Below are 57671 nucleotides of genomic sequence, written 5' to 3'. Positions count from 1 at the left end.
TCACTCCCGAAGGAGAATCCCGCCGGATCGGAATGGCTCGACCGCCCGACAGGTCCGGGCGGGCGGCAACTCGGCGCGCCGTCGCTGCCCTAGGTTTGCATTCATCCGCACGCCTCGGCAAGGGGGGTTCGCATTCTGGTTCGGCCGATCGGCCGCAAGATCCCGTTGCTTCGGCCGCCCGCCGCATGGGAAAAGCGCGCCGGTTCGGCGTGTGGATTTCGAAGACATGGGCGTGGGCGAGGTCCCCCAGCGGAACGAGGCGGCCGCTTCGAGCAGCATCATCCGAGTCGAGGCGCCCGCGCGGCTGCATTTCGGATTCCTGGACCTGCACGGCGGCCTGGGCCGCCGCTTCGGCAGCATCGGGCTGGCCATCGACACGCCCTCCCTGGCGCTCACCGCCCGCCGGTCCGCACTCCTGTCCGCCACGGGCGAAGAGGTCGAGCGCGTCCAGGGCTACGCCCGTGCGGCGGCGAGCCATCTCGGCGGGTCCGACGCGGTGGCGATCGCGGTCGAGCGGACGATCCCGGCGCACGCTGGATTCGGATCGGGCACGCAGCTCGCGCTGGCCGTGGCGGCCGCGATGGCGCGACTGAGCGGGGCTTCCTTCTCGGCGGCCGCGTTCTCCTCCAGCCTCGATCGCGGCAATCGGTCGGGGGTCGGGCTCAGTGCGTTTACCGAGGGCGGCTTGATCGTCGATGGCGGCCGCGGCCCCGACGGCGCAGCACCGCCGGTCACCGCGCGCCTCTCCTATCCCGAAGCCTGGCGGATCGTGCTCATCCTCGATCGGAGCATGGCCGGCGTGCACGGGACGCGGGAGGTAGAGGCGTTTCGCGACCTCCCGCGCTTCCCCGAGGCACAGGCGGCCGAGATCTGCCGGATCGTGCTGATGCAGGTCCTGCCGGCGGTCGTGCTCGCCGAGCCGCACGGCTTCGGCGCGGGAATCACCCGGATCCAGGATCTCATCGGCGATCATTTCGCCCCGCACCAGGGCGGCCGCTACGCCAGCGCCGCCGTCGCACAGGCCCTCGACCAAGCCGCCGCGCAGGGCGTGCCCGGCTACGGCCAATCGTCCTGGGGACCGACCGGATTCGCGCTGATGCCGTCTGAGGCCGACGCCCGGTCCTTGGTGGCAAGTCTCGACCGCGGCGGGCCGCTTCGCTTCCTGATTGCCCGCGGCCGCAACAGCGGCGCATCGATAACCACGGGGGACTGAACCAGCGGGTCCGGACTTGACCGCGGCACCCGCAGCGGGTTTGGACGGTCTGCAGGCGCAGGTTGATGCGCGCCAAACGGGATAGAACGTCATGGCCCGCTCGATCCTCCACATGCTGACGCCGCTCCGGCACATGAGCCCGTTCGACGTGAACATGGCCGTCGACGCCGGCTTCGAGACGGTGGTGACCTACACCGAGGTCAGCCTCGCCGACGTCGTGTCGCTGACCCAGGATTCGATCTTCTCGCGCTCTCCGGCGGACGGCACGCGGACCGGCATCTTCATCGGCGGCAAGAACGCCGAGGACGCCCTCGACATGGTCGACCGCGCCAAGAAGGCGTTCGTGCCGCCGTTCGTGAACCACGTCTTCGCCGATCCCGCCGGCTCGTTCACCACCGGCGCCGCCATGGTGGCGCAGGTCTCCCGGGCCCTCCGGCAGAAATTCGGCACCGATCTGACCGGCAAGCGCATCGTGATCTTCGGCGGCGCCGGCGTGGTCGCCTACGTGGCCGCGGTGATCGGCGCGCTTCAGGGCGCGCAGACCGTCCTGGTCGGCCATGACGGCGAGGAGCGGGTCTCCAAGATCGCCTTCACGATGAAGTGGCGCTTCGGCATCGAGGTCGGCGCCGTCGACGGGACGACACCAGAGGACCGCCGCGTCGCCATCCGGGACGCCGACGTGATCCTGTCGGCCGGGCCGGCCGGCATCCCGATCCTCTCGGCCGAGGATCTCAAATCCGCTCCGAAGCTTCTCGTCGCGTCCGACGTGAACGCGGTGCCGCCCGCCGGGATCGCCGGAATCGACGTCAACGCCGTCGACGTGCCGCTGCCGACCGGCAAGGGCGTAGGCATCGGCGCCCTCGCGGTGGGCAATGTGAAGTACCAGACCCAGCGCCGCCTGTTCGATCGGATGCTCGCCTCCGATACGCCGCTCTGCCTCGACTTCCGCGACGCCTACACGCTGGCCGTCGAGATCGCGGGCTGAGCCGGCTCCGGCGCATCCCGGCGTGGCAGAGGCGATCCTGATCGCCGCTCAATCCGGGCGCGCCCTCGCGGAGGCGGCTCGGCGGGCGGGAATGCGCCCCTTCGTGGCCGACCTGTTCGGCGATTCCGACACGCTGGCGCTCAGCGAAGCCTACCGGCCGCTCCCGGGTCGCTTCGGCAGCCCGATGGCTTTCAAAGCGACCCTGGCGGCGATCGACGCCTTGGCTGAAACCGCAGGCTCGGTCGTCGGCCTCGTCCTCGGCAGCGGCTTCGAGGACGCGCCCGGCCTGATCGCCCGGGCCGCCGAACGGCACCGTCTGGTCGGCGCCGATGCGCCCGCGGTCGCCGCACTCAAGGATCCGTTCGCGCTCGCCGCGCTCTGCGTCCGGCTCGACATCCCGCATCCCAAGATCGCGACCGATGCACGTCCCGACCCGTCCGGCTGGTTGCTGAAGCGGACCGGCGGCAGCGGCGGCAGCCACATCCGTCCGGCGGGTCGCGGCCCCGCGCCGGACGCGCATTATTTCCAGGCCCGGGTCCCGGGCCGACCCCACGCGCTGAACTTCCTCGCCGACGGACGCGCGATCCAAATGCTGGCGGTGACGGAGCAATGGTGCGCGCCGTCGCCGATCCAGCCCTACCGGTTCGGCGGTGCCGCAACCGGCGCTGCGACGGAAGCTCGGCTTCTCCCCGACGCGCTGATCGCTACGGTCGCGGAGGCCGTTGAGAGCATCGTTGTGGCGACCGGCCTGCGCGGCCTCGGCAGCGCCGATTTCCTGGTCGACGGGTCCGGCTGCTGGTGGCTCACCGAGATCAACCCGCGGCCCGGCGCGACCCTCGACATCCTCGATCGCCGGAGTACGCCGCTCCTGGCGGCCCACATCGCGGCCAGCCTCGGCGCCATGCCGGCGCTCGGTGCGCAACCGGCGGATGCGGCCGCCGCCCAGATCTGTTACGCGGGTCGGGAGCATGCGCCCGTGCCGGATTTCGCCTGGCCGGATCATGTGCGCGACCGCCCGCGCCCCGGCACGGTGGTCCGCCGCGACGCGCCTCTCTGCACGGTGCTTGCCCATGGGGCCGACCGGCAGATGGCGCTCGACAGTTTGAACACGCGGACGGCGCGGCTCCAAGCCGACCTCACCGCTGAGAAAATGCACCCCGAGGAAACCCTGAGATGAGTGCCAGCCAATCCTATCCCAGCGTCAACGCGCTGACGGCGCCGCTGATCGAGCGGTTCGTGGCCGACGCCGCGACGCTGCGCCTGTCCGTGTCGCAGACGGCCGGCGGAGCCCGGATGGTCGATGCCGGCGCCCAGGCGCGCGGCTCCATCGAGGCCGGACGACGCATCGCCGAGATCTGCCTCGGCGGCCTCGGCACCGTGAGCATCGCCCCGAGCGGCCCGATCGCCTCCTGGCCGTATTCCGTGATCGTCCATGCGGCCGACCCGGTGCTCGCCTGCCTGGGCAGCCAGTATGCGGGTTGGAGCCTGGCCGATGAAGCCGGCGATTCCGGCTTCTTCGCCCTCGGCTCGGGCCCCGGCCGCGCAGTCGCTGCGGTCGAGGATCTGTATCAGGAGCTCGGCTATCGGGATTCCGCTTCGAAGACCGCTCTGGTGCTCGAAGCCGCCGGCGGTCCGCCCGACAGCGTCGTCGCCAAGGTCGCCGAAGCGGCCGGCTTGCGGCCCGAGGACCTGACCTTCATCTTCGCACCGACCCAGAGCTTGGCCGGCTCGACCCAGGTGGTCGCCCGGGTGCTCGAGGTGGCCCTGCACAAGGCCCACACGGTCGGGTTCGACCTGCACGCGATCGTAGACGGCATCGGGTCGGCTCCGCTTTCGCCGCCCCACCCGGACTTCATCAAGGCGATGGGCCGCACCAACGATGCGATCATCTACGGTGGCCGGGTCCAGCTTTTCGTCGATGCCGACGATGCCGACGCCAAGCAGCTCGCCGAGCAGATCCCGTCCACCACGTCGAGCGACCACGGCGCCCCGTTCGCCGAGATCTTTTCGCGGGTGAACGGCGATTTCTACAAGATCGACGGCGCGCTGTTCTCGCCGGCCGAAGCGATCGTCACGTCGGTGCGCACCGGCGCCACCTATCGCGGCGGCCGCCTGGAGCCGACGCTGGTGGAAGCGTCGTTCGCTTAAACGCGGGGCATTCGAGCTCCGGTTCACGAGGCATCGCGGCGTAGACGACGTCGCACTGCCAATCGCATGAAGCGAGGGTTCCTCTCTCCCCAGTGGGAGAGGGGGAAGCCGGTCCCGGCCGGCCCTCGCGATCGCGCTTCGCACCCACACAGATCCGGTGCTTTCCCGTGCAGGAAAGGGCCGTCGAGAGTCTCCGATCCATGCGCATCGCCCTCGCGGCCGATAACGGCAATTGGCACAAGGCCCGGCTCCTGGCGGCCCTGCGGGCGCAGGGGGTCGAGCCGGTGCTGTTCTCCCTGGCCGACGTGATCGTGGCCACCGGCGGCGGCGAGCCGCTGCGGGTCCCGGGCTTCTCCGGCGAATTGCCCGGCGGCGTGTTGCTGCGGACCATCGCGGGGGGCACGTTCGAGGCGACCACCATGCGGCTCGGCGTGCTGCACGCCCTGGTCTCGGCGGGCGTGACGGTCTGGAACCCGCCCACGGCCATCGAGCGCTCGGTCGACAAGGCGGCGACCTCGCTGCTGATCGCCCGTGCCGGCCTTCCGACCCCGGAGACCTGGGTCGTCTCGAAACGCGAGGCCGCCGCGGAGATCGTGGAGCGGGAAGCCCGCCCCGGCGCACCTCTGGTCCTCAAGCCACTGTTCGGCTCGCAAGGGGAAGGGCTCGCGCTGATCGAGACGCCCGGGGACCTGCCGGACGAGGAGGCTGTAGCCCGTGTCTACTATCTCCAGCGCTACGTGCCGCGGCGGGACGGGCTGTGGCGCGACTATCGCGTGTTCGTCTGCGACGGACGCGCGATCGCCGGCATGATCCGGGAGGGCGACGGCTGGATCACCAACGTCCACCGCGGGGGCCGGCCGCTGCCCTGGGCCATGCCCCGGGACGCCGCCGAGATGGCCGAGGCCGCCGCCGCCGCGGTCGGGGTCGACTATTCCGGGGTGGACCTGGTCGAGGACGGGGAGGGCGGCTTCTCGATCCTCGAAGTCAATTCGATGCCGGCCTGGTCCGGCCTGCAGACCGTGTGCGACACCGATATCGCCGGCGCTGTCGTGCGCGGTTTCCTGTCCGCCGTCCGGGGCGCCAGCATTCCGCGGCTCGTGGTGGCATGACCGGTCTCGCGCCGGGGCTGATCGGCACGCTCTACCGCGCCGCCTGCCTGGCGGAACTCGACGCGCTGAAACCCGGCAACGTCCACGCCTACGCAGCCGGCCATCGCATGGTCATGGCGGATTTCGTCACCAGCGCCGACGTCTCGGCACCGGAGCTGGCGCGGGCGGGATCAGGCGTCGGTGCGCGGGTCCGCGCCGGGGTCGCGGCCACCCTGGCGGCCGTCGCCCAGAACACCAATCTCGGCATTCTGCTCCTGTGTGCGCCGCTTGCCGTCGCAGCGGAGGGGGGCCGATCGGTCGAAGCGGTGCTGGACACCCTGCAGGCTGACGATTCCGAAGCGGTCTTCGCAGCGATCCGGCTCGCGAACCCGGGAGGCCTCGGCCGGGCCGACCAGCACGACGTATCGGCCGCCGCCCCGGCCTCCCTGCGCGCGGCCATGGCGGAAGCGGCAGATCGCGACCGCATCGCTCGGGCCTATGGCACGGGCTTCGCGGACATCGCAGAGATCGGGCTGCCGGCCCTCGCCGGCGCGCGCGCCGCAGGCCTCGATCCGACCTGGTGCACCACCGCGATCCACCTCGCCTATCTCCGGACCGTTCCGGACAGCCACATCGCCCGCAAGGCCGGCGCACCAGTGGCGGAGTCTGTTCGCCTGGAGGCCGCAGGCTTACTCGACGGTCTCGATCTCGCCACACGTCCGGTCGAGCCGCTGCTGCTCTTCGACGCGTCGTTGAAGGCGCGCGGGCTCAACCCTGGCACCAGCGCGGATTTCACGGTGGCGACCGTGCTCTGGGACGCCCTGACTACGGCAGGCGCCGCCCTGGCGTGATACGCGGATAAGTTCCAGCTTTTCACGGCCCGCGGTCAAAGAAATTCCTCAGATCCAGGGCCTTGCGCGGGTTGTGAGCCGCTGGGTCGCACTGTAGGGTCCGGCGCGCTGTCCGGCCCAACCGGCTCGGCCCAACCGGCTCGTCCGGAGGTTCGGGCGCCGATAACAAGGATGGCTTCCCGGCCGCTGGCATTGTCCGGCGCCGCGGCCCTATTTCGGAATCCAGGGAGAGACACCGAATGGCGAAGATCACCAAGGTTCAGGTTGGCGAAGCCCTCGTCGGCGACGGCAACGAAGTCGCTCACATCGACCTGATCATCGGACCGCGCGGCTCGCCCGCCGAGACGGCTTTCTGCAACGGCCTCGTGAACAACAAGCACGGCTTCACCAGCCTGCTCGCGGTCATCGCGCCGAACCTGCCGTGCAAGCCGAACACCCTGATGTTCAACAAGGTCACCATCAACGACGCCCGTCAGGCCGTCCAGATGTTCGGCCCGGCCCAGCACGGCGTTGCCAAGGCCGTCCAGGATGCCGTCGCCGAAGGCATCATCCCGGCCGATGAGGCCGACGACCTGTTCATCCTGGTCGGCGTGTTCATCCACTGGGAAGCGGCCGACGACGCCAAGATCCAGAAGTACAACTACGAGGCCACCAAGCTCTCGATCCAGCGCGCCGTGAACGGCGAGCCGAAGGCTTCGACCGTCACCGAGCAGCGCAACTCGGCTCAGCACCCCTTCGCCGCCAATTAGATTGGGGACGGTCCTGGACAGAGTGAGCCTCCGCCCGCACCGCGGGGCCTGCTCCAGCGACTGGCTTCTATCTTCTTAGGCCGATAGGCACGACGACAGACGGGACGGCGCAAGCCGTCCCGTTTTTTTTGGTTCCGCAATCACTCGACGTGGAAGAGCGCGCTCGGGGCAGCGAAACCTGGGCCCTTCAATCGAGCAGCGTTCAAGCATTCCGTACGATCAGGCCGAGTCCTGGCATCGAGGCGGCCTTGTTGACGAGCATGGCAGCACCGCATAGACGACCGTCCTCATGACAAGCTTGCCGTTCACCGCAGCCTATCGCCCGCCCTTTTCATAGCGGCGGCTTGCTTATCTTGCCCAACCGCTGCGTCGTCGGCGGTTGCACTTCATCATGATCCGTCGACCTCGCGTCTGCCCGAGGTCACCGTGTCAGTCTCCCAAGCCACTCAATTCCGCCTCGCCGTCGGGGTCATCGGTTTCGGCGCCTTCGGTCGCCTGATCGTCCGGCATCTCGGGCCGCACATGGCGCTGCGCGTCTACGATCCACGCCCGGCCGAGGCCGATTCCCAGACCTACGGCGCCGTGCGGACGGACTTGATCGCGGCGGCACGCTGCTCCGTCGTCATCCTGGCCGTTCCGGTATCCCGCCTGTCCGATGTCGTGGCCGACATTGCCCCTCATCTCCGATCGGGAACGCTGGTGGTCGATGTCGGCTCGGTGAAGATGATCCCCGTCGAGATCATGCGGGCGGGATTACCGGCCGGCGTCGAAATCCTGGGAACCCATCCCCTGTTCGGCCCGCAGAGTGCCGTCGGCGGGATCGCGGGACTGAAGATCGCGGTGTGCCCTGACACCACGGGACGGCACGGGCGTCGTGCTGCGGCTTTCCTCCGGACGGTGCTGAAGCTCAAGGTGATCGTCACGACGCCCGAGGCCCACGACCGCGAGGCCGCGGCCGTGCAAGGCCTGACGCATCTGATCGCGCGGGTGCTCGTCGCCATGGAGCCGCTTCCCACTCACATGACCACGCGAAGCTTCTCACTGCTCATGCAAGCGGTCGACATGGTCCGGCACGACGCCCCCGAAGTGTTCGAGGCGATCGAGCGATCCTATCCGTTTGCCGCTGATGTCCGCCAGCGCTTCTTCAAGCTCGCTGCCCAAGTCGAGGCCGATCTCGCACGCAGAAATCTTTCTGCAGCCGTCGAACAGCCGCCCCTCATGACGGCCCGGACTTCCGCGGGACCGTGAGACGGCCGTGTCATACCAACGAAAAAAGGGGCCGCCTTTCGGCGACCCCCTTCGTCAGATCGATGGTTGGCGTGGACTTAGAAATCCATGCCGCCCATGCCGCCGCCGCCCGGCATCGCGGGGGCGCCGCCATCCTTCTTCGGCGCGTCGGCCACCATCGCCTCGGTGGTGACCAGCAGGCCGGCCACGGAAGCGGCGTCCTGCAGGGCGGTACGGACGACCTTGGCCGGATCGACGATACCGGCCTGGATCATGTCGACATACTCTTCGGTCTGGGCGTTGAAGCCGTAGGTCTCCGAGGAGGTGTTGTCGGTGATCTTGCCGACGACGATCGAACCTTCCACGCCTGCGTTCTGGGCGATCTGACGGATCGGGGCCTCAAGCGCCTTCAGCACGATCTTGATGCCGGCCTGGACGTCCGGAACATCGCTCTTCAGCGCGGCGACCGCCTTCTTGGCACGCAGCAGTGCAGTGCCGCCGCCCGGGACGATGCCTTCCTCGACAGCCGCGCGGGTGGCGTTGAGGGCGTCGTCGACACGGTCCTTCTTCTCCTTGACCTCGACCTCGGTCGCGCCGCCGACGCGGATCACCGCGACGCCGCCCGCGAGCTTGGCCAGGCGCTCCTGCAGCTTCTCGCGGTCGTAGTCCGAGGTGGTCTCCTCGATCTGCGCCTTGATCTGCGAGATCCGGCCCTCGATGTCGGTCTTCTCGCCGACGCCGTCGATGATCGTGGTGTTCTCCTTCTCGATGCGCACCCGCTTGGCGCGGCCGAGCATGTCGAGCGTCACGTTCTCGAGCTTGATGCCGAGGTCCTCGGCGATCATCTGGCCCTTGGTCAGGATCGCGATGTCCTCGAGCATCGCCTTGCGGCGGTCACCGAAGCCCGGCGCCTTCACGGCCGCGACCTTCAGGCCGCCGCGCAGCTTGTTCACCACGAGGGTGGCCAGCGCCTCGCCCTCGATGTCCTCGGCGATGATCAGCAGCGGCTTGCCGGTCTGCACCACGGCCTCGAGCACCGGCAGCATCGCCTGCAGCGACGACAGCTTCTTCTCGTGGATCAGGATGTAGGGATCCTCGAGCTCGGCGACCATCTTCTCCGCGTTCGTGATGAAGTACGGGGACAGGTAGCCGCGGTCGAACTGCATGCCCTCGACGACGTCGAGCTCGGTTTCGGCCGTCTTGGCCTCCTCGACCGTGATCACGCCCTCGTTGCCCACCTTCTGCATGGCGTGGGCGATCATCTCGCCGATCTCCTTGTCGCCGTTGGCGGAGATCGTGCCGACCTGGGCGACCTCGTCGGAGGTCGAGACCTTCTTGGCGCGCGCGATGATGTCCTTCACCGCGGCGGCGGTGGCGAGGTCGATGCCGCGCTTCAGGTCCATCGGGTTGATGCCGGCGGCGACGTACTTGGCGCCTTCGCGGACGATGGCCTGGGCCAGCACGGTGGCGGTGGTGGTGCCGTCACCCGCGATGTCGTTGGTCTTCGAGGCCACTTCGCGCACCATCTGGGCGCCCATGTTCTCGAACTTGTCGGCGAGCTCGATCTCCTTGGCGACGGTGACGCCGTCCTTGGTGATGCGCGGGGCGCCGAAGCTCTTCTCGATCACAACGTTGCGGCCCTTCGGGCCCAGCGTCACCTTCACCGCGTCGGCAAGGATATCGACGCCGCGCAGCATCTTATCGCGGGCGTCGGCGGAGAAACGAACGTCTTTCGCTGCCATGGTTTGCCTCTTGTGGTTGGGTTGGACCCCAAGGCCTCAGGTGGCCTCAAAGGGTTGGAACGGGCGATCCGATCAGGCGGCGACGACGCCCATGATGTCGGATTCTTTCATGATCAGGAGGTCCTGACCGTCGATCTTGACCTCGGTGCCGGACCACTTGCCGAACAGGACGCGGTCCCCCGCCTTCACGTCGAGCGCGTTGACGCGGCCCTGCTCGTCGCGAGCGCCGGGACCGACGGCGACGATCTCGCCTTCCTGCGGCTTCTCCTTGGCGGTGTCCGGAATGATGATGCCGCCCTTGGTCTTCTCCTCGCCCTCGATGCGACGGACGACCACGCGGTCGTGCAGCGGACGGAACTTCATGAGCTGCCCTCTTGCTTCAGGTCTGCAGTTGGCGTTGATGCGGCGTGCGCGGCCGCTCCCAAGCCCGACTGTTAGCACTCTGTCTTGGCGAGTGCCAATGACGGCGGCGAGTTAGCTCTCGTGCGGCTCGAAGTCAAGACTGTCGCACCCGCGCGCGACGGCGAGATGACCCGGCATCGGCCCTTATTTCCCCTAGGATAACGCGCCCTCATGCTGAGCCTCCACGGACCCGAAGGCGCGGTGACGCCTGAACGCGGCGGCCCGATTCCCGGCAATGCCGTCTGGCTCGATCTGAACGACCCGAGTTCCGAGGAGGCCGCCGCCGTGGAAGCGGCCACCGGCCTGCGCGTACCGTCCCGGGCCGCACTGTCGGAGGTGGAATCCTCCAGCCGGCTGCGGCGCGTGAAGGGCGGGCTGTCGCTCTCGACGCCGATGATCACCTTCGAGCGCAGTGATTCCCAGTTGAAACCGCTGGGGTTCCTCCTGTCGAAGGATCACCTCGTCACGATCCGGTTCCATGACATGCGCGCGATCGACTCGTCGGAGAAGCGCATCGCCGACGGCGACGGCAGCGTGACGCCGAGCGAGATCTTCCTCGTGATCCTGGAGGAGTTGGTCGACAGCCTCGCGGACGCCCTGGAGGACATGGCCTCCGAACTCGACACGCTGTCCACGCGGATCTTCGACTTCGATGTCCGCGGCGCCGACCGCCGTCGGCTCGAAAGCCCGCCGCCCCGCCGCCGCGACCTGGCGCTGCGGCGGATCCTGCGCGGCATCAGCAACCGTGGGAAGGTTCTCGGGAAGATCCGCGCGAGCCTGCTCGGCCTGGAGCGGATCGTGCCGTTCGTGTCGGCCGCTTGCGAAGGGCTCGGCCTGCCCGGCGACGGTCGCTTCGAGACGATCCGGCGCGACATCGACTCCCTGGACGAGTTCGAGACGCGGCTTGCCGAGAACGTTCAGTTCCTCCTCGACGCCACATTGGGGCTCATCAACATCGAGCAGAACAACGTCTTCCGGGTACTGACGGTGGTGTCTGTGGTTGGTGTGCCGCCGACGCTGATCGCCTCGATGTACGGCATGAACTTCAAGCACATGCCGGAGCTGGACTGGGCCTACGGATATCCCTACGCCCTCGCGCTTATTTTGATCAGCGCTCTCGCTCCAATTGTATATTTCCGAAGCCGCGGGTGGTTCTGATATTCGTCAGCTTAAAAGGCAAAAGCTGTCTTTAATACAAATCTAAGCCTCTGCCAATCAACTATTACAATTTACCTTGATTGAATATTTCATTTGACGCGCTCTCAATGCAGGCTTCGGTTTCAAAGACTGTCGAATTATATAAAATTTAACCCAATCTCGGCCATATGCTCGCAGGAGCAGCGTGGGCACCGATATGTTCAAGAGAACCGTCTATAACGAGGCGCAGGCCAAGCTTGACGCCCTGGACCGGTCGTTGGCGATCATCGAATTCTCGATGGACGGGCAAGTCCTGAGTGCCAACCACAACTTTTTGCACCTGATGAAGTACACCCTTGCGGATGTACAAGGCAAACATCATCGCATCTTTGTCGAACCGATGGCTGCCAAGTCGCCAGAGTACACGGAGTTCTGGTCGAAGCTGAAGGACGGTCAGTACGTCACCGGTGAATTCCTGCGGATCGACAAGAACGGCACGGAGGTCTGGCTGGAGGCGACCTACAACCCCGTCCTCGACGCGCGCGGCAAGCCGGTGAAGGTGGTCAAGTTCGCGGCCGACATCTCGGCCAAGAAGAACGATATCGATCGGCTGATGTCGATGATCGACAACATGCCGGTCGCGGTGATGACCGCCGATCCCCGCAACGAGTTCAAGATCAACTACCTGAACGCGACCTCGCGCCGGACCCTCGGGCCGCTGGAGCAATGGCTGCCGATCAAGGTCGACGAGATGCTCGACCACTCCTTCGACGTGTTCCACAAGAACCCGCGTCACCAGCGTAACATGCTGGCGGATGCGAGCCGGCTGCCGCACCGGACCAAGATCAAGGTCGGGCCGGAGACCCTCGATCTGCAGGTCACCGCCGTCAACGACCGGAAGGGCAATTACATCGGACCGATGCTGACCTGGGCCGTCGTATCCGCGCAGGTGAATATGTCCATCGACGTCAGCCGTGTCGTCGATGCCGTGGGTTCGGCGATCCGCGAGATGCAGCATTCGGCCGAGGGGCTGACGCAGTCGGCCGATTCCGCTCGGCAGAAGGCCTCGTCCGTGGCGGCGAACTCCGAGCAGATGAACGGCGCGATCCAGGAGATCTCGGGTCAGGTCGGACGGGTCTCCGAGCGCGCCCGCCAGATCGCGGTGCAGGCCGAGACCACGGACGCGACGATGCGGCAGCTCGCCGAGAACGCCCGGGAGGTCGACGCGGTGGTCGGCATGATCAAGTCGATCGCCGGGCAGACCAACCTCCTGGCGCTGAATGCCACGATCGAGGCCGCGCGGGCGGGCGCCGCCGGCCGGGGCTTCGCGGTGGTGGCGAGCGAGGTCAAGGCTCTGGCCGAGCAGACCGCGAAGGCCACCGGCGAGATCACCCAGCAGGTTGCGGCGATCCAGAGCGCAACCGGCGAGGCGGTCGGAGCGATCGAGATGATCACCGCCGCCGTCGCCGAGCTCTCGACGCTGACCCTGGCGATGGCGAGCGCTGTCGAGGAGCAGGCGGTCTCGACGCACGAGATGTCCGGCAATATCGGCGGCGTTTCGCAGGCCGCCAATGCCACCGGTCAACTGGCGGAAGCTGTCCTGGGAGTCGCCGAGAGCCTCGCCGGACACTCAGCGGATCTCTCGGAGAGTGTCACGCGGTTCATGAAATCCGCCTGACCTGGAACACGCGCGAGCCGCGGCGTGAAACGCGCACGCGGTTTGCAACGTATCGGCGGTTCGGACTGTCCGGATGGAGCTGAACCGATTCCCCACGCCGTCATCACGCTCCGCAGCCTCACAAGGTCTTGGCGGACAACCCTCATCGCCGTGGCGTCCTGCGCTCCGGCTTTCGCATTGGCCGAACCGGCGGGCCTGGAACCGCCGCCCGGCAGCGTGGCGATCGCGCGTCTCGCCGCCCGGGGCGTGCAGGTCTATGCCTGCATCGCTGCCGAGAACGGCCCGGCCTGGGGCCCCGCCAAGCCCGAGGCCGAACTCGTCCAGCCGGATGGAAGCACGGTCGGGCGCCACTTCGAGGGACCGGTCTGGGAGGCGCAGGACGGATCCCGGGTGCTCGGTACCGTCATCGCTCAGGTGCCCGCACCGCGACCCCAGGCGGTCGCGTGGCTGCTACTCTCCGGCCGGACGTCCGGAACCGGGTTGCTCGCCGGAACGCAGTATGTCCTGCGCAGCGACACGGTCGGCGGTGAGAAACCGCAGGGCGTCTGCATGCCGGGCCAGACGGCGCGGGTGCCCTACAGCGCGACCTACACCTTCTATCGCTGACGTCTCGCGGCGCTCGTTCACACGGCCCCACCCGCGGCGAGGCGATATTTCGAACAGTCACGCGCGCTCCCGTCAATCCCGCGCCAGCTGCGCTCGGCCGATGGTGAAGACCCGTCCATCCCCGAGCAGATGGGCCGTGAACCCATTGGGGAATAGGCCGTCGATGGCCCGGTCGCGGACGTTCAGCCCGCCCGCGTAGGCACCGAAGGCGGGCATCACCAGGCGGGTGCCGTCGGTGACGAAGCAGCGGCGGCGGACCGCCCGGCCGCGCATGGCGACCTTTCCGCAGGGATGGAGATGGCCGGCGATCTCACCGGGGACCGGTTTGCCGCTCGGCTCGTGACGCAGGATCAGGCCGCCCAGGGTTAGCGCGTCGGCGTAGCGGCCGCCGACGCCCTCGCTGACCGCCGCGTCGTGATTGCCCGCGATCCAGACCCAGTCCCGGCCCTCCTGCAAAGCCGACACCATGGCTCGGTCGCCGGGCTCCATCCGCTCCGGGCCGCGGACATCGTGGAAGGAATCCCCGAGCGCGACCACGCGCGCCGGATCGTGGCGCACCACCGCCTCGTGGAGGCAGGCGAGGGTCTCGCGGGTGTCGTAAGGCGGCAGGAACTGGCCGGTGCGGGCGGCGTAGGACGACCCCTTCTCCAGATGGAGATCGGAGACGATCAGCGTGCGGTGCTCGGGCAGCCACACGCCGCCACACAGATCGAGCACCAGGGTCTCGCCCGCCAGCAGCAGGGTCGGGTGCTTGTGAGTCTTCTCGAGTCTCAGGCCGGCCGCCAAGATCGCATCCTCGGTCTCGATGGGGGAGGGCGGATCGACGGTCAGGACAAAGCTTCCTGAAGAAGCTCCGCCTCGGCCTCGGCCAGGATCTCGTCGGCCCCCTCACCGTAGACCCGTTCGCGCCCGATCTCGAGCATCACGGATACGGAGAGCGGCGAGACTCGATCGAGAGCCTTGTGGATGATTCGCCCCTGAATGCGCTCTAGCATCATGCCGAGGCGCCTCACGTCGAGGAGTCCGGTTGCCGCATCCTGTCGCGCGGCGCGCAGCAGGAGATGGTCGGGCTGGTGCTTGCGCAGCACGTCGTAGATCAGGTCCGTGGAGATCGTGACCTGGCGACCGGACTTCTTCAAGCCGGGATGATGGCGCTCGATCAGGCCGGCGATCACCGCGCATTGCCGGAACGTGCGCTTCATCATCGCCGATTCATCGAGCCATGCCTCGAGGTCGTCGCCCAGCATGTCGACCGCGAACAGGTCGCCGATGAAGTCGGGGTCCAGCGCGGCCCGCTCCGAAACATCGCGGGTCGTCCAGATCGCGATGCCGTAATCGTTGGCTGCGAACCCGAGCGGGCGCAGGCCATCACGCTCCATCCGCCGTGTCAGCAGCATGCCGAGCGTCTGATGCGCCAGCCGTCCCTCGAACGGAAAGGCCGTGAGGTAGTGCCGCTTGCCCCGAGGGAAGGTCTCTACCAGCAAGTCGCGCTCGCCCGGCAGCACGGAGCGGCGGCGCTGCTGCAGCAGGTACTCGCCGATCTGCTTCGGCAAGCGATCCCAGGCGAACGGGTCGGCGATGATCGCCCGGACCCGCTCGGCCAGGAAGGTCGAGAGCGGGAATTTCGCACCGGCATAAGAGGGAATCGCAGGATCGGTCCCCAGTGGCGCGCGGGTCACCAGGGCCTCGTCCTCGGCCAGGCCCTCGAAGCGCAGAGTCTCGCCCGCAAACAGGAACGTGTCGCCGATCGTCAACGTATCGGCGAACTCGTCCTCGATCTCCCCGAGCACCCGGCCGCCCTTCGGCAGGACTGTGCCGGGCTTGCCGCGCAAGGTCCGTCCGAGCCTCACCCGGACCCGCGCCGCCTCGACGATCGTGCCGACATTCATGCGGTAGGCTTGCGCCGTCCGGGCATCGCGCACGCGCCACAAGCCGTCGGGCCCACGCAGGATCTTGGCGAAACGCTCGTAGGCACGCAGGGCGTAGCCGCCGGTCGCGACGTAATCGACGACCTGTTCGAACGATTCCCAAGTCAGGCTGGCATAGGGTGCTGCGGAGACGATTTCGTCGTAGAGGCCGACCGGATCGAAGGCGTCGGCGCAGGCCATACCGAGCACGTGCTGGGCGAGCACGTCGAGGGCGCCGAGCCGCGCGTCCGGGGTGTCCTGCGCGGCCGCCTCGACGGCATCGAGGGCCGCCTGGCACTCCAGCATCTCGAAGCGGTTGCCGGGTACGAGATAGGCCTTCGACGGCTCGTCCATCCGGTGGTTGGCCCGTCCGATCCGCTGCATGATCCGGCTCGCACCCTTGGGAGCCCCCACGTTGACCACGAGATCGACGTCGCCCCAATCGATCCCGAGGTCGAGGGTCGCGGTGCAGACGATCGCCCGCAAACGTCCCTCCGCCATGGCGGCCTCGACCCGTCGCCGCTGCTGCGCGTCGAGGGAGCCGTGATGGATCGCGATCGGCAGCGCGTCCTCGTTGAGACGCCACAGCTCCTGGAACGTGTACTCGGCCTGGAGCCGGGTGTTGACGAAGACCAGGGTCGTCCGGTGCTCTTTGATCAATGCGTAGATCGCCGGCATCGAGTGCCAGGCGGTGTGCCCCGAAATCGGCAGCGACCGTCCGAGATCGAGCAGGCGCAAGTCGGCCTTGGCGCCGCCTTGGACGGTCACGAGGTCAGCCATGCAGGGTTCTGCGCTGCCTTCCTCCCCTAAGGAGGCGGGTAGACCGGCCGTAAGACGGGTTCGGGAAAGCGAAGCGCCGCCGGAGACGTCCCGACCGGCTTCCTCTTCTGAGCTGTCGCTCGGCTCCTTTTTCCGATTGCTGCGCAGGGTACCTTTCCCCGCACAGGGAAGAGGAGGCTTCTGCACCTGCGGCACCAGATACTTCCGCAGCTCATCCGGCTCGCGCACGGTGGCGGACAATCCGATCGCCGCCAGATCCGGGGCGAGGCGGTGCAGCCGGGCGAGCGCCAGGGAAAGCAGATCCCCGCGTTTCGAGGTCACGAGGGCGTGCAGCTCGTCGAGGATGACGCAGCGCAATCCCGCGAAGAATTCGGCGGCGTCGCGATGGGCGATCAGAAGCGCCAGTTGCTCGGGCGTCGTCAGCAGGATGTCGGGCGGGCGGCTGATCTGGCGAGTCCGCTTGTGCGCCGGGGTATCGCCCGTGCGGGTCTCGACGCGCACCGGGAGGCTCATCTGGGCGATCGGCGCGTCCAGGTTGCGGGCGATGTCGACCGCCAGGGCCTTGAGCGGCGAGACGTAGAGGGTATGCAGGCCTCTTGAAGCCTTGGCCTCGGCTTTGGTGGCCCCCCGTTCCGAGAGGGCAACCAGGCTCGGCAGGAATCCCGCCAGCGTCTTACCGGCCCCGGTCGGCGCCACCAGGAGCGCCGACCGGCCCGCACCGGCGATCCGAAGCAGGTCGAGCTGGTGCGGACGCGGCGTCCAGCCACGCGCCGCGAACCACGCCCGGAAGGCCTCCGGCAGGATCTCGGATCGATCGCTCAGGCCAGGGCCATCAGGAAGCGGTCGATCAGTTCCAGGGCACGCTCGCTCATCGGGCCCGGGTACCGGGCGAAGACATGGCAACCGCCGGGATAGATGGCGGTGTGGCCGCCATTGCCGGCGGCGGCCCAGCGCGCAGACATGTACAGCGTGTCGTCGAGGAGCGGATCCGCGGTCCCGATGGTGAACAGGGCCGGCGGTAGTCCTTTCAGGTCGGCATAGATCGGCGACACGTCCGGACGTCGCCGGTCGATCCCCTCGCGGACGTAGCCGTCGGCGAACTTGGTGAGATCGAGGGTGTTCACGACGAGGCGCTCGTCACCCCAATTGCGCACCGACGGGGTCAGGCCGAGATCGTAGAATCCCGCGTTGAGGTTGGCGCCCCGGAACGCGCGCGGCTGGTTGTGCCGGTCCCGCAAGCGCAGCAGCACCATCACGGCGAGATGCGCGCCGACCGATTCGCCGCCGATCGTCAGCGCATGGATGCCGAATTCCGCCCGTCCGGGTCCCGCCAGCCAAAGGGCGGCGGCCTCGCAATCGAGCAGCGCGGCCGGATAAGGATGCTCGGGGGCGAGGCGGTACTCCACCGACAGCACGACGAAGCCGCAGGCGTCGGCGATGCGCTCGAGCCAGGGATCCTGTTCGTCGGCTGCGCCCCAGACCCAGCCGCCCCGGTGGATGTGGAGATAGGCGCCGCGCACCTTCGTGTCGGCCTTCGGGCGGATCACGCGGAGCTTGAGCGGCCCGCTGGGCCCCTCGATCGTCATCCATTCCGCCCGGACGCTGTGCGGCATCGCCGGGGCCGCCTTGGTCCCGGCGCGACGGCGGGCACGAACCTCCTCGATCGGAAACGACCAGGGATCGGGCAGGGCGGCGTGCGCCGCGACGATCTCGGCATTGAGCCGAAGCGTCTCGGGATCGATCGTCGCCGGGTCGAACAAGGCGTGGTCGATCATGTTGGGTCTCGTCCCGTCGGCGCTGTCCCGCGGCCATTCCCGGCATCTTGGCGGGACGGCTCTCGCTTGCCATCTCGGGTCCGTGGGTGAAACCCGCTAACGCCCGATCCGGGATCCGGTTTCGACGCGGTGTTGTGTGCCGGCCACGGTTCCGCCCGTTTCCTCGCCGATCCCGACCCTTTCTGGCTTCATGAGGACGCGATGCTCGTCGATCACGACCGGCGCCGGCAAGGCGCTCCGCCGCCGAACGCCGCATACGGGGCTGAGACCTACCAGCGGCGGCCCTCGGCGCTGCACCGATTCCTGGGTGGCTCGCCGGCCGGAGTCTTCCTGCGCCTGCTGTTCCTGTCGGTCCTGGTCGGCGCCTTCATGTCGATGCTCGGCCTGACGCCTGGCCGGCTATTCTGGCACGTCTACGACTCGGCCCGGGCGCTCCTGGAGATCGGCCTCGCCTCGCTGCACGATTTCGGCGGCTGGATCGTCGCGGGCGCCGTGGTCGTCATCCCGCTCTGGCTGCTCTCGCGGCTCTTCGCGACGTCGCGCTGACCGGACCGCGCATGGTCCGGCTCGGCTATGGTCGCGGCATGACGCATCCGCCCACCGCCCCGGTCCTGCCGACGCATCGCCGCGTATTGGCACTGGCCCTGCCGATGACGCTCGCCAATGTCACGACGCCGATGCTCGGCTTCGTCGGCGCGGCGGGGATCGGCCGGCTCGGCGATGCGGCCCTGCTCGGCGCGGTTGCGCTGGGCGCCGTCATCTTCGATGCCATCTTCTGGTCGTTCGGGTCCCTACGCATGGCAACCGCGGGACTGACCGCCCAGGCGGTCGGGGCCCGGGAGGGCATCGAGGTCGACCGTATCCTGGCCCGAGCGCTGATGGCCGGCGCCGCGATCGGCCTGAGTTTGGTCGTGCTGCAATGGCCGATCGCGCACGCCGCCTTCGCGGTCAGCGGCGCCAGCGAGGCGGTGACGTTGGGGCTCGCGACCTACTTCCTTATCCGCATCCTGTCCGCGCCCTTCGTGCTGGCAAGTTATGGCGTGCTCGGCTCGGTGGTGGGGCGTGGGCGGACCGATCTCGGTCTGCTGCTGCAGGTGGCGATCAACCTGATCAATGTCGGGCTGACGCTCGCCTTCGTGCTCGGCCTCGGCCTGGGGCTCGCCGGCGCAGCGCTGGCGTCGCTCTGCGCGGAGGCGGCCGGGCTGGGGCTCGGCCTGATCGTACTGGCGCGGCTCGGATCGCGACCGTTCCGGGTGCCGCTGCGTGATCTGCGGGACGCCGCCGCCCTGCGCCGGACGCTCAGCGTCAATCTCGACGTGATCCTGCGCACCCTGGCGCTGATCACCGGCATCGTGCTGTTCTCGGCGCTCGGCGCACGCCAGGGCGACATGGTCCTGGCGGCCAATTCCGTCCTGTGGAATCTGTTCCTGATCGGCGGCTTCTTCCTCGACGGCTTCGCCACAGCGGCAGAAACCCTGTGCGGACAAGCGGTTGGCGCGGGGAATGCGGACGGGTTCCGGCGGGCCTCCGCCTTGAGCCTGCGCTGGTGCCTGAGCTTCGGGATCGGGGTCAGCCTGCTGGCGCTCGGTGGGGGGCCGGGCTTCATCGACTTCGTCACCACGAGCGCGCCGGTGCGCGAGACCGCCCGGGCGTACCTGCCGTACGCCGCGCTGGCGCCGTTCGCGGCGGCGGCGCCATTCGCCTATGACGGGATCTATATCGGCGCGACCTGGACGCGGGCGATGCGCAACCTGATGGCGGGCGCGCTCGCGATCTACTGCGCGGCCCTGGTGCTGGTGCAGGTGTTTGGCCTCGGCAATGCCGGGCTGTGGCTGGCCTTCGTGGCGTTCCTGGGTGCCCGCGGCCTGTTCCAGGCGGTGGCGTTTCCCCGCCTGTCCCGCGCCACGTTTCGTGGATCGACGAATTCTGCAGATGGGAATCCGACGCCAGCCTCCGCGTAGTCTGCGAAGCGTAAGCCGCGGCGCCCGAAACCCAGGTCGTTCTTCGAAGAATTGCGGTCCGGGCGCGCGGCCCGGCTCAGCGCGGATCCTTCCAGGCCGTGGCGGCCGGCGGCGCAGCCCGGGCGACCGTCCCGGTTGTGCGCGGGATCTCTGCCTCGGCGCGGCGTTGGGGCGCCCGGCGGATGCTGCCGTACCGCCGGCCCCTACGGAGGTGGCGGCGTCCGCGCTCGCTGGAATGGCCGACGAACCCGCCGACCACGGCGCCGGCGACCGCCCCGATCGGGCCGCCCACCAGGGCGCCGGCCACCGCGCCGGAGCCGACCCCCAGGGTGGTCCGGCTCTGAGCCCGGGCCGGATCGGGCGCCCCGGCCAGGACCAGGCCGGCGAGGACGAAGACAGTCGAGAGAGCGCGCATGAGACTGGATCCCGGGATCCAAGGAATGAACCCGGGCCGCCTTTAGCCGTGAGAACATGACCAAAGCACGGCTGGATCCAGCACCGCCCCGGACCGTATCAAACCACGCGCGGACTCACCGATGGCAGGACATCGGGCGTGGCGTATCGAACGTTCTGCTCTAGGGTGCAGTGCAACGAAGGCCAGCCGGGGAGCGGCCGCAGGAGGGAGATGCCCATGGCCACGACGACGGACCTGCGCCTGCGCCGGAGCGTGCTCTACATGCCCGGGTCGAACCAGCGGGCGCTCGACAAGGCCAAGACCCTGCCGGTGGACAGCATCATCCTCGACCTCGAGGACGCGGTCGGCCCCGAGGAGAAGGAGCTCGCCCGGGAGCAGGTCTGCGCCGCGGTCAAGAGCGGCGCGTACGGCAGCCGGGAGTTGGTGATCCGGGTCAACGCCCCGCAGACCCCCTGGGGCGAAGCCGACCTCCACGCCGCCATCGAGGCCAAGCCCGACGCGATCCTGATGCCGAAGGTGTCGTCCTCGGCGGTTCTGGAGAGCATCGCCGACCGGCTCGAATCCCTCGACGCCCCGGAGGGCATCGCCGTCTGGGCGATGATCGAGACCCCGGCCTCGATCCTCAACATCCAGGAGATCGCCCGGGCCAAGCGCGATCCGCGCATGCGCCTGACCTGCCTGGTCCTGGGCACCAACGACCTCGCCAAGGACACCTGGGCCAAGATCGTGCCGGGCCGGGTGCCGATGCTGCCCTGGATGATGATGGCGCTCGCCGCCGCCCGGGCCGAGGGCCTGGCGATCCTGGACGGCGTCTACAACGACATCGCGGACACGGAAGGCTGCCGCGACGAGTGCCGCCAAGCCCGCGACCTCGGCTTCGACGGCAAGACCCTGATCCACCCGACCCAACTGGAGCCGGCCAACGCCTCGTTCGCGCCCACCGACGAGGAGGTGCGCCGGGCCAAGCTGGTGATCGAGGCGTTCGAGCGCCCGGAATACGCCAAGCGCGGCGCGATCAAGCTCGAAGGCCGCCTCTACGAGCGCCAGCACCTCGGCGTGAACCGCCGGGCCGTGACCTGGGCCGAGGCGATCAGGGCGAAGGGGTTCTGAGATCGGGCGTCCGACGCGGGTCCCGGCCCGCGTCGAGATCGTGGTGGGCGTGTCCCGGGGCGGGCGGCGCAGCCCGCGTCGGTACGCGCTTGAACGGACGCGCGGCGCTTCCAAACGGGATACGCGGGTTGCACGGTTCCCCTCTCGAGGGCCGATCCTCCATATCTGATCACCCGCATCGTCATTCCGGGGCGCCGCTCGGCCGATCGCGGCTCGGACGACGGCAATCGACAGCGATTCGCCTGGCAGCTCGGTGCACGCCCTCCCAAAACTCATCGGCCGGCGCGGCGAGCCCCGGCGGATCCTGGGTGCGCGCGTGGACGATTGACCCATCGCCGTTAACATGGGCGTGTCATGGGAGAGGTCTTTAAGCCTAGCGTGACAGAAGGACCGTGACGGTGCCTCGCCTGCCCGTGCACGCCCGTGCACTCCCGAATCGATGGCCCCGGCGTGCCGTACGGCCCGGCCCGTACCTCTGGGCGGCCCTGGCGCTTTGCCCGGCCACGGCGCGTGCCGACGACCTCAGCGCGCTGTTCGATCACAACACCGTCGTCTCGGTCGGCGGTTTCGCCGGCGCCGGCCCGCGCTTCCAGGGAAGCCGGGCGGCCGGGCTCTGGGGTTTGCCCTACCTGTCGTTCCGCAAGGCCGACGAACCCCGCGACTGGTGGTCCCCGGACGACGGCCTCGATGCCACGCTCGTGGGCGAAGGCCCGGTCCAGCTGGGTGCCGTCCTCGATTTCCGGGAAGGCCGGTCCCGCCGCGACGACCAGCGCCTCGCCGGCCTGCCGCACTTGCCGGCCACGGTCGGGCTCGGCCTATTCGGAGAGGTCTGGCCGGTCCCCGATACGTTCAGGCTGCGGGCCGAAGTCACGCAGGGCGTCCGCGCCCATGACGGGATCATCGCCAAGCTGGCGGCCGACTGGGTGGGCCATTTCGGACGGTTCACCCTCAGCCTGGGCCCCCGTTTCGTGGTCGGCGATGCCGCCGCCATGCATCTGGATTTCGACGTCCCGGTCGCCACGACGCTCGTGAATCCCGTCCTGGCCCCGTACCGGGCTTCGGCCGGACCGCGTTCCGCCGGAGCGACGGCGACGCTGAGCTACGATTGGTCCGACGCATGGCAGAGCCTCGGCTATGTCCGCTACGACCGGCTGATCGCCGCGGCGGCGGCGAGCCCGATCGTGCGCCGCGTCGGCACCGCGAACGAACTTACGGTTGCGGTCGGGGCGATCTACTCATTCCGCATGTTTCCTTGAACTTGGACAAAGACCAACGAGCGGTCTTCTTCTTGATCACATAGATCACGCGTTCGTGAGTATCTTCCGCCAAACGATCACGGGCCCGTGATGACTGTGGCTGATCGGGCACGGTCGAAGAAAGTTCATGTTTTAAGCTGCCGCCGCGGGATTGTTTCCGAAGTTTTGCGCTACTCACTCTCCCTATCGAGCGGAGAGCACCGTTGGCACGCATACTTCTGACGGGCGGGACCGGGTTGATCGGCGGCGCCGTGCTTCACCAGGCCCTCAGCCGCGACGACGACGCGAGCTGGGTCTGCCTGGTCCGGTGCACGAGCGTGGAGCAGGGGCGCCAGCGCATCGCCGCGCGCCTGGAGCGGTTCACCGACGCGTTCACGGCCCAGCGCCTGGTGCGCAAGATCGAGATCGTGCCCGGCGACTTCACCCGGGCGGACCTCGACATGGATCCGCGGCTCGACGCGTGCACCCACGTGCTCCACCTCGCCGCCGACACCTCGTGGTGGGGCGGCGAGCGCGTGTTCCGGACCAACCATGACGGCACCCTGGCGCTCGCCCGCCGGGCCCGGGCCATGCCGGGATTGCAGCGGTTCCTGCATGTCGGAACCGCCATGATCTGCGGTGCGGGCGCCCCCAGCCTGGTGGAGGAGGCGGCTTATCCCGATGCCGACGCCCAGCACATCGTCGGCTACACCGAATCGAAGGCGGCGACCGAGACATCGCTCGCCGCGCTATTCCCCGACCTGCCGATCGTGGTGGCGCGCCCATCGATCGTCGTCGGTCATGCGACGCTCGGCGCCGCGCCGAGTTCGAGCATCCTCTGGGTCCTGCGCGCCGCCGACGCCCTGCGCTTGCTGCCCTGCAGCCCGGAGAGCTGCGTCGACATCGTTCCGGCCGACTGGGTCGCCGAGATGCTGATCGGCCTCCTCGCGAAGCGTGAGCTGAACCACACCCTCTATCACCTCTCCGCGGGCACGGCCGGGCGGACCCGCTGGGCCGACGTGATCGCCGCCTTCGAGGCGGCGGATCCGAGCGACGGGGTGCGTGCCTTCCAGCGCTTCGATCTCGAGCGCGACCACGCCCGGTTGCGCAAGCGCTTCGCAGAGGTGTTCGGCCTGAACGACGCGTCCAAGCGGGCGATGCTGCGTGCCACCCGCGCCTACTACGCCTTCTGCGCCCTCGACCTCACCTTCGCCAACGACAGGCTGCTCGAGGACGGGTTCGCGCAGGCGCCGTCGCTCGCCTCGTATCTTCCGGTGTGCCTCGCGAACTCGGGGACGATCGTGGAGCAGTTCGCCGACGACATGGAGATGTTCGCGCCGAGCCCCGGCGCGGAGGCCGTGCATCCGGACCGGCCGCTGGCGGCGATCGCGTGAATTTCGCCGGCGATCTGGACTGACGAGACGCGACGGCGCAAGTCTTTGATCCGACGATGGTTCTGGATCCCGGGCTCCGCTTCGCGGCCCCGGGATGACGAAGCTGCCTTCAAAGCGGCTTCTACAAAGACCAGGGGGCGCCGGACAGGCGGGACGGTTCGATGCCGACAGCTGCTGCAAACACCTTGCAAGGGCTGGGTCTCGTCCCTTTGGGAAGCCGGGTTCCCCTTTCCCGACCCGCTTTGCGGGCCATCCTCTTCCGCACCGGGGTGAGGGTGCGCGCCTGGGTCCGCCGGTTAATCTCATGCGGCCCGCGTTTCAAATATTCGATCCCCATTCGCGCGCCGCTCGACGGATCACACATGGGATGAGACACTATTCGACCGGCCGAATCGGACCGTGTCGAACGCATGGATCCTGGGCGCGCGGCCGCGATCGGAGGCTCACGCCATGAGCAGCGCGAACCCAGACATCCCGGCCCCGGTGAAGGGCGGGCTGGTGGCCTACCTGACCGTGGACGGCGCCTTGAGAGCGGCCGAGTTCTACGGGCGCGCCTTCGGGGCCGAAATCGTCACCGCGATGCCGGCGGACGACCAGGGCCGGACCATGCACGTGCACCTCCACGTCAACGGGTCGTCGTTGATGCTGAGCGACGCCTTCCCAGAGCATGGCCACCCGCTGCAGGCGCCGCAGGCGTTTTCCCTCATGCTGATGGTCGAGGATATCGACGCGCGCTACGCCGAGGCCGTCGCGGCGGGCGCGACCGCCTTGATGCCGCCGGCCGAGATGTTCTGGGGCGACCGCTACGGCCAGTTGCGCGATCCGTTCGGGATCATCTGGGCCATGAACCAGCGCAAAGGCTGACGGCCCGCGCGCGCGATCCCGAACCCGCCCACGCTTCCGAGCCCCGCCATGACCGATCCGACCGGGCGCGACCTCGTCCTCACGCGCAGCATCGCCGCATCCCCGGCAGCGCTCTACCCGGCCCGGACCGAGCCGGATCTCCTGAAGCGCTGGTTCGCACCCGCGCCCTTCACGGTCTCGGAGGCCGAGACCGACCTGCGCACCGGGGGCGCCACCCGAATCGTCATGCGGGCGTCCGACGGCTCGGAATTCCAGAGCGCGGGTGTCCATGAGGCCATGGGCTTCCACGAGGGCTGGGGCCGCTGCGCCAATCAGCTCGCCGAACGCGCCGCCGAGTTGTAGGCCGCGCGACGGGTCCAATCCCCCGGGACGGAGGTCTCGTCATGGCGAAGACGGTCAGCACCTGCCTTTGGTTCGCGGACGACGCGGAGGCGGCCGCGCGGTTCTACGTGTCGCTGGTGCCCGGCTCCAGCCTCGGGCCGATCCTGCGGGCGCCCGGACCCTGGCCCGGCGGCGCGCCGGGCGCCGCGATCCTGGTGGCGTTCACCCTGGGCGGCCAGAGCTTCCAGGCGCTTAACGGTGGCGTCCCGGCCGCGTACGGCACCGCCGCGTCGATTGCGGTGTCCTGCGCGGATCAGGCGGACGTCGACCGGCTGTGGGACGCCCTCACCGCGGAGGGCGGGGCGGAGATCCAGTGCGGCTGGCTGCGCGACCGCTGGGGCGTGCCCTGGCAGATCGTCCCGGAGGCCCTGCCGCGGCTGCTCGCAGATTCCGATCCCGCGGTGGCGGCCAGGGTGTTCGCAGCCATGCAGACCATGGTGAAGCTCGACGTCGCGGCCCTGGAGGCGGCCGCCGCCGCGTCTTGAAAGAGGGCCTAGGCGGCCGCCCCGTAGCGCGTGCGCTGGGTGCGCGCATCCCGGGCGGTCACCGCGACGTGGCCCGCCTCCTCCAGCCCTGAGAGGGCACGCAGCACCAGGGCGTGCTCCACCGCGAAGGTGCGGGCGAAGGCGCGGCTGTCGCCGGGCAGGCCGAGGGAAAGGGCCGCGAGCAGCCCGGCCTCCAGCGGCATCATCCCGGGATGGGCCGCCGTCACGCGGTCGAGGGCGGCGACGAACGCCGCCTCGTCCAGGGGACGGTCCGCGGGCCCGCTCACGCGGCCGCGCGGGCCTGCAGGGTCACGAGCACCGATTTCGAGGTCGGCGTGTCGCTCTTCTCACCGAAGGTCGAGAGCGGCACCAGCACGTTCAGCTCCGGGTAGTAGCCGGCCACCGCGCCCCGGGGCATGTCGAACGGGACGAGGCGGAAATCCTCGGCCCGCCGGGTCACGCCGTCGGCATGGAGGCCGACGATGTCGACGCGCTCGCCGATCCGATCGCGGATCTCGGCGAGGTCGTCCGGGTGGGCGAACAGCACCTTCCGCTCGCCGTAGACGCCGCGGTAGCGGTCGTCGAGGCCGTAGATCGTGGTGTTGTACTGGTCGTGGCTGCGGAAGGTCTGGAGAACGTAGGTGTCCGCGGATTTCCGGGCAACCTGATGCTCGGTCTCGGCCGGCAGGGCGTCGGCGGAGAAGTTGGCCCGGCCCGTGGCGGTCTCGAACACCCGCTCGGCGGCGAGGTTACGCAGCATGAAGCCGCGCGGCTTGCGCACACGTGTATTGTACTCCGCAAAGCCCGGGATCGTCGCGGCGATCGCCTCGCGGATCCGGTCGTAATCGGCCGCCAGTCCGGCCCAGTCGATCGCGGCCGAACCGACGGTGGCCTGGGCCATGCCGGCGATGATCGCGATCTCGGAGCGCAGCTCCTTCGAGGCCGGCTTGTTGATGCCGCCCGAGCCGTGGACCATGCTCATCGAATCCTCGACGGTCACGATCTGGGTCTTGCCAGCCGCATTCCGGTCGATCTCGGTGCGGCCCATGCAGGGCAGCAGGTAGCCGATGGCGCCCGGCACAAGGTGGGCGTGGTTGAGCTTGGTCGCGATGTGGACGGTGAGGCGGCAGGCGGCGAGCGCCTGCGCCACCACGGGCGTGTCCGGCGTCGCGCGCAGGAAGTTTCCGCCGAGCCCGATGAAGGCCTTCGACGTGCCGTCGCGCATCGCCCGGATCGCCGCGAGGACGTTGTGGCCGTGCCGGCGCGGCATGGCGAGGCCGAAATGCCGCTCCAGCGATTCGAGGAAGGCCACCGGCGGGCGCTCGTTGATACCGACCGTGCGGTCACCCTGGACGTTGGAATGGCCGCGCACCGGGCACAGGCCGGCCCCGGGCCGGCCGATATGGCCGCGCAGGAACAGCAGGTTGGCGATCTCCCGCACGGTCGCCACCGAGTGGCGGTGCTGGGTCACGCCCATGGCCCAGGTGGCGATCACCCGCTGCGCGCCGAGATAGACATCCGCCATGGCGGAGATGTCCTCGTAGGTCAGGCCCGACTGGTCGAGGATTGCGTCCCAGGCGGTCGCCTCCACGGCGGCCCGGTAGGCGTCGAGACCCGCGGTGTGGTGCTCCAGGAAGGCCCGGTCGAGCAGCGACGGTCGCCCGGCCGCGAGGGCCTCGGCGTCGCGCGCGAACACGATCTTGGCGATGCCCCGGAAGGCCGCCATGTCGCCGCCGGAGCGCGGCTGGAGGTAGTGGCTGGCGATCGGCTGGCTGGAGCCGCGCAGCATCTCGACGGTGTTCTGCGGGTCGGCGAAGCGCTCCAGCCCGCGCTCGCGCACGGGGTTCAGCACCACGACCTGGGCGCCGCGCTCGGCCGCCCGGCGCAGGTCGCCGAGCATGCGCGGATGGTTGGTGCCGGGATTCTGGCCGACGCAGAAGATCGCGTCCGCCTTCTCGAAATCCTCCAGCAGCACCGTGCCCTTGCCGATGCCGATGGCGTCGATCAGGGCGACGCCGCTGGCCTCGTGGCACATGTTCGAGCAGTCGGGAAAGTTGTTGGTCCCGTAGGAGCGGGCGAACAGCTGGTAGAGATAGGCCGCCTCGTTGGAGGCGCGGCCCGAGGTGTAGAACTCGGCCTGGTCGGGGGTGTCGAGGCCGCGCAACGTCACGCCGATCTCGGCGAAGGCCTCGTCCCAGCTCACCGGCAGGTAGCGGTCGCTCGCCGCATCGTAGCGCATCGGATGGGTGAGGCGGCCTTCGCCCTCCAGGGCGTAGTCGCTCCAGCCGCGCAGCTCGGTGAGCGTGTGGCGGGCGAAGAAGGCGGGCGGCGTGCGCTTGTCGGTGGCCTCCCAGGACACCGCCTTCACGCCGTTCTCGCAGAACTCGAACGACGAACCGTGCTCCGGGTCGCCCCAGGCGCAGCCCGGGCAATCGAACCCGTCGGGCTGGTTCGCCTTCAGCAGCGCACGGGCCCCCGTCAGCGGAGCACGCGAGCCGAACAAGTGCTTGCCGCAACTCTTCAGAGCACCCCAGCCGCCGGCGGCGGATGAGCGCTTGGGAGCCCCGTCAGGCTGGGCCATGAATTGTCCTGGATGTTCTCATGAAAGCGAGTTGGCTCGCCAATTCGCAACCGCGAGATAAGCGGCTTGGGATACCGCTCACAATGGCGTGCAGGCGCAGGCCCCTCATGCATGGGGCACAGACTAAGTCTCCGCTCGGCAAAGCCTTTCTAAACTGGCGGGTGCGACCAGCGGCGGTCGACCGGGTCGCCGGCAATTCGAAGCCCCGCACGCCGCCCTGGCATGCGGCGACCCGGGCGCGATGACGGAGTGCGTGTGGGACCGGCCCAGGCCGACGGCGGCTCAGGCCGCGCGGGCGAGATCCGCAGCGCCCCGGCCGACGACCTGGCTGAGCGAGGCCAGCCCGTTCGCGGCCATCCGCTGGACGAGGCCGGCCTTGATGCGATCCACCAGCCCTGGCCCGTCATAGACCAGCGCCGAATAGAGCTGGACCAAGCTCGCACCGGCCTCGATCTTGGTCCAGGCGGCCTCGGCGGAATCGACGCCGCCGACGCCGATCAGGGGAAGCGTGTCGCCGACGCGGAGGCGGGTCTGGGCCAGCATCCGGGTAGCCGGGCCGAACAGCGGCCGGCCGGAGAGGCCGCCGGTCTCGCGGGCCAGGGTCTTCTCCCGTAGGCTCTCGGGCCGGGCCACCGTGGTGTTCGAGACCACCAAAGCCTGGACCCCGCGCTTCAGCGCCGTGGCGCAGATCTCGTCGAGGGCATCCAGCGCGAGGTCGGGGGCGATCTTCAGGAGTACCGCCGCCTTGGCGCCGGCCGCGTCCCGGGCTTCGACGGTGCGGGCGAGCAGTTCGTCGAGGAAGGCCTCGCCCTGCAGGTCGCGCAGGCCCGGCGTGTTGGGCGATGAGACGTTGACGGTGACGAAATCGACCAGGGGCGCCAGGGTCCCGGTGCAGGCGACATAATCGGCCAGCCGGTCGGTGGAGTCCTTGTTGGCCCCGATATTGACCCCGACGAGGCCGGGCCGGCCAGCCCGGGCCCTGAGCCGCGCCGCCACCGTCGCCAGGCCTTCGCTGTTCAGGCCGTAGCGGTTGATCACCGCCCGGTCGGCCGCGAGGCGGAACGCTCGCGGCTTCGGGTTGCCGGGTTGCGGCCGCGGCACCACGCCGCCGACCTCCACGAAGCCGAAGCCGAGGCCGAGCATCGCGTCCGGCACCCGGGCCCCCTTGTCGAAGCCGGCCGCGAGGCCGACCGGATTGGGGAAACGGCGCCCGAGCAGATCCACGGCGAGGCGCGGGTCGTCCGTGGCGGGCTTACCCGGGGGCAGCAGCGCGAGGGCGCGCAGGGTCAGGTCGTGGGCGCTCTCGGCATCGAGGCGAAGCAGCAGCGGGCGGACCAGCGGGAAGGCGGCGGCGATCATGCGCGCGGGAGTCCCGCCGGCAGGACATGCTGCCCATCCGGCCCGAGGGGCAGATCCTCCACCGACACCACCGCCGTGAGCGGCAGATCACCGTAGAGGTGCGGGAACAGAGCGCCGCCGCGCGACGGCTCGTAGACCAGGGCCGCGCCCAGGGTCTCGGCCTCCACGGCGATCAGCAGCAGGTCGGCCTGGCCGGCGAAATGGCGGTCCGCCGTCTCGGCGGTCTGCGCGGCGGTGGAGAAGTGGATGAAGCCGTCGGCCCGGTCGACGGGCGCCCCGGTGAACCGGCCCGCCGCCTCGGCCTCGCGCCAGGGCGCACGCGGACAGATCTTGTAGATGAGCGGCATCGGCATTCCCTGGAAAGCGCAGGGTCCATAGCCCATCGCTCCGGGGACCGGAACCAGGGCCGAAGGAGCGTGCGCGCCGATCAATCCCACCGGTCTTGTCGCCGGAGCCGTTTCGAGGCGGCTGCACGGCAGACCGGAGACCAACCCCGTCATCCCGCGGCCGCGAAGCGGAGCCCGGGATCCGGAGATACATGCCGCGCAAGGTTGAACTCTCGGCGGTTCTGGATCCCAGGCTCGCCTGCGGCGCCCCGGGATGACGGGGTGGATCCTGGATACGGCCTCGGACATGCGGAATCCGCAGCAGGCCTGTCTCCGGACGACACGCCCACCGAAGACCGCGCCATCCGCCGGCAACACACGGAAACCAGATCGATTCCAACGGCGATTGCATTCTGTAGGTTGTAGTTCTACTTTCCTACGACTAGGCTGAGCGTCACAGAACCGTGTCCGAAACGGGTCACTCGGGCCGGCTCGTGGCGGTCTTCAATATACCGCGCTCCTCGGGTGATTTCAGTCCGAATCCTCCGGGGAGACTGCCTCTGTGCCTCCGCGGCAGCCGGCAGCCGGCTGGCGAGACGGGGGTGCCGGCCCGCTCACGTTGAGCCTTCGAGCCCGACATGCTGTCTCACGAGCAGATCTGGAACGCCATCGACCGCCTGGCGGAGCGACACGGCTACTCCGCCTCCGGGCTCGCCCGCCGCGCGGGCCTCGATGCGACGAGCTTCAACCGTTCCAAGCGGATCGGCGCCGACGGGCGCAAGCGCTGGCCCTCCACGGAATCGGTCTCGAAGGTGCTGGCCGCCACCGGCGCAAGCCTCGACGAGTTCCTGCGCCTGATCGAGGCCCGGGAGATCCCGGCCCGCACCATGGTGCCGCTGATCGGCCTGACCCAGGCCGGGGCCGGACGCCTGTTCACCGATGAGGGCATGCCCACCGGCGGGGCCGGCTGGGAGGAGATCGAGTTCCCCGACCTGGGCGAGGAGCGCGCCTTCGCGCTGGAGATCCAGGGCGATTCCATGCAGCCGCTGTTCCGCGACGGGGACGTGCTGATCGTGTCGCCCACCGCCAGCGTGCGCAAGGGCGACCGTGTCGTGGTGCGCCTCCACGGTGGCGAGGTCCTCGCCAAAGAGTTGCGGCGGCGCACCGCCCGGACCGTGGAGCTGGTCTCGCTCAATCCGGAGCACGAGGACCGGGTCCTCAATATCGGCGAGGTCGCCTGGATGGCCCGGGTGATGTGGGTCCGGCAATGAGAGTCACCGCGCTCCGGGGTTGAATCCGTCCCCCTTGGCCGCGCCGCGGTTCGCCGCTATCGCGGGCCTCGCCGCGGGTTTCCCGCACCCGCTCAGCTCGGACGCAGGATGACGCAGCCCGGGACGGATCACGGCGAGGCGGGCGGCCCGCTCACGGCGCAGGCCCGCGCACTTCTCGATGCGCTGCCCACGCCCAGTCTTCTCGTCGATGCGCAGGGTCGCGTCCGGTACGCCAACCCGGCCTTCGAGCGCCTGACCGGTCATCCGGCGCAGGCGTTTGCCGAACGCGGCCTCGAGCCGATCCTGGCGAGCCGCGGGTCGGCGCCCGATCTCTCGGGCGACGCACCGCAGGAATTCCTGGCGCAGCGGTCGGACGGGACCAGCTTCTGGGCGAGCCTTACCTTGGGGCAGCTCCCCGGGAGCGATGCGACGATCGGCCAGATGCTCGACGTCACGGCACGGCGCGAGGCCGAGGGGGCGCTGGCTCTATCGCGGCAGCGCGAGGCCCTGGGCTTGCTGACCAACAGCGTCGCCCACGAATTCAACAACTTCCTGCAGATCCTGATCGGCTACATCGACGGGCTGAAGCGCCGCCTGGGCGACCGGCCCGAGCCGTTCATCCAGCGGGCGCTCGTCCGCTCGGCCGACGCCACCGAGCGGGCCGCGATCCTCACGCGCCAGCTCCTGGCCTATTCGCGCCGGATCGCCCCGGACGTGCGCGCCGTGGACCTCGATGCCATCGTGGCGGAGCTGGCGGAACGCCTCGCGCCGGACTTCCCGGCCGGGATCCGCCTCGTGGTGAACCCGACGCCGGGGCTGCCCCGGGCGATCAGCAACCCGACGCAGATCGAGTTCGCCCTGCGGCATCTGGTCGCCAATGCCTGCGAGGCCATGCCGGCGGGCGGGACGCTGACGCTCTCCACCTTCCGGGTCGATCCGGGCGACCGGGCTCTGCACCAGCCGGGGCCCGGCACCGTGGGGATCCAGGTCAGCGATACCGGGCCGGGCATGTCGCCCGAGATGCTGGCCCGGGCGCTCGCGCCGTTCCAGACCAGCCACGAGGCGGGACGGGGCGCGGGCCTCGCCATCGTGCACGGCCTGATGAAGCGCCAGAACGGCACGATCACCCTGGACAGCCAGCCCGGCGAGGGCACCCGGGTGCGCCTCGGCTTCCCGGCTGCGCCGGACCGGACGCTGCACTGACGCGACGGTCGGCGACAAACGTCATCACGACGCCGAGAGGCGCGGACTAAAACCCGCGCTGAGCCGTCACCATATAGTCGTCGGCGGCTTCCGCCACTCGGTTCTCGTCCTCAGAGGCGCGTACATGCTCACCCAATTCTCGCGTCGTCGGCGCACGGCCGCCTTCCTGGCGCTCGCTGCTGCCTTGACCGTCGCGGCGCCCGTCGCGGAAGCCCGTCCGGGCGGCGGCGGGTCCTTCGGTTCGCGCGGCTCGCGGACCTACACCGCCCCCTCCGCGACGCCCACGGCGCCGGGCGGCGGCTCGACCATGCAGCGGTCCCAGACCGCGCCGTCCCCCGGGATGTCCAATCCCGGGATGCAGGCGCCGGCCGCGCCCGGTCGTCGCTTCGGCGGCGGCTTCTTTGCTGGCCTGCTCGGCGCCGGCCTGCTCGGCGCCCTGCTGGGCGGTGGCTTCTTCGGCGGCCTCGGCGGCCTCGCCTCCATGATCGGCCTGCTGTTCCAGGTCGGCCTGGTCGTGCTGGTGGTGATGCTGGCGGTGCGGTTCTTCCGCCGCCGCAGCGAGCCGGCCGGCGCCGGCGCGCCCTACGCCCGCTCGACGCTCGATGGCGGCCCCAACCAGGGCGGCCCGAATTTGGGCGGTCCGATGGGCGGCGCGGCCACCGGCGGCTCGTTCGGCGGCCAGCGTCCGGTACAGACCCGCAACGTCCAGATCGGCCCGGCCGACTACCAGGCGTTCGAGCGCCTGCTCGGCGACATCCAGGACGCCTACACCCGTGAGGATCGGGTGACGCTGGGCAACCTGGCGACGCCCGAGATGGCCGGCTACTTCGACGAGGAGCTGCGCAACAACGCGGCCCAGGGTGTGGTCAACAAGATCACGGACGTGAAGCTGCTGCAGGGCGACCTCGCGGAATCCTGGGGCGAGGACCGTACCGACTACGCCACCGTGGCGATGCGCTACGCCCTCAAGGACATGATGGTCGACCGCGCAAGCGGCCGGGTCGTGAAGACCGAGCCCGCCCCGGAGGCCGTCGAACTCTGGACCTTCCAGCGCCAGCCCGGCCGCGGCTGGGTGCTCTCAGCGATTCAGCAGACCCGCTGATCTGGGATTTGCCGTCCCGGCCTTTCAGGCCGGGACGCGGTTATCGAACCGGCGCCGTTTCCGCGGCGCCGGTTTTTTTGTTTTTTGGGCAGATACCGGATCAAACGGCCCGGCGGCTGTAAATCCAACCCCGTCATTCCGGGGCGCCGCAGGCGAGCCCGGAACCCAGGACCGCTGACGGTGCAAGGTTTTCCCGGACCTGCGGTTCTGGGTTCCGGGCTCCGCTTCGCGGCCCCGGAATCACGGGGTGGTTGCTCGAGCGGGAGCGAAATGTCTGGACGCGTGGCCGGCAGCCTTACCGTCCACGCTCCGCGTCCCACAGGTTGGCCAGGGTCACGAACCCCGCCACCGGCACCTCCTCGGCCCGGGCCGTCTCCAGGATCCCGGCCGCCGCCAGCAGGGCGCCGGGCTCGGGGCTCAGGGCCTTCAGGCTCTGGCGCAGCATCTTGCGGCGCTGGCCGAACGCCGCCCGGGTCACGGCCTCCAGGGCGCCGGCCCGGCAGGGCAGGGGCTGCGCCCGGGGCAACAGCCGCACGACGCTGGACGTCACCTTCGGCGGCGGCACGAAGGCCAAGGGGCTTACGTCGAACAGGATGTCGGCCTGCGTGCGCCAGCCGCACAACACGCCGAGCCGGCCGTAATCCGCCCGGGTCTCTGGGCCCGCGACGATGCGCTCGGCGACCTCGCGCTGGAACATCAGCACCGCCTGGTCCCACCAGGGCGGCCAGGCCGCGCCGTCGAGCCAACCGGTGAGCAGCGCAGTCCCGACGTTGTAGGGCAGGTTCGCGACGATCCGGACCGGGCCGGTCCCGATCAGCGGCCGGGGATCGAACGCGAGGGCGTCGGCGTCCACGACCTCCAGCCGGCCGGGATAATGCGCCGCGATCTCGGCGAGCGCCGGCAGGGCGCGGGGATCGCGTTCGATCGCCACGACCCGGGCCGCGCCCTCGGCCAGCAGCGCGCGGGTCAGGCCGCCGGGCCCGGGGCCGACCTCGACCACGGTCACGCCGTCGAGCGGCCCCGCGGCGCGCGCGATCCGGCCGGTGAGATTAAGATCGTACAGAAAGTTCTGGCCCAGCGCCTTCCTGGGCTCCAACCCATGCCGGGCGACGACATCGCGCAGGGGCGGCAGCCCGTCTCCATCGTTCACAGCTCGTCCTCGGCGTCGAAATGCTGGGCGCCCGTGGCGCGCGGCCGCCCGGCATAGATGCTGAACGGGATGATGTCGGCGCCGCCCGGGCCGGGGCCGGTGCGGGCCGCCTCGGTGTCGGCGAGCCGCCGCGCGAGCCGCAGGGCGGCGATCAGGCTGTCGGGTCGCGCCACCCCGGTCCCGGCGATGTCGAAGGCGGTGCCGTGGTCCGGCGAGGTCCGTACGAACGGCAGCCCGAGGGTGACGTTGACGCCGTCGTCGAACGCGATGGTCTTGATCGGGATCAGCGCCTGATCGTGTGTCGGCGCGAGGGCGACGTCGTAGGTCGCCCGGGCGCGGGCGTGGAACAGGGTGTCGGCGGGCAGGGGCCCGCGGATGTCGATCCCGGCGGCCCGCAGCCGCGCCACCGCGGGTGCCAGCACGTCACGGTCCTCGTGCCCGATGGTCCCGGCCTCGCCGGCATGGGGGTTGAGCCCGGCGAGCACCAGGCGCGGCTCGGCCAAGCCGAACCGGTCGCGCAGGTCCCGGGCGACGATCCGGGCGGTCTCCTCCACCAGTTCCTGGGTAAGCAGGCCCGGCACGTCCTTGAGCGGGACGTGGATCGTCACCGGCACGACCGCGAGATCCGTACTCCAGATCATCATCACCGGACGCGGCGGCGTGCGGCCGGGGGCGACGGACAGGGCGGCCAGGAACTCGGTGTGGCCCGGATGGGCGAACCCGGCCCGGGTCAGGACGAACTTGGCGATCGGGTTGGTGACCACGGCACCGGCGCGCCCGGCCGCCACGAAAGCCACCGCGGCGGTGATCGACTCGATGACCGCGCCGGCATTGCCGGAATCCGGGACGCCGGGCTCGGCCGCCACCGTCGCGCCGCTCGGCAGCGGCACCACGGGCAGCGCCCGGGGAAACACCTCGGCAGCGGTCTCGGGATCGACCTCGGCCACCGGGACGGGCCGGTTCAGCCGGTTCGCGAGGCGCTCGATGAAGTCCGGGTCGGCCACGAGGAAGAACGGCGGCAGCGGATCCGCGCCGCCCCGTCCGAGCCAGGCGCTGAGGGCGAGTTCCGGGCCGATCCCGGCCGGGTCTCCGAGGGTGAGGGCGAGCGGCGGCATCGGGGGTCTATAGCGCCCGTGGGGCGGGGGCGCATCCTCTCGGGGCAGATCTCCGCTTCATCGCGGGAGGATGGCGGCAGACGCGTGTTTCTCTCCGCCTCAGCGGGTTACGAAATCGACCGTGCGCGAGACGCGCTTCTCTCTCCTGTCCCTTGTGGAAAGGAGGTGGAGGGCAGGGGTGGTTCCGGATGAGACGCAGCGCGGCGTCCCGGGGCCGCGCAGCGGAGCGCGGGATCCAGAGACGCCGACGTGTCGTGCTCCTGCACCGATAGCGGTTCTGGGTTCCGGGCTCGCCCGCGGCGCCCCGGAATGACGGCGCGGGTCATCGGATCTGGGGATCACTCTGCGAGAGATGAATCGTCCACCCCGGCTAACCCGGAGCCCTTGCGGGGAGGGGACCTACGCCGTCCGCACCAACGCAAGCCAGCAACGCGTTTGCGCGGACGGCGCGTTTTCCGGTGCGGAGCCTGCCGCGACCTAGGCTCTACCCGAAAAACCCCAGCACACTACCGCACGGTGGCGATGCCGTCCGCGGTGGTGGCGGTACCGACGTTCTGGCGCAGATCCGCTTCGCCCAGCGTCTTCAGCTCGAGGCGGAGCAGCACGGTCTGGTTGCGCTCGCGGACACCGGTCGCGGTGGCGATCGGCGAGTTGATGTAGTTGATCGAGATGGTCGTGCACTCGTCTTGGTAGCCGCCGCCGAAGCTCGCGCCGGAGAGGTAGAACCGGCCCGGGTTCTGGTAGGTGGGCACCGTGCCGATCGGGTTGGCGAGGTAGGCCGAGAGGGCATCCGTGTAGGTGTTGCGGATGTCGAGGTAGTGGGTCAGGTCCACCAGCAGCGAGCCGGAAACGAACCAGTTCGGCGTGATGTTGTAGGTGGCGCTGGCGGTCACGCCCTCGCGGTAGTGGCTGTAGCCGAGCAGCGGCTGCGCCTCGTAATACGAGTAGAACGCCGAGACGGTGAGCGGCAGGAACGGCGCGAACCGCGCCGTGGCGCCGGTCTCGAGCCGGGCGACGTGGAAGTCGGACTGGTCGAACCGCGCCCGGGTGATGAACGTGATGTTCTGGTTCGGCGAGACCTGGAACCGCCCGACGAAGTCGGAGCGCCGGGTCTCCAGGCCGGAATCCAACCCGACATTGGCGATGTCGCCCCGGCGGAACGAGTTCACCCCGGCGAGCTGGATGGACTCGCCGAACATCACGTTGGTGTACCAGCCCGAGGGCGTCACCACGGAATACTGGCCGCCGAGATTGGTGCGCACGCCGCCCTCGACCCGGTCGTAGCCGGAGAACTTGTCCCACTCGAACAGGGAGGTGTCGTCGAACACCAGGCTCTGGGCGTCCTCGTTCGGCAGGCGGCCGATCCGGGTCTCGGACGGGCGCGCGATGATCTGGCCGATCGGCTCCAGGGTGTGGACGCCGAGCGCACCGAAATTGGCGACGAACGGGTAGCGGTAATCGAGCCCGACCGCCGGCATCACCCGGCCGGCGAAGCCGTCGTCGATCTTGGCGACCTGGGGGGCGAGGTCGTTCTGGTAGCCGGAGAAGCTCGGGTTGGTGAAGAACGCGTCGGTGCGCAGATACGCGAACGGCGTGAACTTCTGCCCCCAATCGTCGATGAAGCTCCGGCGCCAGGACAGTTCGGCCGAGGCGCGGGTATTGGTGCCGGCGAGCCCGTCGATGGCGCACAGGCCGCGCTGGAACACCGTGCAGGTTTGATAGAGCGGGAAGCTGACGCCGTTCACGCTCGGCGAGAACAGGTAGCTCGAGGTGCGCGGCAGACCTTGGAACTGGGTGGTCTCGCGGGTCAGGCTGGTGATGTTGGCCTGGAACCGCACTTCGCCGCCGATCTCGGCCGGGCCGTTGACGCGCTTGTCGTAGTCGATCACCGGCGCGACGATCGGCTGCTGCTTCTGCCAGTCGAAGCTCGACAGGCCCTTGAAGTAGTAGCCGCGCGCCTCGAACCACGACCGGTCGCCCTGTCCGACCAGGTAGGCCGTCGAGGTCGCCTCGCGGAAATAGTCCGTGGTGATGTTCTGGTTGCGGATTCTATAGTTGTCGAGGAACCACTTGTCGGTGACGCCGACGAGGTCCCAGCCGGTCCGCCAGCGGTCGTTGATGTAGAACCGCCCCTGCGATTCCACCGAGCCGCGGAAGTCGCGCTCGCCGGCCCCCAGCGGGCTCGGGAGGAACGCCGACGGAGTCGTCTGCGAGATGCCCGACAGGCGGATGTTGTAGAAGCCGTTGTCGATCCGCTGGCGGAACTCGGCCTGGCCGAGCACGCCCTGGCGGCTCAGCAGGGTCGGGGTGATGGTCAGATCGTAGTTGGGCGCGAGGTCGACGAAGTACGGCAGCGACACGCCGCGGCCGAGCGCCGTGGTCGAGATGAAGCGCGGCGTCAGGAAGCCGGTCTTGCGCTTCACGGTCGGATCCGCCGCCTCGAAATAGGGCAGGTAGGCGACCGGGATCCCGGCGATCTCCAGGGTGGAATCGTCGAAGTAGATCGTGTGGGTCTTGTTGTCGTGGATGATCTTCTTGGCGCGGATCTGCCAGAGCGGCGGCGTCTCCGGGTTGTCCTTGCACGGCTCGCAGGCGGTGTAGCTGCCGGCCTCGAAGCTGGTCTGCTCGCCGTTCAGGCGCTCGGCCCGGGGCGCCGAGAACCGCGTCCGCACCGTCTCGGTCCGCCGCTCCACGGTCTGCTGGCCGCGGAACGCGTCGACGAAGCCGGTCTTGAAGTCGTCGGTCAGCTCCATGCGTGCGCCGGTCACGACGCCGCCATCGGCCTCGGTGAGGCGGACGTTGCCCTGGGCGAAGACCCGGCCGGTGCCGCGGTCGTAGCGCACGCTGTCGGCCTGGAGGGTCCGGGGACCGAAATGCAGCTCGGCGTTGCCCCGCGCGGTCACGGTGTTGTGGTCGTTGTCGTAGATCAGCTCGTTGGCCTCGACGAGCAGCTTGTCGCCCGGCTTGCCGAGCTTCGGCGCAGCCATCCCCTGGGCATGCGCCGAGACGCCCCCGGCCAGCGGCGCGGCGAGTGCCAGCGCGGCCAGGAGGGCCGTCTTCCGCAGGATGTGGGCAACCTTACGCAACGCGCGACCCAACCCCTGTGACGTGATCCGCCACCAACCTCACACACCCGTCTCCCGTCCCGCGATGACTCACGGGCGTCAGCCGTCTTCCTGGTACAGAAGCGTAAGCGTACCGAGAAGACTGCCTACCACGGCGGGGAACCAGGCCGCCACCGGTGCGGCGACGAGTCCGGAGGCGCCGAGCCCCTCCATGACCTGTCGGACCACGTAGAGAGCGAAGCCCGCCGCGACGCCGCCGAGGACGAGTTTACCGACCCCACCAAAGCGGAAGAACCGTAAGGAAACGGTTGCAGCCACGATCACCATGGCCAGAAACAGGACCGGCCGGGCCCACAGGACATCGTACTGAAGACGGTATCGGGTGGCGTCGAGACCGGCCCGCTCGGTCCGCGCGATGGTTGTGGGAAGTTGCCAGAAAGGCACAGATTCCGGGGGGGTGAAGCGCTGCCGGACCTGCCCGGGGTCCAAGTTCGAGGCGATCAGGTAGGTGTCGAACGACTCAGGCGGCGCGTCCGGGGCCAGCACGCGGGCGTCCGACAGCGCCCAGTAGCCGTCGTGCAGGGTGGCCTGGGCGGCCACGATCTGCTCGGCGAACTTGCCGGCCTCGTCGAAGGTGAAGACCGAAACGCCCGCCAGGGTCGTGGTGCCCTCGATGGCGGTCTCGGCCCGGATGATCGCCTCGCCGTCCAGGCCGCGCTGGCGGATCCAGAGATCCTTGCCGGACCCCGCCTTGGTCGACTTGGCGAAGATCTTGGCCTCGATCTCGGTGGAGCGCTGCTTCAGCAAGGCCGAGACCGGGTTGTAGATGCCGACGGCCACGGCCCCCAGCGCCAGGGCCACGAAGAAGCCGGGCTGGAGGAACTGCCAGGCCGAGATCCCGGCCGCGCGCGCGACCACCAGTTCCAGCTTGCGCGAGAGCTGCAGCAGGGCTGCCATCGAGCCGAACAGCACCGCGAAGGGCAGCACGCCCTCGGCCACCGCCGGGGTTCGGTAGAGCGAGAGCAGCGCCATCAGCCCGGTGGAGGCGCCCTCGGCCTCGCCGGCCCGGCGCAGGAGCTCGACGAAGTCCAGGGTGTAGACCAGCGCGAACACGGTGACGAACACACCGAGCACCGTGCGGGCGAACCGGGCGGCGAAGTAGCGCCCGAGGGTCGGACCGATCAGCATCGTGGGCTCAGCGTGCCGGGGCGAGGCGCGGGGCGCGGAACAGGGCGCGCACCGCGCCCGCCACCGCGGCATTGAAGGCGCGCACCCGCGGGCCGAAGAAGATCAGCAGGCCGGACAGCGCGATCGCCAGGAGCGGGACACCGTAGATCGCCGCCACCGCCCCGGCGCTGCGCGCGGCGGCGCTCACCGCGGCGAAGCCGGCGATTCGCAGGGCGACCACGGCCAGGATCGCCCCGGCGACCGCGAGCCCGCGGCCCTGCCGAGTGGTGCGGGGATCGCCGAGCGCCGCGAAGGCGATGAACACCAGGGCCAGCGGATAGAGGCAGGCCGACAGCCTATCGTGCAGCTCGGCCCGGAACCGGCCCTTCTGCAGCTTGTAGTAGCCCTCGGTCTGGTCGGGGAACAGCAGCTGCGAGGTCGAGCGCTCGCGCGGCTTGTAGATCGTGTCGGCATCCGGGGGCGCGAAGGCCGCGAGGTCGATCGTGTAGCGCTCGAAGGTCAGGATCGAGGAATCGCGCGAATCTTTCTGCTGCTGGTGGACGCTGCCGTTCTCCAGGACGAGGAAGCTCTGCCCGTCGATGTCGACGGCGTTGCCGCGGTCGGCGAGGTAGACCTTGGTCTTCCCGGCCTCGCGCCGGTCCTGGATGAACAGGCCCTTGAGCACGCCGCCGGGCCCGCGCTCGCGGAAGTGGAAGGTGATGCCGTTGTCGAGCTGGGTGAACTGCCCCTCCTTGACGACGTTCGCAATGAAGTCGCCCCGGACCCGGGTGATCACGTCGCGCAGCTCCTGGAAGCTCGCGGGCATCACCACCACCACCAGGAACCCCACCAGGAAGCTCACGATCAGCGCGAGCGTCAGGAACGGCCGCAGCAGCGCGCGCGGCGGCATGCCGGCGGCCGACATCACGATTAGCTCGGAATCGCCGTTGAGCTTGTTCAGCGCGTACACGGTGCCGATGAACAGCGCCACGGGCGCGATCACCACCACCAGCGTCGGCAGCGACAGCCCGGTCACGAACAGGAAGACCAGGAGGGTCTGGCCCTTGGCGGTCACCAGATCGAGCTCGCGCAGGGCCTGCGTCAGCCAGATCGTGCCGGTGAGGCCGATCAGGCACGCGAGGCTCGCGCCCAGAGCGATCCGAAAGATGTAGCGCTCGATCTGCCTCATTGGCCCGGCAGTTCCGCCCGTCCTCTCGCGCCCTCATGGGCCAGGGAACCGACAAAAGGGGCGATTCCAGGGCTGCTGCGTCGCGTTGCGTTTGCCGCCTCAGCGGCTACACAAGGCGGATCACGCCTTGCGGCATGGCCCAAGCGTGGGAACGGCTGCGGAACATTGGGCAGGACGACGGGTATGGCGGACGGTATCGAGATCGGTTTCGGACCCCTGGAGCAGAGTGGCCAGGGCCCGGGGGGAACGGGCGATCTCGTGGTGTTCGTCGGCGACGACCTCGCCCTCGGATCGGCGGCCCGGGCGGCGCTCGGCGCCGCGGGTGCCGACCTCGTGGCGAAGGCCGCGGCCTCGGAGAAATTCAAGGGCCGCTCGCTCAGCGCCATGAGCCTGCCGACGCCGGCGGGCGTCAGCGCCGACCGGCTCGTCGTGGTCGGGCTCGGCTCCGAGAAGGACCGGGCCAAGACCGACTGGCCGGCGCTCGGCGGCTTCACCGCCGGCAAGGTCGCGGGCCGGGCGGCCCGGGTGGTGCTCGACTGGCCGGGCACGAATGTCAGCGCCGCGCAGGCCGGCGAGTTCGCGCTGGGCGCGCGCCTGCGGGTCTACGCCTTCGACCGCTACAAGACCAAGAAGAAGCCCGACGCCGAGGACAAGAGCGGCACCACGCTCACCCTCCTGCTCGCCGAGCACGGCACGGCCTCCCGCGAGGGCGAGGGCGCCCGGACCCTGTCCGAGGGCGTGATCCTGGCGCGCGACCTCGTGAACGAGCCGCCGAACGTGCTCTTCCCGGAAGAGTTCGCCCGGCGCGCCTCGGAGCTGTCGAAGCTCGGCGTCGAGATCGAGGTCATCGAGCCGGCGCGTATGCGCGAACTCGGTATGGGCGCGCTGCTCGCGGTGGCGCAGGGCTCGGTCCGCGAGCCGCGCATCGTGATCATGCGCTGGAACGGCGGCCCCGCCGGCGAGGCACCGGTCGCCTTCATCGGCAAGGGCGTGGTGTTCGATTCCGGCGGCGTCTCAATCAAGCCGGGCGGCGGCATGGAGGACATGAAGGGCGACATGGGCGGCGCGGCCGCCGTGGTCGGCGCGCTCCACGCGCTTGCCAGCCGGAAGGCCCGGTGCAACGTCGTCGGCGCCATCGGCATCGTCGAGAACATGCCGGACGGCGGCGCCTACCGCCCGTCCGACATCCTGACCTCCATGTCCGGCCAGACCATCGAGGTCATCAACACCGACGCGGAGGGCCGCCTCGTGCTCGCCGACGTGATCACCCACGTGGTCCGTAGCGCCAAGCCGAAGGCGATGGTCGATCTCGCGACGCTGACCGGGGCGATCATCGTGGCGCTCGGCCAGGACATCGCCGGGATGTTCTCGAACGACGACGCGCTGGCCGCCAACATCAACGCTGCCGGCGAGGCCACGGGCGAGAAGGTCTGGCGGATGCCGCTGATCCCCGCCTACGACAAGGCGATCGATTCCAAGTTCGCCGACATGAAGAACACCGGCGGCCGCCACGGCGGCGCCGCCACCGCGGCCTCGTTCATCAAGCGCTACGTCGAGGAGGTGCCGTGGGCGCATCTCGACATCGCGGGCGTGGCGATGTCGTCGAACGCCAGCGAGATCAACCGCAGCTGGGGCGCGGGCTGGGGCGTGCGCCTCCTCGACCGGCTGGTGCGCGACCATTACGAGGCGCGGTGAGGCGGATCATCTGTCTGAGCCGCTCAGCGTCGGAGATGCCGTCGTTTGGTCTATGGACGGCAGCCTGACAGACCCATTTTGTCATTCCGGGGCGCCGCAGGCGAACCCGGAACCCATAATCGCCGATGCGGCCAGGTTTCCATCGGTCGGTGGCTATGGATCCCGGGCTCCGCTGCGCGGCCCCGGGATGACAAGGTGGGTGCCCAGGTGCCAGCATGATCCGGACGCCGGCAACGGAACGATCGTTTGATAGGGGCGCGCCCTGTGCAGTCCGTTGCGCGTGACCAGACCCATGCGTCTGTGGCCGATCTGAGAAAGATGCTCCTGGCCGCAGCCCCGATCCTGGCCGCGCTCGCGGCGCTGGCGCTGGTGACCGTCACCGGCTTCAGCCAGCGCTCCGCCGTGCCGGAGGCGTTCGAGCCCTGGATCTACGGCTACTTCATCGCCCGCTATCCGCTCTTCGCCTTCGCGCTCGTCTACGGGATGGCGCATCTCGCGACGGTCGCGGCGGGGCCGGGGCCGGCCTCGGCATTCCGACGGATCCTGTTCGCGTCGCTCGGCACCGCGGCCCTCGCTGTGATCGGTCTCTACCCGACCTTCGGAGGCCTGATCCTGCGCGGCGGCTACGCCACCGGCGGGATGGCGTTCCTGACCCATCAGCCCCTATGGCTGGCCTACGGGCTCGGCGCCGGCGTCGCGGCGGCGATTTTCGGCGGCACCCTCGGCCTGTTCGCTCTGGCCGCCAACCGGCCCCTGCGCCCGCGTCTGCGGCGGATCGGGGCCGGATTGCTGGCGTACCTGGCCCTCTGGTTCGGCGCCGGCGTGATCGGGCTCGCGGTCCCGCTGGGGTTCGGATCCTGGCCGCTCCGGGGCCTGCGCCTGCCCGAGGCCGGCCTTGCCGCGCTGCTCCTTTCCGTCGCCGCCCTGCCGCACGCCGCGCTGACGACATTCAGCCGGCTACGTCGAACCGCCTGACGGCGGCGCCTTGCTAGTGGCGGTGGGTTCGCCCACAGTCGGGGGGTTCTGCGTAGGGACGAGACCCGACCGTCGAGAGTCGGGCTCGCGGGAGACGACGCGATGCGCGAGGCCAGCGTAATCGAGCACGGTGCGACGGCACGCACGCACGGGTCCGAGACGGATCCGGCGTTCGCACGGCTTTCCCCCCGTCCCTGGCTCGCCGCCTATCCGCCGGGGGTCCCGGCCGAGATCGACGTCGACAGCCTCGGTACGCTGGTCGACCTGTTCGAGACCAGCGTCTCGGCCTTCGCCGACCGCCCGGCGATGCTCTGCTTCGGCTCGACCCTGACCTATGCGGGCCTCGGCAAGCAGGCGCGCGCCCTGGCGGCCTGGCTGCGCGCCCAGGGGCTGGCGAAGGGCGACCGCGTCGCGATCATGCTGCCGAACGTGCCGGCCTACGCGGTGGCCCTGTTCGGTGTGCTCTCGGCCGGCGGGACGGTGGTCAACGTCAACCCGCTCTACACGCCCCGGGAATTTTCCCAGCAGATCAACGATTCGGGCGCTCGCTTCCTGATCGTCCTCGAGAATTTCGGCGCGACCGTCGCGGCGGCTCTGGCCGACGTGACGCTGGAGCGCATCCTCCTGGTCGGCCCCGGCGACGGCCTCGGGCTCAAGGGTCAGGTGATCAACCTGGCTAGCCGCCACGTGCGCAAGGCCGTGCCGCCGTTCCAGCTGCCCGACGGGCTGGCGCTGCCGTTCACGACCGCCCTGCGCCGGGGCAGCGGCATGCCGCACGCCTTGGTGCCGGTCGCGCCGGAGGATCTGGCGTTCCTCCAATACACCGGCGGGACAACGGGCGTGGCCAAGGCGGCGATGCTCAGCCACCGCAACATCATGGCCAACGTCGAGCAGTCGCAGGTCTGGTTCAACTCGAAGGATCCGAGCATCCTCCGCTGCGCCGTCACGGCCTTGCCGCTCTACCATATCTTCGCGCTGACGGCCTGCTTCTTCCAGTTCATGCGCAACGGCGGGTCGTGCCTGCTGATCCCCAATCCGCGCGACTGCGACGGCATGGTGAAGACCCTCAGCCGCCACCGCTTCACGTGCCTGATGGGCGTGAACACGCTGTTCAACGTGCTGATCAACCACCCCAAGATCGGCACGGTCGACTTCTCGAACCTCGACTTCGTCGTCGGGGGCGGGACGGCGGTGCAGCGGCCCGTGGCCGAGCGCTGGAAGGCGCTCACCGGCAACACCATCCTGGAGGGCTATGGCCTGTCGGAGACCTCCCCGGTGGTGAGCGCCAACCCGCCCGGCATGACGGAGTTCTCCGGGACGATCGGGTTCCCGTTCCCGTCCACCGAACTCTCGATCCGCGACGCCGCCGGCAAGCCGGTGCCGCCGGGCCAGCCGGGCGAGATCTGCGTGCGCGGGCCCCAGGTGATGCGCGGCTACTGGAACCGGCCGGATGAGACCGCGCGCGCGATGACGCCGGACGGCTTCTTCCGCACCGGGGACGTCGCCGTGATGGAGCCGGACGGCCAGATCAAGATCGTCGACCGGATGAAGGACATGATCCTCGTCTCGGGGTTCAACGTCTATCCGAACGAGGTCGAGGAGGTGCTGGCGGCCCATCCGGCGGTTCTGGAATGCGCGGTGGTCGGCGCGCCGAGCGAGGAGACCGGCGAGATGGTGGTCGCCCACGTGGTGATGAAGGATCCGGCGGTCTCCACCGACGCCCTGCGGGCGCATGCCCGCACCCAGCTCACCGGCTACAAGGTGCCCCGCCGGGTGGTGCTGCACGACGCCTTGCCCAAGACCAATGTCGGCAAGGTGCTGCGCCGGGTCCTGCGCGACGAGACGCCGCCCGGCTGAGCGTGCCCGCGGCGGATCGTCGTCGGCCGCGCACGTAACCGCCTGCCCCGATCGCCGAATGGTGAGACTGCGGCGGTTGTACCCCTGTCGGCGCAGACCGATCTGTGGGCTGTTCGCGCGGGACAGGCGAGGAGAAGCGATGTTGATCCGGAGCAGGCGCGGGTGGGAGATCCCGGAGACCGAGGCCACGCCCGAGGCCGTCTTCCTGAATCGCCGGGCACTGATCGGAGCCGCCGCCGGGCTGGCCGCCGGATCCGTCCTGGGCGGTCGCTCCGCCTTCGCGGCCGCCGGTGATGCGGCGCTCTACCCGGCGCCGCGCAACCCGGCCTACACGCTGGACCGGCCGCTGACGCCGGAGCAGTTCAGCGGCGCATACAACAACTTCTACGAGTTCGGCACGTCCAAGACGGTGCTGCCGGCCGCCAACGCCCTCAAGACCCAGCCTTGGACGCTGAAGATCGACGGCCTTGTGGAGAAGCCGTTCGAGATCGGCGTCGAGGACCTGATCCGGAAGATCGGCCTTGAGGAGCGGCTGTACCGTCACCGCTGCGTCGAGGCCTGGTCGATGTCGGTGCCGTGGACGGGGTTTCCCCTGTCGAAGCTCGTGGCGCTCGCCAAGCCCGGCTCCGGAGCCAAGTATATCCGGTTCGAGACCTTCATGGACAAGGCGATGGCACCGGGCCAGCGCGCGTTCTACTATCCCTGGCCCTACACCGAGGGTCTGACCCTGGCCGAGGCCGGCAACGACCTCGCCTTCGTGGTCACGGGCGTCTACGGCAAGCCGCTGCCGAACCAGTTCGGCGCGCCGATCCGCATCGCGGTGCCGTGGAAATACGGGTTCAAGTCGGCGAAGTCGCTGGTCAAGATCTCGTTCACCGCCGACCGACCCAAGACGTTCTGGGAGGGCCTGCAGGCCTCGGAGTACGGCTTCTGGGCCAACGTGAACCCGGCGGTGCCGCATCCGCGCTGGAGCCAGGCCTCCGAGCGGGTCCTGGGCACCGACGAGCGGGTGCCCACGCTGATCTACAACGGCTACGGCGAGCAGGTCGCCGGGCTGTACAAGGGGCTGGAGGGCGAGCGGCTGTTCCTATGAGGGACGACTAGATCCCAAATGGCCTGGGCGCCTTGGTGGGGTTCTCAGGGGCGAAGCCCCTGAGACTTGCAGGGCGGAGCCCTGCACCCGCAAAAGATCGACGATTTTGTGAAACCGGACCTATCATCGACCGCGCAAGGGCCGGTCAGTAGGTCCAGCGCTGCGCCTTCGAAACCAGGAAGTCGCGAAACGCCTGCACCCGGGCGACCGAGCGCATCTCCTCGGCGTAGACCAGGTAGCTCTCGAGGCTCGGCATCTCGGTGTCGCGCAGCACCTGGGTGAGCTGCTGGTCGCCGTCCACCGCGTAGTCGGGCAGGATGCCGATGCCGGCGCCGGCTTCCATGGCCCGTTGGAGCGCGCCGATGTTGTTCACCGTCAGGTGGACGCTGCGCCGGTCGCGGCCCTCACGCCCGGCATCGGCCAGCCAATGGGCCGCCAGCAGGTAGGAGGGCTCGTTGCCGCCGAACGAGACCAGGCGGTGGTTGTCCAGTTCCTCGATGGTCTTGGGCTCGCCGAAGCGCTTGACGTAATCGACGCTGGCGAACGCGTGGTAATGCACGGTGAACAGCCGGCGCTGGATCAGGTCCGGCTGGGCCGGGCGACGCATGCGGATCGCCACGTCCGCCTCCCGCATGGCAAGGTCGAGCTCCTCGTTGGTCAGGATCAGCTCGATCCGCACATCGGGGTAGAGGTCCAGGAATTCGCCGACCCGTTGCGACAGCCACGAGGTGCCCAGCCCCACCGTAGTGGTCACCTTGAGGTCGCCGGTCGGCCGCTCGGAAGTCTCCACGAGGCGCGCCCGGGTGTTCTCCAGGCGCAGCTTCATGTCCCGGGCGGCGCGGAACAGCAGGTCGCCCTGCTCGGTCAGGATCAGGCCGCGGGCGTGGCGGTGGAACAGCGGCGCCTTCAGCTCACGTTCCAGGGCGCTGATCTGGCGACTGACCGCCGATTGGCTGAGGCCGATATCGTCGCCCGCCTTGGTGAAGCTGCCCGCCTCTGCGACGTTCAGGAAGATCCGGATCTTGTCCCAATCCAAGGCGAGAACCCCCACCACCGCGAATCCGCATTCGATGCGCGGCCCGCGCCGGGCCGGTGCTGCATCAGGCGTAGCACCGGGCGATCCGCACGCGGCCGACGCCGCGCGGACGCGGCCGGCGCTGCTGGGGCATGCAAGGTTTGCAGCCCTGCCCGGTCAGAACCCCTATGCGCCCGGCGCATGGTCCGACGCAAGGGTTCAGATCGCGAAGTTGTTGACAGGACTTTGGTCCAAGAGCGCCGAAGCCTTGGCGCTGCGTGGTCTCACTCGGCGGCAGCGGCCTGGATCGGGCTCTCGCCGATCTCCAGGTTGGCGAGGAACTTCTCGGCCTCCAGGGCAGCCATGCAGCCCATGCCGGCAGCCGTGATCGCCTGCCGGTAGACGTCGTCGGTCACGTCGCCCGCAGCGAACACGCCGGGGATCTCGGTCTCGGCGGTGCCCGGTCGCACCGACAGGTAGCCGCCGTGGCGCATGGGCAGCTGGCCCTCGAAGATCGCGGTGGCCGGCTGGTGACCGATCGCCACGAACACGCCGTCGGCGGGCACGTCGCTGATCTCGCCCGAACGCGGATCCTTGAGCCGGACATGGGTGACCGTCGGAGCCGGCTTCTGCACGCCGCAGATCTCGGCGATCTCCCGGTGCCACAGCACGGTGACGTTCGGGTGCTTGAACAGCCGCTCCTGCAGGATCCGCTCGGCCCGGAAGCTGTCCCGGCGGTGCACCACCGTGACCTTCTTGGCGATGTTGGCGAGGTACAGCGCCTCCTCGACCGCGGTGTTGCCGCCGCCGACCACCACGACTTCCTTGCCGCGGAAGAAGAAGCCGTCGCAGGTCGCGCAGGCCGAGACGCCGCTGCCCTGGAACGCCGCCTCGGAGGGCAGGCCGAGCCACTTCGCCTGGGCACCGGTGGCGATGATCAGCGCATCGCAGGAATAGGTCTCGCCCGAATCGGCCTCCAGCCGGAACGGCCGCTGCTTGAGATCCACCGACGTGATGTATTCCGAGACGATCTTGGTCCCGACATGCTCCGCCTGCAGCCGCATCTGCTCCATGAGCCACGGCCCCTGGATCGCCTCGGCGAAGCCCGGGTAGTTCTCGACGTCCGTGGTGATCATCAGCTGGCCGCCGGGTTGGAAGCCGGAGATCAGCAGCGGCTCGACCATCGCGCGGGCGGCGTAGACCGCGGCCGTGTAGCCGGCCGGGCCGGATCCGACGATCACGAGCTTGGCGTGCGTGTGGGCCATCTCTCTCGTTCCCTTCAGGTCAGTCCGGTCGCGCGGTGCGCAGCGTAAGCCTTGGCGAGCGCCTCGGCTATCACCGGGGTCGCATCGATCGGCTTGTAGGGCAGATCGACTAAGCGACCGGTGAACGGCCGCAGCGCCCCGGCGATCGCCAGGCCGGCGAACATCCGCCGATGCCGGATATAGGTACGCGGCAGGTCGAACAGCAGAACGGGTGCGCCGGTCGCCACCGCCTCGCTGACCATGTTGGCCGAATCGGAGGTGACCACGATCGCCTCGGCGAGCGCCAGCATGGCGACGTAGGGGTTGTCGCCGGTGCCGTCCCAGAGGAAGCCCCCGGTCTCGGCCGTGAGCGTCTTGACCGCGTCGCGCAGCGGGTTGGGCGTGCGCCGGGAGATCGTCACCATCAGCCGGCAGCCCTGGTCGATCAGGCCGCGCAACTCGCCCACGAGGCGCTGCATGTCGGTCTTGCGGTAGCTCAGGTGCCGGCTGTCGCCGCCCACCAGCACCGCCACGCGCGGCCCGTCGAGGTTCGCGAGCCGCGGATCCGGGTTGGCCCGGGCCGCCTCCAGCCGGGCGGCGGTGACCAGGTGCGGCGCCGTCAGGGTCGTGAAGACGTTGGGGCCGCGCAAATCGTCGTAATCCGGCACCCAGATGAAGTCGGCGCTGTCCGCCCCGGTCCGCGGATCCTTGAGGAACGCCGTGAAGGTCCGCCCGTCGGTCGCGCGCCGCAGCGCCCGGAGATACGGCACCGCCCGGCGGCCCGAGGCGATCAGCAGGTCGGGGTAGGGCCCGGACAGGGCGCCGTTGCGGCGGCGCGGGCTCTCGCGCGGGTCGATCGGCCCCCACGGGGCGACCCATCCGAATGGGCCGGCGGCCGGGACCTGGCGGATCTCGAACGGGACCCCGAGGGTCTCGGCGATGCCGACGCACTGGTTCTCGTCGCCGGCCTTGCCGTCGGTGATGATCCAGGCCCGGGCCTGCGACAGTTCGGGAGGGGGCTCGCGCCGCACGGATGTCTGAGCCGGCGGGGCGGGCGTCGCCTCCGGCACGTCGATGCTTCTCATCGGGAACGCCTTACACCGCGGGCCGGGCCGGGGCTAATTCCGCGGCAGGGCGCGGGCGAGCCACTGGGCGTAGATGTCGGCGATCGCCGCCAGCCGCCGCGCCTCGAAATCGGGGGCGTACCACGCGCCGCCGTAGCTCGACGGGGTCGCGGTCATCTGCGGGTGACGCCCGAGCACCTGCCCGTTGCGGCCGACGAGAAGCGCCTCCCCCTCCAGGTAGTCGGTCTCGAAATTGCCGCCCCGGCCGCGCATCGCGCCGCCGCCGACATAGGGGCGCAACGACAGCGCCGTCACGACCACCACCAGACGCGGTCCGGCGCCGCCGATCCGCCCCGCGAAAGTCTTGCGCAGGGCCGCGCTCAGGTCGGCCGCGAGCGCGTCGGCCTGGAGGCCGGCGCCCTTGTCCCGCAGGGGCCGCACGTCGACCCGGACGTCGGAGAAGGTCGCGGTCGGCGGAAAATCGCCGGCCGCCGAGGCCGGCACCAGCCCGCACAGCAGGAGGAGGCCGGCGAGCCAGCTCCGGGCATACGCGCGCATCGCGCTCAGCCGCCGAACTGGACGCCGACGACCTCGTACGACTTACCGCCGCCCGGCGTCGTCACCTCGACCGTGTCGCCGACACCCTTGCCGATCAGCGCCCGCGCGATCGGGGACGTGATCGAGACCCGGCCCGCATGCACGTCGGCCTCGGGCTCGCCCACGATCTGGTAGGTCTTCTCCTCCTCCGTGTCGTCGTCGACGAGCTTCACGGTGGCGCCGAACTTGATCTTGTCGCCGGACAGCTTCGCGACGTCGATGATCTCGGCCCGCGCAATCATGCTCTCGAGTTCCATCACGCGTCCCTCGTTGTGGGACTGAGCCTCCTTGGCAGCGTGATACTCGGCGTTCTCGGACAGGTCGCCGTGCGCGCGGGCTTCGGCGATGGCCGCGACGATGCGCTGGCGCTCCACCTGCTGGCGGTGCTTCAGCTCCTCCTCGAGAGCCGCGAAACCGCGCACCGTGATCGGAACCTTGTCTATCGTCATCGTCTCGCGCCACAATGAAGAGGCCCGGCCGAGAGTGAAGCACTCTCCCCGGGCCACGAAGTTAAGTCAGCGGGACCCTGAGGCTCAGGCCGCAAAGTATTCTTGCAAGGCGCGAACCTGGAGATCGCCTTCTAGATAGGCCTTGATCCCTTCGGCCGCAGCCATCGCGCCGGCTAGAGTGGTGTAATACGGCACCTTATGCAAGAGGGCCGCGCGGCGGAGCGAGCGCGAGTCCGACAGCGCACCCGCGCCCTCCGTCGTGTTCAACACGAGCTGGATGTCACCGTTCTTGATCGAGTCGACCACGTGCGGCCGGCCCTCCAAGACCTTGTTGACGCGCTCGGCCGGCACGCCGTTCTCGACCAGGTATCTCTGCGTCCCGCCGGTGGCCAGGATCGAGAAGCCGAGTTCCGACAGCAGCTTCACGCTCGGCAGGATCCGGGCCTTGTCGGCGTCGCGCACCGAGACGAACACGGTGCCGGAGCGCGGCACCTGCGTGCCCGAGCCGAGCTGGCTCTTGGCGAAGGCCACGCCGAAGCTGGCATCGAGGCCAATCACCTCGCCGGTGGAGCGCATCTCCGGTCCGAGCAGGACGTCGACGCCGGGGAAGCGCGCGAACGGGAACACCGCCTCCTTGACGGCGATGTGGGCCAATTCCTTGCGCTTGAGGCCGAAGCTCGCGAGCTTCTCGCCGGCCATCACCCGGGCGGCGATCTTGGCGATCGGCTCGCCGATAACCTTGGCGACGAACGGCACGGTGCGGGAGGCGCGCGGGTTCACCTCCAGCACGTAGATGTCGCCGTCCTTGATCGCGTACTGTACGTTCATCAGGCCGCCGACCTTGAGCGCCAGCGCCATCGCGGTGGTCTGGCGCTCCAGCTCGGCGATGGTCTCCGGGGAGAGCGAGCGCGACGGCAGGGAGCAGGCGGAATCGCCGGAGTGGATGCCGGCCTCCTCGATGTGCTCCATGATGCCGGCGATGAACACGTCCTGCCCGTCGCAGACGGCGTCCACGTCGATCTCCACGGCGTCCGACAGGTAGCGGTCGAACAGCAGCGGGTTCTTGCCCAGCACCGTGTTGATCTGCCCGGTCTTGTCGTTCGGGTAGCGTGCGACGACGTCGGACGGGATCAGGCTCGGCAGCGTGCCGAGCAGGTAGTCGGCGAACTGGCTCTCGTCGCGGATGATCGCCATGGCGCGGCCGCCCAGCACGTAGCTCGGGCGCACCACGAAGGGCAGGCCGAGTTCGGAGGCGATCAGCCGGCTCTGCTCCACCGAGTAGGCGATGCCGTTCTTCGGCTGCTTCATCCCGAGCTTGTCGAGGAGGCGCTTGAACTGGTCGCGGTCCTCGGCGAGGTCGATCGCGTCCGGCGAGGTGCCGAGGATCGGCACGCCGGCAGCCTCCAGGGCGCGGGCGAGCTTCAGCGGGGTCTGGCCGCCGAACTGCACGATGACGCCGTGCAGCGTGCCGGCCTGCCGCTCGGTCTCGATGATCTCCAGCACGTCCTCGGCGGTCAACGGCTCGAAGTAGAGCCGGTCCGACGTGTCGTAGTCGGTCGAGACCGTCTCCGGGTTGCAGTTGACCATGATGGTCTCGTAGCCGGCCTCCGACAGTGCGTAGCAGGCGTGGCAGCAGCAATAGTCGAACTCGATGCCCTGGCCGATCCGGTTCGGTCCGCCGCCCAGGATGATGATTTTCTTGGCATCCGTCGGTTGCGCCTCGTCGACGACCGTGCCGGCGAAGGGGGCGACGTAGGTCGAGTACATGTAGGCGGTCGGCGCCTTGAACTCGGCCGCGCAGGTGTCGATGCGTTTGAAGACCGGACGGATGTCGAGCGCCCGGCGCTTGGCCCGGACCTCGGATTCCTCCAACTTCGCCAGCACGGCGAGGCGCGAATCCGAGAAGCCGGCGGCCTTGAGCTGGCGGAACGCCCCGGGAGTGCCCGGCAGCCCGTGGGCCTTCACCCGGTTCTCCAGGTCGACGATCGCCTGGATCTGCTCCAGGAACCACGGATCGACCTTGCAGGAGGCGTGGACCTCCTCGTGGCTCACGCCGAGGCGCAGGGCCTGGGCGATCTTGAGCAGCCGGTCCGGCGTCGGCACGCCGAGCGCCGCCTTGATGGCGTTGTGGTCGTCGCCGCGGCCGAGGCCCTCGATCTCGATCTCGTCGAGACCGGTCAGCCCGGTCTCCAGCGAGCGCAGGGCCTTCTGCAGCGATTCCGCGAAGCAGCGGCCGATCGCCATCGCCTCGCCGACCGACTTCATGGCGGTGGTGAGCGTCGGCTCGGCGCCCGGAAACTTCTCGAAGGCGAAGCGCGGGATCTTGGTGACGACGTAGTCGATCGTCGGCTCGAACGAGGCCGGGGTCGCGCCGCCGGTGATGTCGTTGGCGATCTCGTCGAGGGTGTAGCCGACCGCGAGCTTGGCCGCGACCTTGGCGATCGGGAAGCCGGTGGCCTTGGAGGCCAGCGCCGAGGAGCGCGAGACGCGCGGGTTCATCTCGATCACGATCATCCGCCCGTTCTCGGGGTTGATCGCGAACTGCACGTTCGAGCCGCCGGTCTCGACGCCGATCTCGCGCAGCACCGCCAGCGATGCGTCGCGCATCACCTGGTATTCCTTGTCGGTGAGCGTCAGCGCGGGGGCGACGGTGATCGAGTCGCCGGTATGCACGCCCATCGGGTCGATGTTCTCGATGGAGCAGACGATGATGCAGTTGTCCGCCTTATCGCGGACGACCTCCATCTCGTACTCCTTCCAGCCGAGCACGCTCTCCTCGATCAGGACCTCGTTGGTCGGCGAGGCGTCGATGCCGCGCTCGACGATGTCGAGGAACTCCTCGCGGTTGTACGCGATGCCGCCGCCGGTGCCGCCCATGGTGAAAGACGGGCGGATGATCGCCGGCAGGCCGACCTCGGCCAGCGCGATCAGGGCCTGCCCGAGGGCGTGCTCGCTGTAGCGCTTGCGCCGCTCGGATTCGCCGGACTGCCACTTGCGCTCGAAGGCCGTGATCGCCCCGGCGCGCGCCTGCGGGTCGGCGTTGGCGGCCTCGATCCGGGCGATTTCGGCCAGAAACTTCTCCCGGTCGGCCTTCTTGGCCGCCGAGGCGTTGGCGAGCGCCGATTTCGGGGTGTCGAGACCGATCTTGGTCATCGCGTCCCGGAACAGGCTCCGGTCCTCGGCCTTGTCGATGGCCTCCGCGGTGGCGCCGATCATCTGCACGCCGTACTTGGCCAGCACGCCCATCTTCTGCAGCGACAGGGCGCAGTTCAACGCCGTCTGGCCGCCCATGGTCGGCAGGATCGCGTCGGGGCGCTCCTTCTCGATGATCTTGGCGACGATCTCCGGGGTGATCGGCTCGACGTAGGTCGCGTCCGCCATGTCCGGGTCGGTCATGATCGTCGCGGGGTTCGAGTTCACCAGGACGATGCGGTAGCCCTCCTCACGGAGCGCCTTGCAGGCCTGGGTCCCGGAATAGTCGAACTCGCAGGCCTGCCCGATGATGATCGGTCCCGCACCGACGATGAGGATCGAGGAGATGTCGGTGCGCTTGGGCATCTGCGGCCTTTTCAGGCCAAGCGCGCCCGATCGGGCACGGCTCGGATCGGCCCTGCTCCCGGACGCGCGTGGCGGGATTGTCGTTGAGCGCCGCGTTTACACGGCGGATCGGCGCATTGGAAGGCCGTGCGCGTTCGGCGATGGTGCGGGGCGTTGCAGGCGGGTCCGCGGGCCTCACGCCAGATTCAAATAGTTCTGAAGTCTTCGCCTGTTGGCGAACGGCATTGCCGAGTCGTTTCCGGCTCCATAAAGCTCTTTCGATCGACGGGTCCGTCGATTGAAACGATAACAATTCGAGATTGACGATGATCAGGGAAACGTTCAGCGCGGCGATGCTTCTGCTCGGCGCGGCAGCCGGCGCACGGGCGACGGAAGTCTCCGTTAAGACGCTCAACAACGGCCCGAGCGGGATGATGGTCTTCGATCCGGCCTTCGTGAAGATTCAGCCCGGGGACACGGTCCGGTTCGTGCCGGCCGACAAGGGCCACAACGCCGAACTCATCAAGGGCATGGCGCCCGAGGGCGCGCCGACCTTCAAGACCGTGGTCGGCAAGGAGGAGGCTGTGACCTTCGACACGCCCGGCCTCTACGGCTTCAAGTGCTCGCCGCACTACATCATGGGCATGGTCGGCCTGATCGAGGTCGGCGACAAGCCGGAGAACCTCGAGGCCGCAAAGGCGGTCCAGCACGGCAAGCTCGCCGCCAAGCGCTTCGAGCCGCTGTTCGAGAAGGTGCAGTAGGGGTCCGGCGGGGGCGGCCCGTTGTCCCCGCTCAGAATCCGGCGTGAAGCGCGGCGAGCGCCCGGTCGATCGACAGGTAGAAGATTCCGAAGGCGACCAGGGCGGCGGCGGCGAATTCGAGCGCGACGTTCGAGAGCGTTTGCGCCCGGCGCAGCATCTCGCGGCCGAAATACAGGGACACCCAGGCGAACGCGAGCACGGCCGGCATCGCGAACAGGTAGGACACCGTGCTCTCGACCCGGTCCAGGCCGGCGGCGGGATCGATCAGGGCGCGGATGTTGCGCACCCAGGGGGCGTAGACGGCGGCGTAGAGCGCGGTCGCCCAGGCGAGGCTGGCCGCGACACCGAGATGGAACGTGAAAGTCCGGTGCAGGCGGGAGAAGTCGTCGCGCGCCTCGTCGATGGTCATCCGGCAATCCCCCCGGACGGAACCGCCATGTGCGGCCCGTCGATGGGTTCTATAAGCCGCCGGAATTCGCGGATTTTGTGACCCCGGCGCGGCCTGAATGGGATCGCGCCGACGCGGACCGATCAGGCGTCCTTCGCGGTCTCCGGCGCACCGGAGCGCATCAGCGCGACGAAGCGCTCGAACAGGTAGTGGCTGTCGCGCGGGCCAGGCGAAGCCTCGGGATGGTGCTGCACCGAGAAGGCCGGGCGGTCGGTGAGGGTGAGCCCGCAATTCGAGCCGTCGAACAGCGAGACATGGGTCTCGACCGCGCTGGCCGGCAGGCTCGCGGGATCCACCGCGAAGCCGTGGTTCATCGAGACGATCTCGACCCGGCCGGTGGTCTTGTCCTTGACCGGGTGATTCGCCCCGTGATGGCCCTGACCCATCTTCAGCGTCCGGCCGCCGAGCGCGAGGCCCATGAGCTGGTGCCCCAGGCAGATGCCGAAGGTCGGCACCTTCTCGTCCAGCAGCTTGCGGATCACCGGCACGGCATAGGTGCCGGTCGCCGCCGGGTCGCCGGGACCGTTGGACAGGAACACCCCGTCGGGCTTCAGCGCCAGGATCTCCTCGGCGCTGGTGGTGGCCGGTACCACGGTGACGTCGCAGCCGGCCTGGGCCAGCAGCCGCAGGATGTTGCGCTTCACGCCGTAATCGATCGCCACGACCTTCAGGCCCTCGCCGGGCGCGCGCTTGCCGTAGCCGTCGCCGAGCGCCCAGACGGTCTCGGACCATTCCGAGTTGGCGCGGCTGGTCACCGGCGGCACGAGGTCGAGGCCCTCCATCGGGGCGAGGGCCGCGGCCCGGGCCTTCAGGGCCTCCCGGTCGAACCGGCCCTCGGGATCGTTGGCGATCACGGCGTTGGGCATTCCGCCGTCGCGGATGCGGGCGGTGAGCGCCCTTGTGTCCACCCCGGTGATCCCGACGATGCCGCGGGCGTCGAGCCAGCCGTCGAGATGTGACGACGACCGCCAGCTCGACGGCTTGGTCACCGCCGAGGCGATCACGGTGCCGCGCACGCCCGAGGCCGGGGCCGCCTCGAGGCTCTCCAGATCCTCGTCGTTGGTGCCGACATTGCCGATATGCGGGAACGTGAAGGTGACGATCTGCCCGGCATAGGACGGGTCCGTCAGGATCTCCTGGTAGCCGGTCATCGCCGTGTTGAAGCAGACCTCACCGTCGGCGACGCCGGTCCGGCCGATGCCGAAGCCCTCCAGGATGGTCCCGTCGGCCAGCACCAGCAGGGCCGTCGCGACGGGCTCCGCCCAGGGCTCGGGG

At 69.4% G+C, this 57671-nt stretch carries 50 protein-coding genes (1 of these 50 running past the window's edge); 27 read left to right on the top strand and 23 right to left on the bottom strand.

What is annotated here, in order from left to right; all coding sequences use genetic code 11:
- Positions 1-226: 226 nt before the first annotated feature.
- The 8 genes from FVA80_RS13020 to FVA80_RS12985 all read left to right on the top strand — a co-directional run bounded on the left by FVA80_RS13020 (position 227) and on the right by FVA80_RS12985 (position 8282).
- Positions 227-1213, top strand: coding sequence for a beta-ribofuranosylaminobenzene 5'-phosphate synthase family protein (locus tag FVA80_RS13020; protein WP_187193720.1), 987 nt, complete (start codon positions 227-229; stop codon positions 1211-1213).
- Positions 1214-1304: 91 nt separating this feature from the next.
- Positions 1305-2198, top strand: coding sequence for an NAD(P)-dependent methylenetetrahydromethanopterin dehydrogenase (locus FVA80_RS13015; protein WP_147906614.1), 894 nt, complete (start codon positions 1305-1307; stop codon positions 2196-2198).
- A 22-nt stretch (positions 2199-2220) separates the two neighbouring features.
- On the top strand, positions 2221-3375 hold the full coding sequence (locus FVA80_RS13010) for an ATP-grasp domain-containing protein (RefSeq protein ID WP_147906615.1): 1155 nt from the start codon (positions 2221-2223) through the stop codon (positions 3373-3375).
- The gene (gene mch / locus FVA80_RS13005) at positions 3372-4346 is read left to right on the top strand and encodes a methenyltetrahydromethanopterin cyclohydrolase (protein ID WP_147906616.1); all 975 of its coding nucleotides are present in this window, start codon (positions 3372-3374) and stop codon (positions 4344-4346) included. The genes FVA80_RS13010 and mch overlap by 4 nt, the downstream gene beginning before the upstream one ends.
- Positions 4347-4546: 200 nt before the next feature.
- The gene (locus tag FVA80_RS13000) at positions 4547-5455 is read left to right on the top strand and encodes a RimK family alpha-L-glutamate ligase (RefSeq protein WP_147906617.1); all 909 of its coding nucleotides are present in this window, start codon (positions 4547-4549) and stop codon (positions 5453-5455) included.
- Positions 5452-6285: a triphosphoribosyl-dephospho-CoA synthase gene (locus FVA80_RS12995; RefSeq protein WP_147906618.1), complete on the top strand. Its 834-nt coding sequence runs from the start codon at positions 5452-5454 to the stop codon at positions 6283-6285. Before FVA80_RS13000 ends, FVA80_RS12995 begins: the two co-directional genes overlap by 4 nt.
- A 239-nt stretch (positions 6286-6524) precedes the next feature.
- Positions 6525-7034: a 5,6,7,8-tetrahydromethanopterin hydro-lyase gene (gene fae, locus FVA80_RS12990; protein ID WP_007568574.1), complete on the top strand. Its 510-nt coding sequence runs from the start codon at positions 6525-6527 to the stop codon at positions 7032-7034.
- A 522-nt stretch (positions 7035-7556) separates the two neighbouring features.
- Positions 7557-8282 (top strand): prephenate dehydrogenase/arogenate dehydrogenase family protein, encoded by a 726-nt coding sequence (locus tag FVA80_RS12985; RefSeq protein WP_246692390.1) that lies wholly within the window; start codon positions 7557-7559, stop codon positions 8280-8282.
- Between the two features lie 77 nt (positions 8283-8359).
- On the opposite strand, the gene groL is transcribed toward FVA80_RS12985, so the two are convergent.
- Positions 8360-10003: a chaperonin GroEL gene (gene groL, locus FVA80_RS12980; RefSeq protein WP_147906620.1), complete on the bottom strand. Its 1644-nt coding sequence runs from the start codon at positions 10001-10003 to the stop codon at positions 8360-8362.
- 72 nt (positions 10004-10075) lie between these two features.
- On the bottom strand, positions 10076-10366 hold the full coding sequence (gene groES / locus FVA80_RS12975; protein WP_147906621.1) for a co-chaperone GroES: 291 nt from the start codon (positions 10364-10366) through the stop codon (positions 10076-10078).
- Between the two features lie 210 nt (positions 10367-10576).
- Here groES and FVA80_RS12970 point away from each other — a divergent pair, with 210 nt between their 5' ends.
- The 3 genes from FVA80_RS12970 to FVA80_RS12960 all read left to right on the top strand — a co-directional run bounded on the left by FVA80_RS12970 (position 10577) and on the right by FVA80_RS12960 (position 13826).
- Positions 10577-11563: a CorA family divalent cation transporter gene (locus FVA80_RS12970; RefSeq protein ID WP_147906622.1), complete on the top strand. Its 987-nt coding sequence runs from the start codon at positions 10577-10579 to the stop codon at positions 11561-11563.
- Between the two features lie 196 nt (positions 11564-11759).
- On the top strand, positions 11760-13220 hold the full coding sequence (locus tag FVA80_RS12965) for a PAS domain-containing methyl-accepting chemotaxis protein (RefSeq protein WP_147906660.1): 1461 nt from the start codon (positions 11760-11762) through the stop codon (positions 13218-13220).
- 177 nt (positions 13221-13397) lie between these two features.
- Positions 13398-13826 carry a DUF3455 domain-containing protein gene (locus tag FVA80_RS12960; protein WP_187193668.1) on the top strand — a complete coding sequence of 143 codons (429 nt, stop codon included), beginning with the start codon at positions 13398-13400 and terminating at the stop codon, positions 13824-13826.
- Positions 13827-13898: 72 nt separating this feature from the next.
- Here the strand turns inward: FVA80_RS12960 and pdeM are convergent, their stop codons facing one another.
- Genes pdeM through FVA80_RS12945 form a run of 3 tightly spaced genes read right to left on the bottom strand, consistent with a single transcriptional unit; the run spans position 13899 to position 18288 of the window.
- Positions 13899-14612, bottom strand: a complete 714-nt coding sequence (pdeM, locus tag FVA80_RS12955) for a ligase-associated DNA damage response endonuclease PdeM (protein ID WP_147906624.1) — start codon at positions 14610-14612, stop codon at positions 13899-13901.
- Positions 14613-14653: 41 nt separating this feature from the next.
- On the bottom strand, positions 14654-17335 hold the full coding sequence (locus FVA80_RS12950; RefSeq protein WP_246692413.1) for a ligase-associated DNA damage response DEXH box helicase: 2682 nt from the start codon (positions 17333-17335) through the stop codon (positions 14654-14656).
- A complete protein-coding gene (locus FVA80_RS12945) occupies positions 17332-18288 on the bottom strand; it encodes an alpha/beta hydrolase (protein ID WP_147906625.1) in 957 nt (318 codons plus the stop codon). Before FVA80_RS12945 ends, FVA80_RS12950 begins: the two co-directional genes overlap by 4 nt.
- A 201-nt stretch (positions 18289-18489) precedes the next feature.
- Here FVA80_RS12945 and FVA80_RS12940 point away from each other — a divergent pair, with 201 nt between their 5' ends.
- On the top strand, positions 18490-18834 hold the full coding sequence (locus FVA80_RS12940; protein ID WP_147906626.1) for a DUF6460 domain-containing protein: 345 nt from the start codon (positions 18490-18492) through the stop codon (positions 18832-18834).
- Between the two features lie 38 nt (positions 18835-18872).
- Complete coding sequence (locus tag FVA80_RS12935) at positions 18873-20249, top strand: MATE family efflux transporter (protein WP_147906627.1); 1377 nt, start codon at positions 18873-18875, stop codon at positions 20247-20249.
- Between the two features lie 76 nt (positions 20250-20325).
- On the opposite strand, the gene FVA80_RS12930 is transcribed toward FVA80_RS12935, so the two are convergent.
- On the bottom strand, positions 20326-20664 hold the full coding sequence (locus tag FVA80_RS12930; RefSeq protein WP_147906628.1) for a YMGG-like glycine zipper-containing protein: 339 nt from the start codon (positions 20662-20664) through the stop codon (positions 20326-20328).
- A gap of 216 nt (positions 20665-20880) precedes the next feature.
- Here FVA80_RS12930 and FVA80_RS12925 point away from each other — a divergent pair, with 216 nt between their 5' ends.
- From FVA80_RS12925 to FVA80_RS12900, 6 genes are all read left to right on the top strand, one after another.
- Positions 20881-21774 (top strand): CoA ester lyase, encoded by an 894-nt coding sequence (locus FVA80_RS12925; RefSeq protein WP_147906629.1) that lies wholly within the window; start codon positions 20881-20883, stop codon positions 21772-21774.
- Between the two features lie 398 nt (positions 21775-22172).
- Complete coding sequence (locus FVA80_RS12920) at positions 22173-23030, top strand: MipA/OmpV family protein (RefSeq protein WP_187193667.1); 858 nt, start codon at positions 22173-22175, stop codon at positions 23028-23030.
- Positions 23031-23233: 203 nt separating this feature from the next.
- Positions 23234-24403, top strand: a complete 1170-nt coding sequence (locus FVA80_RS12915) for an SDR family oxidoreductase (protein ID WP_246692389.1) — start codon at positions 23234-23236, stop codon at positions 24401-24403.
- 450 nt (positions 24404-24853) lie between these two features.
- Positions 24854-25267 carry a glyoxalase/bleomycin resistance/extradiol dioxygenase family protein gene (locus tag FVA80_RS12910; protein WP_147896503.1) on the top strand — a complete coding sequence of 138 codons (414 nt, stop codon included), beginning with the start codon at positions 24854-24856 and terminating at the stop codon, positions 25265-25267.
- A gap of 48 nt (positions 25268-25315) precedes the next feature.
- The gene (locus tag FVA80_RS12905) at positions 25316-25609 is read left to right on the top strand and encodes an SRPBCC domain-containing protein (protein ID WP_147906631.1); all 294 of its coding nucleotides are present in this window, start codon (positions 25316-25318) and stop codon (positions 25607-25609) included.
- Positions 25610-25650: 41 nt separating this feature from the next.
- A complete protein-coding gene (locus tag FVA80_RS12900) occupies positions 25651-26133 on the top strand; it encodes a VOC family protein (protein WP_147906632.1) in 483 nt (160 codons plus the stop codon).
- An 8-nt stretch (positions 26134-26141) separates the two neighbouring features.
- Here FVA80_RS12900 and FVA80_RS12895 read toward each other — a convergent pair whose 3' ends face one another.
- The 4 genes from FVA80_RS12895 to FVA80_RS12880 form a co-directional block, all read right to left on the bottom strand.
- Complete coding sequence (locus FVA80_RS12895; protein ID WP_147906633.1) at positions 26142-26420, bottom strand: hypothetical protein; 279 nt, start codon at positions 26418-26420, stop codon at positions 26142-26144.
- Positions 26417-28714 carry an FdhF/YdeP family oxidoreductase gene (locus tag FVA80_RS12890; protein ID WP_147906634.1) on the bottom strand — a complete coding sequence of 766 codons (2298 nt, stop codon included), beginning with the start codon at positions 28712-28714 and terminating at the stop codon, positions 26417-26419. The genes FVA80_RS12895 and FVA80_RS12890 overlap by 4 nt, the downstream gene beginning before the upstream one ends.
- Before the next feature lie 282 nt (positions 28715-28996).
- Positions 28997-30073, bottom strand: a complete 1077-nt coding sequence (locus tag FVA80_RS12885; RefSeq protein ID WP_147906635.1) for a quinone-dependent dihydroorotate dehydrogenase — start codon at positions 30071-30073, stop codon at positions 28997-28999.
- Complete coding sequence (locus tag FVA80_RS12880; protein ID WP_147906636.1) at positions 30070-30420, bottom strand: DUF952 domain-containing protein; 351 nt, start codon at positions 30418-30420, stop codon at positions 30070-30072. Before FVA80_RS12880 ends, FVA80_RS12885 begins: the two co-directional genes overlap by 4 nt.
- Positions 30421-31037: 617 nt before the next feature.
- Here FVA80_RS12880 and FVA80_RS12875 point away from each other — a divergent pair.
- The 3 genes from FVA80_RS12875 to FVA80_RS12865 all read left to right on the top strand — a co-directional run bounded on the left by FVA80_RS12875 (position 31038) and on the right by FVA80_RS12865 (position 33975).
- Positions 31038-31670 carry a helix-turn-helix transcriptional regulator gene (locus tag FVA80_RS12875; RefSeq protein ID WP_147856975.1) on the top strand — a complete coding sequence of 211 codons (633 nt, stop codon included), beginning with the start codon at positions 31038-31040 and terminating at the stop codon, positions 31668-31670.
- Between the two features lie 108 nt (positions 31671-31778).
- Entirely contained in the window at positions 31779-32873 is a 1095-nt protein-coding gene (locus FVA80_RS12870) for an ATP-binding protein (RefSeq protein WP_147906637.1), read from the top strand.
- Between the two features lie 124 nt (positions 32874-32997).
- Positions 32998-33975, top strand: coding sequence for a TIM44-like domain-containing protein (locus FVA80_RS12865; RefSeq protein WP_147906638.1), 978 nt, complete (start codon positions 32998-33000; stop codon positions 33973-33975).
- 295 nt (positions 33976-34270) lie between these two features.
- Here the strand turns inward: FVA80_RS12865 and rsmA are convergent, their stop codons facing one another.
- From rsmA to lptF, 5 genes are all read right to left on the bottom strand, one after another.
- Positions 34271-35125, bottom strand: a complete 855-nt coding sequence (gene rsmA / locus FVA80_RS12860; protein ID WP_147906639.1) for a 16S rRNA (adenine(1518)-N(6)/adenine(1519)-N(6))-dimethyltransferase RsmA — start codon at positions 35123-35125, stop codon at positions 34271-34273.
- Complete coding sequence (gene pdxA, locus FVA80_RS12855) at positions 35122-36240, bottom strand: 4-hydroxythreonine-4-phosphate dehydrogenase PdxA (RefSeq protein WP_147906640.1); 1119 nt, start codon at positions 36238-36240, stop codon at positions 35122-35124. Before pdxA ends, rsmA begins: the two co-directional genes overlap by 4 nt.
- Before the next feature lie 506 nt (positions 36241-36746).
- Positions 36747-39326: an LPS-assembly protein LptD gene (locus FVA80_RS12850; RefSeq protein WP_147906641.1), complete on the bottom strand. Its 2580-nt coding sequence runs from the start codon at positions 39324-39326 to the stop codon at positions 36747-36749.
- 78 nt (positions 39327-39404) lie between these two features.
- A complete protein-coding gene (gene lptG, locus FVA80_RS12845; protein WP_147906642.1) occupies positions 39405-40493 on the bottom strand; it encodes an LPS export ABC transporter permease LptG in 1089 nt (362 codons plus the stop codon).
- Between the two features lie 7 nt (positions 40494-40500).
- The gene (gene lptF / locus FVA80_RS12840) at positions 40501-41661 is read right to left on the bottom strand and encodes an LPS export ABC transporter permease LptF (RefSeq protein WP_147906643.1); all 1161 of its coding nucleotides are present in this window, start codon (positions 41659-41661) and stop codon (positions 40501-40503) included.
- 183 nt (positions 41662-41844) lie between these two features.
- Between lptF and FVA80_RS12835 the strand changes: the two genes are divergently transcribed.
- The 4 genes from FVA80_RS12835 (at position 41845) to msrP (ending at position 47281) form a co-directional block, all read left to right on the top strand.
- The gene (locus FVA80_RS12835) at positions 41845-43356 is read left to right on the top strand and encodes a leucyl aminopeptidase (protein WP_147906644.1); all 1512 of its coding nucleotides are present in this window, start codon (positions 41845-41847) and stop codon (positions 43354-43356) included.
- 318 nt (positions 43357-43674) lie between these two features.
- On the top strand, positions 43675-44331 hold the full coding sequence (locus tag FVA80_RS12830) for a hypothetical protein (RefSeq protein WP_187193666.1): 657 nt from the start codon (positions 43675-43677) through the stop codon (positions 44329-44331).
- 102 nt (positions 44332-44433) lie between these two features.
- A complete protein-coding gene (locus FVA80_RS12825; protein ID WP_187193665.1) occupies positions 44434-46188 on the top strand; it encodes an AMP-binding protein in 1755 nt (584 codons plus the stop codon).
- Between the two features lie 139 nt (positions 46189-46327).
- Positions 46328-47281 carry a protein-methionine-sulfoxide reductase catalytic subunit MsrP gene (gene msrP, locus FVA80_RS12820; protein ID WP_147906646.1) on the top strand — a complete coding sequence of 318 codons (954 nt, stop codon included), beginning with the start codon at positions 46328-46330 and terminating at the stop codon, positions 47279-47281.
- Positions 47282-47426: 145 nt separating this feature from the next.
- Here msrP and FVA80_RS12815 read toward each other — a convergent pair whose 3' ends face one another.
- The 6 genes from FVA80_RS12815 to carB form a co-directional block, all read right to left on the bottom strand.
- Complete coding sequence (locus FVA80_RS12815) at positions 47427-48317, bottom strand: LysR family transcriptional regulator (protein ID WP_147854249.1); 891 nt, start codon at positions 48315-48317, stop codon at positions 47427-47429.
- Between the two features lie 263 nt (positions 48318-48580).
- On the bottom strand, positions 48581-49561 hold the full coding sequence (trxB, locus tag FVA80_RS12810) for a thioredoxin-disulfide reductase (protein ID WP_147906647.1): 981 nt from the start codon (positions 49559-49561) through the stop codon (positions 48581-48583).
- 14 nt (positions 49562-49575) lie between these two features.
- On the bottom strand, positions 49576-50625 hold the full coding sequence (locus tag FVA80_RS12805; RefSeq protein ID WP_147906648.1) for a mitochondrial fission ELM1 family protein: 1050 nt from the start codon (positions 50623-50625) through the stop codon (positions 49576-49578).
- Positions 50626-50658: 33 nt separating this feature from the next.
- Positions 50659-51162, bottom strand: coding sequence for a hypothetical protein (locus FVA80_RS12800; protein ID WP_147906649.1), 504 nt, complete (start codon positions 51160-51162; stop codon positions 50659-50661).
- A gap of 5 nt (positions 51163-51167) precedes the next feature.
- Positions 51168-51644, bottom strand: coding sequence for a transcription elongation factor GreA (gene greA / locus FVA80_RS12795; RefSeq protein ID WP_187193718.1), 477 nt, complete (start codon positions 51642-51644; stop codon positions 51168-51170).
- 90 nt (positions 51645-51734) lie between these two features.
- On the bottom strand, positions 51735-55208 hold the full coding sequence (gene carB, locus FVA80_RS12790) for a carbamoyl-phosphate synthase large subunit (protein WP_147906651.1): 3474 nt from the start codon (positions 55206-55208) through the stop codon (positions 51735-51737).
- Between the two features lie 305 nt (positions 55209-55513).
- On the opposite strand from carB, the gene FVA80_RS12785 reads away from it, so the two are divergent.
- On the top strand, positions 55514-55948 hold the full coding sequence (locus FVA80_RS12785; protein ID WP_147906652.1) for a pseudoazurin: 435 nt from the start codon (positions 55514-55516) through the stop codon (positions 55946-55948).
- 31 nt (positions 55949-55979) lie between these two features.
- On the opposite strand, the gene FVA80_RS12780 is transcribed toward FVA80_RS12785, so the two are convergent.
- Both FVA80_RS12780 and carA read right to left on the bottom strand, forming a co-directional pair.
- Positions 55980-56357 carry a hypothetical protein gene (locus FVA80_RS12780; protein ID WP_147906653.1) on the bottom strand — a complete coding sequence of 126 codons (378 nt, stop codon included), beginning with the start codon at positions 56355-56357 and terminating at the stop codon, positions 55980-55982.
- A 122-nt stretch (positions 56358-56479) separates the two neighbouring features.
- Positions 56480-57671: the 3' portion of a glutamine-hydrolyzing carbamoyl-phosphate synthase small subunit gene (carA, locus tag FVA80_RS12775; protein WP_147906654.1), read on the bottom strand. Its footprint extends 56 nt past the window's final position; the window shows 1192 of its 1248 coding nt (coding positions 57-1248); its start codon lies beyond the right edge, outside the window — the gene reads right to left on this strand; it ends in the stop codon at positions 56480-56482.

The organism is Methylobacterium sp. WL1, assembly GCF_008000895.1.
GTDB lineage: Bacteria > Pseudomonadota > Alphaproteobacteria > Rhizobiales > Beijerinckiaceae > Methylobacterium.
Note: the sequence above shows the minus strand (reverse complement) of the source record. Positions and strands in the feature narration are given on the sequence as shown.

Coding starts and splice junctions, on each gene's coding strand:
- FVA80_RS13020 (WP_187193720.1), top strand. CDS start 227: ATGGGCGTGGGCGAGGTCCCCCAGCGGAACGAGGCGGCCGCTTCGAGC.
- FVA80_RS13015 (WP_147906614.1), top strand. CDS start 1,305: ATGGCCCGCTCGATCCTCCACATGCTGACGCCGCTCCGGCACATGAGC.
- mch (WP_147906616.1), top strand. CDS start 3,372: ATGAGTGCCAGCCAATCCTATCCCAGCGTCAACGCGCTGACGGCGCCG.
- FVA80_RS13000 (WP_147906617.1), top strand. CDS start 4,547: ATGCGCATCGCCCTCGCGGCCGATAACGGCAATTGGCACAAGGCCCGG.
- FVA80_RS12995 (WP_147906618.1), top strand. CDS start 5,452: ATGACCGGTCTCGCGCCGGGGCTGATCGGCACGCTCTACCGCGCCGCC.
- fae (WP_007568574.1), top strand. CDS start 6,525: ATGGCGAAGATCACCAAGGTTCAGGTTGGCGAAGCCCTCGTCGGCGAC.
- FVA80_RS12985 (WP_246692390.1), top strand. CDS start 7,557: ATGGCGCTGCGCGTCTACGATCCACGCCCGGCCGAGGCCGATTCCCAG.
- groL (WP_147906620.1), bottom strand. CDS start 10,003: ATGGCAGCGAAAGACGTTCGTTTCTCCGCCGACGCCCGCGATAAGATG.
- groES (WP_147906621.1), bottom strand. CDS start 10,366: ATGAAGTTCCGTCCGCTGCACGACCGCGTGGTCGTCCGTCGCATCGAG.
- FVA80_RS12970 (WP_147906622.1), top strand. CDS start 10,577: ATGCTGAGCCTCCACGGACCCGAAGGCGCGGTGACGCCTGAACGCGGC.
- FVA80_RS12965 (WP_147906660.1), top strand. CDS start 11,760: ATGTTCAAGAGAACCGTCTATAACGAGGCGCAGGCCAAGCTTGACGCC.
- FVA80_RS12945 (WP_147906625.1), bottom strand. CDS start 18,288: ATGATCGACCACGCCTTGTTCGACCCGGCGACGATCGATCCCGAGACG.
- FVA80_RS12940 (WP_147906626.1), top strand. CDS start 18,490: ATGCTCGTCGATCACGACCGGCGCCGGCAAGGCGCTCCGCCGCCGAAC.
- FVA80_RS12935 (WP_147906627.1), top strand. CDS start 18,873: ATGACGCATCCGCCCACCGCCCCGGTCCTGCCGACGCATCGCCGCGTA.
- FVA80_RS12930 (WP_147906628.1), bottom strand. CDS start 20,664: ATGCGCGCTCTCTCGACTGTCTTCGTCCTCGCCGGCCTGGTCCTGGCC.
- FVA80_RS12925 (WP_147906629.1), top strand. CDS start 20,881: ATGGCCACGACGACGGACCTGCGCCTGCGCCGGAGCGTGCTCTACATG.
- FVA80_RS12910 (WP_147896503.1), top strand. CDS start 24,854: ATGAGCAGCGCGAACCCAGACATCCCGGCCCCGGTGAAGGGCGGGCTG.
- FVA80_RS12905 (WP_147906631.1), top strand. CDS start 25,316: ATGACCGATCCGACCGGGCGCGACCTCGTCCTCACGCGCAGCATCGCC.
- FVA80_RS12900 (WP_147906632.1), top strand. CDS start 25,651: ATGGCGAAGACGGTCAGCACCTGCCTTTGGTTCGCGGACGACGCGGAG.
- FVA80_RS12890 (WP_147906634.1), bottom strand. CDS start 28,714: ATGGCCCAGCCTGACGGGGCTCCCAAGCGCTCATCCGCCGCCGGCGGC.
- FVA80_RS12885 (WP_147906635.1), bottom strand. CDS start 30,073: ATGATCGCCGCCGCCTTCCCGCTGGTCCGCCCGCTGCTGCTTCGCCTC.
- FVA80_RS12880 (WP_147906636.1), bottom strand. CDS start 30,420: ATGCCGCTCATCTACAAGATCTGTCCGCGTGCGCCCTGGCGCGAGGCC.
- FVA80_RS12875 (WP_147856975.1), top strand. CDS start 31,038: ATGCTGTCTCACGAGCAGATCTGGAACGCCATCGACCGCCTGGCGGAG.
- FVA80_RS12870 (WP_147906637.1), top strand. CDS start 31,779: ATGACGCAGCCCGGGACGGATCACGGCGAGGCGGGCGGCCCGCTCACG.
- FVA80_RS12865 (WP_147906638.1), top strand. CDS start 32,998: ATGCTCACCCAATTCTCGCGTCGTCGGCGCACGGCCGCCTTCCTGGCG.
- pdxA (WP_147906640.1), bottom strand. CDS start 36,240: ATGCCGCCGCTCGCCCTCACCCTCGGAGACCCGGCCGGGATCGGCCCG.
- lptG (WP_147906642.1), bottom strand. CDS start 40,493: ATGCTGATCGGTCCGACCCTCGGGCGCTACTTCGCCGCCCGGTTCGCC.
- lptF (WP_147906643.1), bottom strand. CDS start 41,661: ATGAGGCAGATCGAGCGCTACATCTTTCGGATCGCTCTGGGCGCGAGC.
- FVA80_RS12835 (WP_147906644.1), top strand. CDS start 41,845: ATGGCGGACGGTATCGAGATCGGTTTCGGACCCCTGGAGCAGAGTGGC.
- FVA80_RS12830 (WP_187193666.1), top strand. CDS start 43,675: ATGCTCCTGGCCGCAGCCCCGATCCTGGCCGCGCTCGCGGCGCTGGCG.
- FVA80_RS12825 (WP_187193665.1), top strand. CDS start 44,434: ATGCGCGAGGCCAGCGTAATCGAGCACGGTGCGACGGCACGCACGCAC.
- msrP (WP_147906646.1), top strand. CDS start 46,328: ATGTTGATCCGGAGCAGGCGCGGGTGGGAGATCCCGGAGACCGAGGCC.
- trxB (WP_147906647.1), bottom strand. CDS start 49,561: ATGGCCCACACGCACGCCAAGCTCGTGATCGTCGGATCCGGCCCGGCC.
- FVA80_RS12805 (WP_147906648.1), bottom strand. CDS start 50,625: ATGAGAAGCATCGACGTGCCGGAGGCGACGCCCGCCCCGCCGGCTCAG.
- FVA80_RS12800 (WP_147906649.1), bottom strand. CDS start 51,162: ATGCGCGCGTATGCCCGGAGCTGGCTCGCCGGCCTCCTCCTGCTGTGC.
- carB (WP_147906651.1), bottom strand. CDS start 55,208: ATGCCCAAGCGCACCGACATCTCCTCGATCCTCATCGTCGGTGCGGGA.
- FVA80_RS12785 (WP_147906652.1), top strand. CDS start 55,514: ATGATCAGGGAAACGTTCAGCGCGGCGATGCTTCTGCTCGGCGCGGCA.
- FVA80_RS12780 (WP_147906653.1), bottom strand. CDS start 56,357: ATGACCATCGACGAGGCGCGCGACGACTTCTCCCGCCTGCACCGGACT.